Annotated in this window: 55 protein-coding genes, 2 tRNA genes and 3 rRNA genes (2 of these 60 running past the window's edge); 57 read left to right on the top strand and 3 right to left on the bottom strand. The window is 38.2% G+C overall.

Going from position 1 to position 57,671, the window contains the following annotated elements:
* The 18 genes from G6Q10_RS08650 to fdhD all read left to right on the top strand — a co-directional run.
* Positions 1-196 carry the end of an energy-coupling factor ABC transporter ATP-binding protein gene (locus G6Q10_RS08650; protein WP_163655133.1) on the top strand. The gene continues 644 nt to the left of window position 1, outside the view, so the window shows 196 of its 840 coding nt (coding positions 645-840); the start codon falls outside the window, past its left edge; its stop codon occupies positions 194-196.
* On the top strand, positions 172-1,041 hold the full coding sequence (locus G6Q10_RS08645; protein WP_163655131.1) for an energy-coupling factor ABC transporter ATP-binding protein: 870 nt from the start codon (positions 172-174) through the stop codon (positions 1,039-1,041). The genes G6Q10_RS08650 and G6Q10_RS08645 overlap by 25 nt, the downstream gene beginning before the upstream one ends.
* Positions 1,041-1,838 carry an energy-coupling factor transporter transmembrane component T family protein gene (locus tag G6Q10_RS08640; RefSeq protein WP_163655129.1) on the top strand — a complete coding sequence of 266 codons (798 nt, stop codon included), beginning with the start codon at positions 1,041-1,043 and terminating at the stop codon, positions 1,836-1,838. Before G6Q10_RS08645 ends, G6Q10_RS08640 begins: the two co-directional genes overlap by 1 nt.
* Before the next feature lie 16 nt (positions 1,839-1,854).
* Positions 1,855-2,613 (top strand): tRNA pseudouridine(38-40) synthase TruA, encoded by a 759-nt coding sequence (gene truA, locus G6Q10_RS08635; protein WP_163655127.1) that lies wholly within the window; start codon positions 1,855-1,857, stop codon positions 2,611-2,613.
* A gap of 188 nt (positions 2,614-2,801) precedes the next feature.
* Positions 2,802-3,239 carry a 50S ribosomal protein L13 gene (gene rplM / locus G6Q10_RS08630; protein WP_163655125.1) on the top strand — a complete coding sequence of 146 codons (438 nt, stop codon included), beginning with the start codon at positions 2,802-2,804 and terminating at the stop codon, positions 3,237-3,239.
* 28 nt (positions 3,240-3,267) lie between these two features.
* Positions 3,268-3,660 (top strand): 30S ribosomal protein S9, encoded by a 393-nt coding sequence (gene rpsI, locus G6Q10_RS08625; RefSeq protein ID WP_163655124.1) that lies wholly within the window; start codon positions 3,268-3,270, stop codon positions 3,658-3,660.
* Positions 3,661-3,884: 224 nt separating this feature from the next.
* A complete protein-coding gene (locus tag G6Q10_RS08620; RefSeq protein WP_163655123.1) occupies positions 3,885-4,919 on the top strand; it encodes a P-loop NTPase in 1,035 nt (344 codons plus the stop codon).
* 300 nt (positions 4,920-5,219) lie between these two features.
* Positions 5,220-6,772, top strand: a 16S ribosomal RNA gene (locus G6Q10_RS08615).
* Between the two features lie 226 nt (positions 6,773-6,998).
* Positions 6,999-9,932, top strand: a 23S ribosomal RNA gene (locus G6Q10_RS08610).
* A 74-nt stretch (positions 9,933-10,006) separates the two neighbouring features.
* Positions 10,007-10,122, top strand: a 5S ribosomal RNA gene (gene rrf / locus G6Q10_RS08605).
* Together the 16S, 23S and 5S rRNA genes with 2 tRNA genes alongside form the textbook arrangement of a ribosomal RNA operon.
* Before the next feature lie 12 nt (positions 10,123-10,134).
* A tRNA-Asn gene (locus tag G6Q10_RS08600) sits at positions 10,135-10,207 on the top strand.
* Positions 10,208-10,230: 23 nt separating this feature from the next.
* Positions 10,231-10,303: transfer RNA gene (locus tag G6Q10_RS08595), tRNA-Thr, on the top strand.
* Between the two features lie 129 nt (positions 10,304-10,432).
* On the top strand, positions 10,433-11,329 hold the full coding sequence (locus G6Q10_RS08590; protein ID WP_163655121.1) for a TetR/AcrR family transcriptional regulator: 897 nt from the start codon (positions 10,433-10,435) through the stop codon (positions 11,327-11,329).
* Positions 11,330-11,502: 173 nt separating this feature from the next.
* Positions 11,503-12,912 carry an MDR family MFS transporter gene (locus G6Q10_RS08585; protein WP_163655839.1) on the top strand — a complete coding sequence of 470 codons (1,410 nt, stop codon included), beginning with the start codon at positions 11,503-11,505 and terminating at the stop codon, positions 12,910-12,912.
* Between the two features lie 94 nt (positions 12,913-13,006).
* A complete protein-coding gene (gene proC / locus G6Q10_RS08580; protein WP_163655119.1) occupies positions 13,007-13,816 on the top strand; it encodes a pyrroline-5-carboxylate reductase in 810 nt (269 codons plus the stop codon).
* Between the two features lie 218 nt (positions 13,817-14,034).
* Positions 14,035-17,016 carry a formate dehydrogenase subunit alpha gene (gene fdhF, locus G6Q10_RS08575; protein ID WP_163655118.1) on the top strand — a complete coding sequence of 994 codons (2,982 nt, stop codon included), beginning with the start codon at positions 14,035-14,037 and terminating at the stop codon, positions 17,014-17,016.
* A 2-nt stretch (positions 17,017-17,018) separates the two neighbouring features.
* The gene (locus G6Q10_RS08570) at positions 17,019-17,495 is read left to right on the top strand and encodes a helical membrane plugin domain-containing protein (RefSeq protein ID WP_163655116.1); all 477 of its coding nucleotides are present in this window, start codon (positions 17,019-17,021) and stop codon (positions 17,493-17,495) included.
* 30 nt (positions 17,496-17,525) lie between these two features.
* Entirely contained in the window at positions 17,526-18,314 is a 789-nt protein-coding gene (gene fdhD / locus G6Q10_RS08565; protein ID WP_163655114.1) for a formate dehydrogenase accessory sulfurtransferase FdhD, read from the top strand.
* Here the strand turns inward: fdhD and G6Q10_RS08560 are convergent, their stop codons facing one another.
* Positions 18,315-19,178, bottom strand: a complete 864-nt coding sequence (locus tag G6Q10_RS08560) for an alpha/beta hydrolase (protein ID WP_163655112.1) — start codon at positions 19,176-19,178, stop codon at positions 18,315-18,317.
* Positions 19,179-19,327: 149 nt separating this feature from the next.
* Here G6Q10_RS08560 and G6Q10_RS08555 point away from each other — a divergent pair, with 149 nt between their 5' ends.
* Complete coding sequence (locus tag G6Q10_RS08555; protein ID WP_163655837.1) at positions 19,328-20,128, top strand: HAD family hydrolase; 801 nt, start codon at positions 19,328-19,330, stop codon at positions 20,126-20,128.
* Between the two features lies 1 nt (position 20,129).
* Entirely contained in the window at positions 20,130-20,309 is a 180-nt protein-coding gene (locus tag G6Q10_RS08550; RefSeq protein WP_163655110.1) for a hypothetical protein, read from the top strand.
* Between the two features lie 135 nt (positions 20,310-20,444).
* Here G6Q10_RS08550 and G6Q10_RS08545 read toward each other — a convergent pair whose 3' ends face one another.
* Entirely contained in the window at positions 20,445-20,984 is a 540-nt protein-coding gene (locus G6Q10_RS08545) for a cyclic nucleotide-binding domain-containing protein (RefSeq protein WP_163655108.1), read from the bottom strand.
* A 242-nt stretch (positions 20,985-21,226) separates the two neighbouring features.
* Between G6Q10_RS08545 and G6Q10_RS08540 the strand changes: the two genes are divergently transcribed.
* From G6Q10_RS08540 to G6Q10_RS08515, 7 genes are all read left to right on the top strand, one after another.
* Positions 21,227-22,231, top strand: a complete 1,005-nt coding sequence (locus G6Q10_RS08540) for a zinc-binding alcohol dehydrogenase family protein (protein WP_163655106.1) — start codon at positions 21,227-21,229, stop codon at positions 22,229-22,231.
* Positions 22,231-22,758, top strand: a complete 528-nt coding sequence (locus G6Q10_RS08535; RefSeq protein WP_163655104.1) for a dihydrofolate reductase family protein — start codon at positions 22,231-22,233, stop codon at positions 22,756-22,758. The genes G6Q10_RS08540 and G6Q10_RS08535 overlap by 1 nt, the downstream gene beginning before the upstream one ends.
* Complete coding sequence (locus G6Q10_RS08530) at positions 22,755-23,390, top strand: nicotinamidase (RefSeq protein ID WP_163655102.1); 636 nt, start codon at positions 22,755-22,757, stop codon at positions 23,388-23,390. Before G6Q10_RS08535 ends, G6Q10_RS08530 begins: the two co-directional genes overlap by 4 nt.
* A 13-nt stretch (positions 23,391-23,403) precedes the next feature.
* Positions 23,404-24,018 (top strand): DUF1648 domain-containing protein, encoded by a 615-nt coding sequence (locus G6Q10_RS08525; protein ID WP_163655100.1) that lies wholly within the window; start codon positions 23,404-23,406, stop codon positions 24,016-24,018.
* A 172-nt stretch (positions 24,019-24,190) separates the two neighbouring features.
* The gene (locus tag G6Q10_RS10170; protein WP_370519531.1) at positions 24,191-24,388 is read left to right on the top strand and encodes a hypothetical protein; all 198 of its coding nucleotides are present in this window, start codon (positions 24,191-24,193) and stop codon (positions 24,386-24,388) included.
* A 170-nt stretch (positions 24,389-24,558) separates the two neighbouring features.
* Positions 24,559-25,395 (top strand): lipoyl-[GcvH]:protein N-lipoyltransferase, encoded by an 837-nt coding sequence (locus G6Q10_RS08520; protein WP_305068099.1) that lies wholly within the window; start codon positions 24,559-24,561, stop codon positions 25,393-25,395.
* A 15-nt stretch (positions 25,396-25,410) separates the two neighbouring features.
* Positions 25,411-26,733 carry an HD domain-containing protein gene (locus G6Q10_RS08515; RefSeq protein ID WP_163655096.1) on the top strand — a complete coding sequence of 441 codons (1,323 nt, stop codon included), beginning with the start codon at positions 25,411-25,413 and terminating at the stop codon, positions 26,731-26,733.
* A 34-nt stretch (positions 26,734-26,767) separates the two neighbouring features.
* Here the strand turns inward: G6Q10_RS08515 and G6Q10_RS08510 are convergent, their stop codons facing one another.
* The gene (locus G6Q10_RS08510; protein WP_163655094.1) at positions 26,768-26,953 is read right to left on the bottom strand and encodes a 2-hydroxymuconate tautomerase; all 186 of its coding nucleotides are present in this window, start codon (positions 26,951-26,953) and stop codon (positions 26,768-26,770) included.
* 76 nt (positions 26,954-27,029) lie between these two features.
* Between G6Q10_RS08510 and G6Q10_RS08505 the strand changes: the two genes are divergently transcribed.
* From G6Q10_RS08505 to atpB, 30 genes are all read left to right on the top strand, one after another.
* Complete coding sequence (locus G6Q10_RS08505) at positions 27,030-27,683, top strand: site-2 protease family protein (RefSeq protein ID WP_163655092.1); 654 nt, start codon at positions 27,030-27,032, stop codon at positions 27,681-27,683.
* A gap of 76 nt (positions 27,684-27,759) precedes the next feature.
* Positions 27,760-28,215, top strand: a complete 456-nt coding sequence (locus G6Q10_RS08500) for a YwiB family protein (RefSeq protein ID WP_163655090.1) — start codon at positions 27,760-27,762, stop codon at positions 28,213-28,215.
* Positions 28,212-29,879, top strand: coding sequence for an arginine--tRNA ligase (gene argS / locus G6Q10_RS08495; protein WP_163655088.1), 1,668 nt, complete (start codon positions 28,212-28,214; stop codon positions 29,877-29,879). The genes G6Q10_RS08500 and argS overlap by 4 nt, the downstream gene beginning before the upstream one ends.
* Before the next feature lie 115 nt (positions 29,880-29,994).
* On the top strand, positions 29,995-30,144 hold the full coding sequence (locus tag G6Q10_RS10045) for a hypothetical protein (RefSeq protein ID WP_197914090.1): 150 nt from the start codon (positions 29,995-29,997) through the stop codon (positions 30,142-30,144).
* Positions 30,145-30,271: 127 nt separating this feature from the next.
* Positions 30,272-30,790, top strand: coding sequence for a DNA-directed RNA polymerase subunit delta (rpoE, locus tag G6Q10_RS08490; protein ID WP_163655086.1), 519 nt, complete (start codon positions 30,272-30,274; stop codon positions 30,788-30,790).
* Between the two features lie 292 nt (positions 30,791-31,082).
* A complete protein-coding gene (locus tag G6Q10_RS08485) occupies positions 31,083-32,678 on the top strand; it encodes a CTP synthase (protein WP_163655084.1) in 1,596 nt (531 codons plus the stop codon).
* A 259-nt stretch (positions 32,679-32,937) separates the two neighbouring features.
* Positions 32,938-33,792, top strand: coding sequence for a class II fructose-1,6-bisphosphate aldolase (gene fba / locus G6Q10_RS08480; protein WP_163655082.1), 855 nt, complete (start codon positions 32,938-32,940; stop codon positions 33,790-33,792).
* Positions 33,793-34,144: 352 nt separating this feature from the next.
* Positions 34,145-35,419: a glycosyltransferase family 4 protein gene (locus G6Q10_RS08475; protein ID WP_163655080.1), complete on the top strand. Its 1,275-nt coding sequence runs from the start codon at positions 34,145-34,147 to the stop codon at positions 35,417-35,419.
* Positions 35,412-36,437, top strand: a complete 1,026-nt coding sequence (locus G6Q10_RS08470; protein WP_163655078.1) for a glycosyltransferase family 4 protein — start codon at positions 35,412-35,414, stop codon at positions 36,435-36,437. The genes G6Q10_RS08475 and G6Q10_RS08470 overlap by 8 nt, the downstream gene beginning before the upstream one ends.
* A gap of 4 nt (positions 36,438-36,441) precedes the next feature.
* On the top strand, positions 36,442-37,506 hold the full coding sequence (locus G6Q10_RS08465; RefSeq protein ID WP_163655076.1) for a lysylphosphatidylglycerol synthase transmembrane domain-containing protein: 1,065 nt from the start codon (positions 36,442-36,444) through the stop codon (positions 37,504-37,506).
* A gap of 88 nt (positions 37,507-37,594) precedes the next feature.
* A complete protein-coding gene (locus tag G6Q10_RS08460) occupies positions 37,595-38,866 on the top strand; it encodes a UDP-N-acetylglucosamine 1-carboxyvinyltransferase (protein ID WP_163655075.1) in 1,272 nt (423 codons plus the stop codon).
* Between the two features lie 94 nt (positions 38,867-38,960).
* Complete coding sequence (gene rho, locus G6Q10_RS08455) at positions 38,961-40,232, top strand: transcription termination factor Rho (protein ID WP_163655073.1); 1,272 nt, start codon at positions 38,961-38,963, stop codon at positions 40,230-40,232.
* Positions 40,233-40,335: 103 nt separating this feature from the next.
* Positions 40,336-40,584, top strand: coding sequence for a type B 50S ribosomal protein L31 (locus G6Q10_RS08450; RefSeq protein ID WP_163655071.1), 249 nt, complete (start codon positions 40,336-40,338; stop codon positions 40,582-40,584).
* A gap of 150 nt (positions 40,585-40,734) precedes the next feature.
* A complete protein-coding gene (locus tag G6Q10_RS08445) occupies positions 40,735-42,024 on the top strand; it encodes a homoserine dehydrogenase (RefSeq protein WP_163655069.1) in 1,290 nt (429 codons plus the stop codon).
* Positions 42,025-42,026: 2 nt separating this feature from the next.
* Complete coding sequence (thrC, locus tag G6Q10_RS08440; protein WP_163655067.1) at positions 42,027-43,082, top strand: threonine synthase; 1,056 nt, start codon at positions 42,027-42,029, stop codon at positions 43,080-43,082.
* A complete protein-coding gene (gene thrB / locus G6Q10_RS08435) occupies positions 43,079-43,951 on the top strand; it encodes a homoserine kinase (protein WP_163655065.1) in 873 nt (290 codons plus the stop codon). Before thrC ends, thrB begins: the two co-directional genes overlap by 4 nt.
* 207 nt (positions 43,952-44,158) lie before the next feature.
* Entirely contained in the window at positions 44,159-45,220 is a 1,062-nt protein-coding gene (vanC, locus tag G6Q10_RS08430; protein WP_163655063.1) for a D-alanine--D-serine ligase, read from the top strand.
* Complete coding sequence (gene vanXY / locus G6Q10_RS08425) at positions 45,192-45,755, top strand: D,D-carboxypeptidase/D,D-dipeptidase VanXY (RefSeq protein ID WP_163655061.1); 564 nt, start codon at positions 45,192-45,194, stop codon at positions 45,753-45,755. Before vanC ends, vanXY begins: the two co-directional genes overlap by 29 nt.
* 7 nt (positions 45,756-45,762) lie before the next feature.
* A complete protein-coding gene (gene alr, locus G6Q10_RS08420; RefSeq protein ID WP_163655059.1) occupies positions 45,763-46,878 on the top strand; it encodes an alanine racemase in 1,116 nt (371 codons plus the stop codon).
* Between the two features lie 66 nt (positions 46,879-46,944).
* A complete protein-coding gene (vanR, locus tag G6Q10_RS08415; protein WP_163655056.1) occupies positions 46,945-47,643 on the top strand; it encodes a VanR-ABDEGLN family response regulator transcription factor in 699 nt (232 codons plus the stop codon).
* On the top strand, positions 47,633-48,736 hold the full coding sequence (gene vanS / locus G6Q10_RS08410) for a vancomycin resistance histidine kinase VanS (protein ID WP_197914089.1): 1,104 nt from the start codon (positions 47,633-47,635) through the stop codon (positions 48,734-48,736). The genes vanR and vanS overlap by 11 nt, the downstream gene beginning before the upstream one ends.
* Before the next feature lie 261 nt (positions 48,737-48,997).
* Positions 48,998-49,573, top strand: a complete 576-nt coding sequence (locus G6Q10_RS08405; protein ID WP_163655054.1) for a thymidine kinase — start codon at positions 48,998-49,000, stop codon at positions 49,571-49,573.
* 15 nt (positions 49,574-49,588) lie between these two features.
* Entirely contained in the window at positions 49,589-50,665 is a 1,077-nt protein-coding gene (gene prfA / locus G6Q10_RS08400; protein ID WP_163655053.1) for a peptide chain release factor 1, read from the top strand.
* Positions 50,652-51,515: a peptide chain release factor N(5)-glutamine methyltransferase gene (gene prmC, locus G6Q10_RS08395; RefSeq protein WP_163655051.1), complete on the top strand. Its 864-nt coding sequence runs from the start codon at positions 50,652-50,654 to the stop codon at positions 51,513-51,515. Before prfA ends, prmC begins: the two co-directional genes overlap by 14 nt.
* A 279-nt stretch (positions 51,516-51,794) precedes the next feature.
* Positions 51,795-52,841 (top strand): L-threonylcarbamoyladenylate synthase, encoded by a 1,047-nt coding sequence (locus G6Q10_RS08390; protein ID WP_163655049.1) that lies wholly within the window; start codon positions 51,795-51,797, stop codon positions 52,839-52,841.
* A gap of 102 nt (positions 52,842-52,943) precedes the next feature.
* Entirely contained in the window at positions 52,944-54,185 is a 1,242-nt protein-coding gene (gene glyA / locus G6Q10_RS08385) for a serine hydroxymethyltransferase (RefSeq protein ID WP_163655047.1), read from the top strand.
* Between the two features lie 95 nt (positions 54,186-54,280).
* Positions 54,281-54,910 (top strand): uracil phosphoribosyltransferase, encoded by a 630-nt coding sequence (gene upp, locus G6Q10_RS08380; protein WP_163655045.1) that lies wholly within the window; start codon positions 54,281-54,283, stop codon positions 54,908-54,910.
* A gap of 68 nt (positions 54,911-54,978) precedes the next feature.
* Positions 54,979-56,121 (top strand): non-hydrolyzing UDP-N-acetylglucosamine 2-epimerase, encoded by a 1,143-nt coding sequence (wecB, locus tag G6Q10_RS08375; protein ID WP_163655043.1) that lies wholly within the window; start codon positions 54,979-54,981, stop codon positions 56,119-56,121.
* 880 nt (positions 56,122-57,001) lie between these two features.
* Positions 57,002-57,391: an ATP synthase subunit I gene (locus G6Q10_RS08370; protein WP_163655041.1), complete on the top strand. Its 390-nt coding sequence runs from the start codon at positions 57,002-57,004 to the stop codon at positions 57,389-57,391.
* Between the two features lie 15 nt (positions 57,392-57,406).
* Positions 57,407-57,671: the 5' end (the start) of a F0F1 ATP synthase subunit A gene (atpB, locus tag G6Q10_RS08365; RefSeq protein WP_163655039.1), read on the top strand. Its footprint extends 452 nt past the window's final position; 265 of the gene's 717 nt are visible here — the first part of the coding sequence; it begins with the start codon at positions 57,407-57,409; its stop codon lies off the right edge, out of view.

Genomic DNA, 57,671 nt, shown 5'->3' with positions numbered 1-57,671 from the left:
AGGACAAGTCTACCAAGCAGGCAGCCCACAAGAAATTTTTAAACAAGCGAAACAATTGAAAGAAATTGGACTTGGCGTACCGTTTATCATTGAGCTACAAGATCGTCTGACAGAACAAGGCTTATATAAGAGTGATACAGTTCTTGCGGAAGGAGCATTGCTTGAAGAATTATGGACATTACATTCGAAAAAGTAGGATATTGCTATCAAAAAAATAGCCCATTTGAAACCCGTGCATTAACTAATGTAAATGTTACCTTTAAAGAAGGGAGCTATTCCGCTATTATTGGACACACTGGTTCTGGCAAATCAACATTAATTCAACATTTAAATGCTTTGCTTCAGCCTACAGAAGGTACATTAATTATCGGAGAACGAAAAATCGTTGCGGGTGTAAAACAGAAAAAATTACGTGATTTGCGCAAACATGTGGGTGTTGTTTTTCAATTTCCAGAAGCACAACTTTTTGAAGAAACAGTGGAAAAAGATATTTGCTTTGGACCGCTTAATTTTGGCATTTCAGATGAAGAAGCTAGAAAGCGGGCACGGAAAGTCATTCGTGAAGTAGGTTTAAGCGAGGATATTTTAACGCGTTCACCTTTTGAACTTTCTGGTGGGCAAATGAGACGTGTGGCAATTGCTGGTGTGCTTGCGATGGAGCCAGATGTTCTTGTGCTCGACGAACCAACTGCTGGCCTTGATCCAAGTGGGCGTACGGAGATCATGGAAATGTTTCATAAACTACATAAAGAGAAAGGATTAACGACGATCCTTGTGACACACAGTATGGAAGACGCAGCACGCTATGCTGAGCAAATCATTTTAATGAAAAAAGGGACGGTTATTCAAACAGCCACTCCGCGAGAAATTTTCACAAAAACTGAGCAATTGCTTGAATTAGGTTTATTAGTCCCTGATGTTGTACGGTTTCAACATGAATTTGAGCAAAAATTTCAAGTTAAATTAAAAACAACCTGTTTAACCATTGAAGAACTTATTACAGCGATTACGCCATACTTAAAGAATGGCGGTGGCGAGTGATGATGGATAAAATGATTCTCGGGCGTTACATTCCAGGCGATTCGTGGTTGCACCGCATTGATCCGCGTGCGAAAATTACAGCGGTCATGTTTTTTATTCTTATCGTTTTTTTGGCAAATAACTGGCAAACTTATGGCGTATTATTTATTTATGCCTTATATCTCGTCTTCAGCTCAAAAGTACCCTTTCTTTTCTTTTTAAAAGGTTTACAACCAATTATGTGGCTTATCTTACTTACACTTATTTTGCAAATTTTTTTCACGCAAGGGGGTGCGACTTTACTTGCTATTGGTCCAATTAAAATAACAATGCTTGGTTTGTTAAATGGGGTTAGAATGTTCTGTCGCTTTGTTTTAATTATTTTTATGACAACACTTTTAACATTAACAACCAGTCCTATCCAATTAACGGATGGGCTTGAAAAAATACTAACTCCATTTAGAATAGTACGTTTTCCGGTGCATGAATTAGCGCTTATGCTTAGTATTTCTCTTCGCTTTATACCAACGCTGATGGATGAAGCCGAAAAAATTTTGAAAGCTCAAAAAGCTCGTGGTGTCGATTTTACAAGCGGACAAATAAAAACCCGTATTCGAGCGATTATTCCATTGCTTGTGCCTTTATTTATTAGTGCTTTTAAACGTGCAGAAGACTTAGCGATTGCGATGGAAGCTCGTGGATATAGAGGCGGACATGGTCGAACACGTTTTCGATTGCTAAAATGGAGCTATTTAGATACCATACTGATTATTTCACTTATTGTTCTTGCTGCACTGTTAATATGGTTAAAAAATTAAGGAGCCGTAAATACAAATGACACGATTTAAAGCAATAATTTCATATGATGGCAGTGGTTTTTCTGGATATCAAATTCAACCCAATACACGCACTGTTCAGGAAGAAATTGAAAAAGCGCTTCGAAAAATGCATAAAGGAGCACACATAAGAATTACTGCTTCTGGAAGAACAGATACAGGAGTTCATGCAGTAGGGCAAGTGATTCATTTCGATTCGCCGCTTAATATTCCAGAAGCTAAGTATCGCCAGGCTTTACAAGTCATGACGCCACTTGATATCAGCTTTTTATCAGTAGAAAAAGTTAGCACAGCTTTTCATGCCCGTTTTCATACGATTTCAAAGGAATATCGGTATGTTATTAAGCGGACGAAAATATTTGATCCATTTAGTCGCCATTTTGCATTACATTTTCCATATCATTTAGACTTGATGAAAATGAAAGAAGCTGCACAAACTCTAATCGGAGAACATGATTTTACGAGTTTTTGTTCAGCGCGTTCAGAGCAAGAAAGTAAGATACGAACGTTATTTTCGATTGACTTCATTGAGAAAGATGCGGATACACTAGTTATTTGTTATGTGGGAAGTGGCTTTTTATATAATATGGTTCGAATATTAACTGGTGCGTTACTTGATGTCGGCTGTGGTAAACTAACATCAGCAGAAATAAAGCAAATCCTGTCAGCTAAAGATCGCACGCAATTAAGCAGTAAGACTGTTTCGCCACAAGGCTTATATTTGTGGCAAGTTTCTTATTTAGAACAACCGCATTAAATAAATTCATAGAGAACATCATTGACTTTTAAGCGTAAAAATTGTATTATGGACTATGGTATTGTTTACCCCACAATAAGCCCCGGAAGGTTGTTGTGTTGAATAAAACAATAGTATATTTTATTTAGGTTTCGGAACAAGGAACGGTTCCGGGCGCTCATTTTGAAAAGATTTTAGGAGGGTAACTCATGCGTACAACTTATATGGCGAAACCTGGCGAAGTAGAACGTAAATGGTACGTGATCGACGCTGCAGGTATTCCACTAGGTCGTTTATCTAGCGAAGTAGCATCTATTCTTCGCGGTAAAACAAAACCACAATTCACTCCACATGTTGATACTGGAGACTTTGTTATTGTTATTAATGCTGGTCAAGTCGCACTTACTGGTAAAAAAGCAACTGACAAAATTTATTATCGTCACTCACAATATCCAGGTGGTTTAAAATCCCGTACAGCTGGAGAAATGCGTGCAAATAATCCTGAGAAATTAATCGAGCTATCTGTTAAAGGTATGCTTCCAAAAAATTCTCTTGGACGAGCACAATTCAAAAAATTACATGTATATGGTGGCAGCGAGCACGAACATGCAGCGCAAAAACCAGAAGTTTATACATTACGCGGCTAATTTATTTTATACAAAGGAGGAAATCTAAGTGGCTCAACTTCAATATTATGGAACAGGACGTCGTAAAAGTTCAGTAGCTCGTGTACGTTTAGTACCTGGCAGTGGTAAAGTTGTTATTAATAATCGAGATTGGGAAACTCATATTCCATTCGCAGCACTTCGAGAAATAATCAAACAACCCCTAGTTGCAACTGAAACACTAGGGAGCTACGATGTATTAGTAAACGTACATGGCGGTGGCTATACTGGTCAAGCTGGTGCCATCCGTCACGGAGTAGCTCGAGCTCTTTTACAAGTAGCTCCAGAATACCGCCCAGCACTTAAAGCAGCTGGCTTACTAACTCGTGATGCACGTATGAAAGAACGTAAAAAATATGGTCTTAAAGGTGCTCGTCGTGCGCCTCAATTCTCAAAACGTTAATATTTGGCGTTTTAAAAGCCTTTCTTGGTTATTTACAAGAAAGGCTTTTTTGTTGATCTTTAATAAAGAAGATGAAAAATATAAGAACAGAAGCACCTAAATAACGAATTTGAAAAAATGTGAAGGAATAGCAGTGAAAGATTATTTAACAGGGAGTAATATAAATGGTATCATAACAATTGACCGTGAAAATAAACAAACTCAAGTAAGTAGGTGGGGAAGAAATGTTAAATGAGCAGCAAATCACAAGATTATTATATCGATTATCTGATCCAGTTTTAGAAATGACGTTAGAAGAGACAGAAGGAGTGCTTGATATTGAGATTATTTCGTCTGAAACCGTAAGAATTTGTCTTGCACTTGCTGACCCAGAAATAGCTACCGCTGAATTTACAAAGAATATAAAAGAACTCATTGGACAGTTTGGCTTTGCAAAAATTGATATAGAGTTAGAATACTTACCTTCAGAGGTCATTGACCGGATTTATGCACTTAAAGATAATATTTTATCGGAGACAAGTCAAACTAAGTTCATTGCTGTTGCAAGTGGAAAAGGGGGAGTTGGGAAGTCAACGATAACAGCTAATTTAGCGGTGGCTCTTGCTCAGCAAGGAAAAAAAGTAGGAGTTCTTGATGCAGATATTTATGGTTTTAGCATCCCAGTCTTGATGGGTGATATGACCGCGCCAAAAAAAGAAAACGGGATAATCATTCCAGGAATATCGAATAACGTCAAAGTAATCTCCATGGATTTTTTTATAAATGAAGGGGAACCTGTGATTTGGCGCGGCCCAATGCTTGGAAAAATGATTAAAATGTTTCTTGAGGATGTGCAGTGGGGAGAACTTGATTATTTACTGCTCGATTTACCACCAGGAACCGGAGATGTTGCACTAGATATTCATACGTTAATACCTGCATGCCATGAAATTATTGTCACTACCCCACATCAAGCTGCAGCTATGGTGGCAATAAGAGCAGGGTACATGGCTCAAAAGAATAACCATACATTACTTGGTGTTGTCGAAAATATGTCTTATTTGGCATTAAACGGGGAAAACTATCCAGTCTTTGGTGAAGGTGGAGGAGAAAAAGTTGCGGAAATGTTAGAAACAGAATTATTAATTCAAATCCCAATTTCTCAGCCATCTAAAAATAAAAAGCAATATACATCTGCTATTTATCAAAAAGAAGAAATCATTGGGCAAGCCTATCAAGTTTTGGCTCAAAAACTGAGCAATCTGGTATTTATAAAATAGGAAATATGCTGAAAAATAGTTTTTTATGCATTCTAGTAAAAAAATCAGCAAAACTATTGACGAATGAATAAAAAATTGGTATATTTATAAACGTTGCTAATACGCAAAGATGTAGAAATAATTGCCCTTTGAAAACTGAATAAAAAAGAAGAAAAAGCGATGAAACGAAATGTTTCACCCAAAATTCCTAGGATAGGAAACGAAAAGTCGTTTCCATCAAAAACGTTAGTAAAAATTTGCTAGCACCGTTTAACGAGTAAGGAAGCTTATTCATACTTATGAATAAGTATTCAACATCATTTTAATGAGAGTTTGATCCTGGCTCAGGACGAACGCTGGCGGCGTGCCTAATACATGCAAGTCGAACGAACAACACGCATGAGCTTGCTCATATGTGTTCGTGAGTGGCGGACGGGTGAGTAACACGTGGGCAACCTGCCTATCAGCGGGGGATAACACTTGGAAACAGGTGCTAATACCGCATAGATCTTCGGTTCGCATGAACCGATGAAGAAAGACGCTTCGGTGTCACTGATAGATGGGCCCGCGGTACATTAGCTAGTTGGTGGGGTCAAGGCCTACCAAGGCGACGATGTATAGCCGACCTGAGAGGGTGATCGGCCACACTGGGACTGAGACACGGCCCAGACTCCTACGGGAGGCAGCAGTAGGGAATCTTCCGCAATGGACGAAAGTCTGACGGAGCAACGCCGCGTGTGTGAAGAAGGTTTTCGGATCGTAAAGCACTGTTGTTAGAGAAGAAACAGGATAAGAGTTACTGCTTATCCCTTGACGGTATCTAACCAGAAAGCCACGGCTAACTACGTGCCAGCAGCCGCGGTAATACGTAGGTGGCAAGCGTTGTCCGGAATTATTGGGCGTAAAGCGCGCGCAGGCGGTTTCTTAAGTTGGGTGTGAAAGCCCTCGGCTCAACCGAGGAGGGTCACTCAAAACTGGGAGACTGGAGTGCAGAAGAGGAGAGTGGAATTCCATGTGTAGCGGTGAAATGCGTAGATATATGGAGGAACACCAGTGGCGAAGGCGGCTCTCTGGTCTGTAACTGACGCTGAGGCGCGAAAGCGTGGGGAGCAAACAGGATTAGATACCCTGGTAGTCCACGCCGTAAACGATGAGTGCTAAGTGTTAGGGGGTTTCCGCCCCTTAGTGCTGCAGCAAACGCATTAAGCACTCCGCCTGGGGAGTACGACCGCAAGGTTGAAACTCAAAGGAATTGACGGGGGCCCGCACAAGCGGTGGAGCATGTGGTTTAATTCGAAGCAACGCGAAGAACCTTACCAGGTCTTGACATCCTTTGACCACTCTGGAGACAGAGCTTACCCTTCGGGGACAAAGTGACAGGTGGTGCATGGTTGTCGTCAGCTCGTGTCGTGAGATGTTGGGTTAAGTCCCGCAACGAGCGCAACCCTTGATTTTAGTTGCCAGCATTTAGTTGGGCACTCTAAAGTGACTGCCGGTGCAAGCCGGAGGAAGGTGGGGATGACGTCAAATCATCATGCCCCTTATGACCTGGGCTACACACGTGCTACAATGGATGGTACAAAGGGCAGCGAAGCCGCGAGGTGAAGCCAATCCCATAAAACCATTCTCAGTTCGGATTGCAGGCTGCAACTCGCCTGCATGAAGCCGGAATCGCTAGTAATCGCGGATCAGCATGCCGCGGTGAATACGTTCCCGGGCCTTGTACACACCGCCCGTCACACCACGAGAGTTTGTAACACCCGAAGTCGGTAGGGTAACCTTTTTGGAGCCCGCCGCCGAAGGTGGGACAGATAATTGGGGTGAAGTCGTAACAAGGTAGCCGTATCGGAAGGTGCGGCTGGATCACCTCCTTTCTAAGGAATAGGAAGCCTAGGATGCTTTCTTCTTCTTTTGTTCAGTTTTGAGAGGGTAACTTCTCAAAAAGATTGTTCTTTGAAAACTAGATAAAAAGTAAAGTGAAAACCACACAAACCATTGGTTTGTGTAAACCAAGACACCGAGTCAAAATAAAGCATGAACCTTCTTTGATCATCGCAGATCAAAGAACATGCCTTTCCTTATTTATAAGGAAAGAAATAAGGTTAAGTTAGAAAGGGCGCACGGTGGATGCCTTGGCACTAGGAGCCGAAGAAGGACGGGACTAACGCCGATATGCTTTGGGGAGCTGTACGTAAGCATTGATCCAGAGATTTCCGAATGGGGGAACCCCCTATCTTTTGTCAGATAGGATTCTTTTGTGAATACATAGCAAAAGAAAGGCAGACCCAGGGAACTGAAACATCTAAGTACCTGGAGGAAGAGAAAGAAAAATCGATTTCCTGAGTAGCGGCGAGCGAAACGGAAAGAGCCCAAACCAAGAAGCTTGCTTCTTGGGGTTGTAGGACACTCAAATACGGAGTAAGAAAAGAAGGAGATAGACGAAGCGGTCTGGAAAGGCCCGCCAGAGACGGTAACAGCCCGGTAGTTGAAATGTGCTTCTCTCTAGAGTGGATCCTGAGTACGGCGGAACACGTGAAATTCCGTCGGAATCTGGGAGGACCATCTCCCAAGGCTAAATACTCCCTAGTGACCGATAGTGAACCAGTACCGTGAGGGAAAGGTGAAAAGCACCCCGGAAGGGGAGTGAAAGAGTACCTGAAACCGTGTGCCTACAAGTAGTTAGAGCCCGTTAATGGGTGATAGCGTGCCTTTTGTAGAATGAACCGGCGAGTTACGATTTGTTGCAAGGTTAAGTGGAAAAAGCGGAGCCGTAGCGAAAGCGAGTCTGAATAGGGCGAAAGAGTAACAGGTCGTAGACCCGAAACCAGGTGATCTACCCATGTCCAGGATGAAGGTAAGGTAATACTTACTGGAGGTCCGAACCCACGCACGTTGAAAAGTGCGGGGATGAGGTGTGGGTAGCGGAGAAATTCCAATCGAACTTGGAGATAGCTGGTTCTCTCCGAAATAGCTTTAGGGCTAGCCTCGAAGTAGAGAGTCATGGAGGTAGAGCACTGTTTGGACTAGGGGCCCCTCTCGGGTTACCGAATTCAGATAAACTCCGAATGCCATTGACTTATCTTCGGGAGTCAGACTGCGAGTGATAAGATCCGTAGTCGAAAGGGAAACAGCCCAGACCACCAGTTAAGGTCCCCAAATATACGTTAAGTGGAAAAGGATGTGGGGTTGCTTAGACAACCAGGATGTTGGCTTAGAAGCAGCCACCATTGAAAGAGTGCGTAATAGCTCACTGGTCGAGTGACCCCGCGCCGAAAATGTACCGGGGCTAAACGTATTACCGAAACTGTGGATGAACATCGTAAGATGTTCGTGGTAGGAGAGCGTTCTAAGGGCAGAGAAGCCAGACCGAAAGGACTGGTGGAGCGCTTAGAAGTGAGAATGCCGGTATGAGTAGCGAAAGAAGGGTGAGAATCCCTTCCACCGAATATCTAAGGTTTCCTGAGGAAGGCTCGTCCGCTCAGGGTTAGTCGGGACCTAAGCCGAGGCCGATAGGCGTAGGCGATGGACAACAGGTGGAGATTCCTGTACCCGCGCTATTTGTTTGACCGAAGGGGTGACACAGAAGGATAAGGAAGCGCACAGATGGAAAGGTGCGTCCAAGCAGTGAGTGTAAGAAGTAGGCAAATCCGCTTCTTACGAAGCATGAGCTGTGATGGGGAAGGAAATTAAAGTACGGAAGTTCCTGATTTCACGCTGTCAAGAAAAGCCTCTAGGAAGAGTAGAGCGGCCCGTACCGCAAACCGACACAGGTAGATGAGGAGAGAATCCTAAGGTGAGCGAGAGAACTCTCGTTAAGGAACTCGGCAAAATGACCCCGTAACTTCGGGAGAAGGGGTGCTCTGATAGGGTGAAAGCCCGAGAGAGCCGCAGTGAATAGGCCCAGGCGACTGTTTAGCAAAAACACAGGTCTCTGCAAAACCGTAAGGTGACGTATAGGGGCTGACGCCTGCCCGGTGCTGGAAGGTTAAGAGGAGCGCTTAGCGTAAGCGAAGGTGCGAATTGAAGCCCCAGTAAACGGCGGCCGTAACTATAACGGTCCTAAGGTAGCGAAATTCCTTGTCGGGTAAGTTCCGACCCGCACGAAAGGCGCAACGATCTGGGCACTGTCTCAACGAGAGACTCGGTGAAATTATAGTACCTGTGAAGATGCAGGTTACCCGCGACAGGACGGAAAGACCCCGTGGAGCTTTACTGCAACCTGATATGGAATGTTTGTACAGCTTGTACAGGATAGGTAGGAGCCAAAGAGCCGCGCGCGCCAGCGTGCGAGGAGGCAATGGTGGGATACTACCCCTGCTGTATGACCATTCTAACCCGCCACACTTAGCGTGTGGGGAGACAGTGTCAGGTGGGCAGTTTGACTGGGGCGGTCGCCTCCTAAAGAGTAACGGAGGCGCCCAAAGGTTCCCTCAGAATGGATGGAAATCATTCGCAGAGTGTAAAGGCACAAGGGAGCTTGACTGCGAGACTGACAAGTCGAGCAGGGACGAAAGTCGGGCTTAGTGACCCGGTGGTACCGCATGGAAGGGCCATCGCTCAACGGATAAAAGCTACCCCGGGGATAACAGGCTTATCTCCCCCAAGAGTCCACATCGACGGGGAGGTTTGGCACCTCGATGTCGGCTCGTCGCATCCTGGGGCTGTAGTCGGTCCCAAGGGTTGGGCTGTTCGCCCATTAAAGCGGCACGCGAGCTGGGTTCAGAACGTCGTGAGACAGTTCGGTCCCTATCCGTCGCGGGCGCAGGAAATTTGAGAGGAGCTGTCCTTAGTACGAGAGGACCGGGATGGACGCACCGCTGGTGTACCAGTTGTTCCGCCAGGAGCATCGCTGGGTAGCTATGTGCGGACGGGATAAACGCTGAAAGCATCTAAGCGTGAAGCCCCCCTCGAGATGAGATTTCCCATTTCGAAAGAAAGTAAGATCCCTGAAAGAAGATCAGGTAGATAGGTTTGGAGTGGAAGTATGGCGACATATGGAGCGGACAAATACTAATCGATCGAGGACTTATCCTTAAAAAAGACTCTTGGAGTCAGGTTTAATCACCCTTTTTATCTAGTTTTGAAAGAATCATCTTTCAATGAATAAGTCTGGTAGCAATGGCGAGAAGGTCACACCCGTTCCCATCCCGAACACGGTAGTTAAGCTTCTCTGCGCCGATGGTAGTGGGGGGCTTCCTCCTGTGAGAGTAGGTCGCTGCCGGGCTTTGATTTTTATTCCACAGTAGCTCAGTTGGTAGAGCAATCGGCTGTTAACCGATCGGTCGCAGGTTCGAGTCCTGCCTGTGGAGTTTTTGCATATCAATAAGGATTTGCCGCTTTAGCTCAGTTGGTAGAGCGCTTCCATGGTAAGGAAGAGGTCGCCGGTTCAAGCCCGGCAAGTGGCTTATATAAAAAAGAATTTGTAATTTTTACAAGTTCTTTTTTGATATGAAAAATTAATTATCATTTAGATTGAACTTATGGTCTAATTATAATATACTTATTGTGTAAAAAAACAATCGGGAGCTGAGATTTTGAAAGATAAAAAACGAAAAATTATTACTACCGCGAAAGAAATATTCCGAAAAAAAGGTTATTTACTGACTTCAGTGGCTGATATTGTCGAAGCTAGCGGAATTTCAAAAGGAACGTTTTATAATTATTTTACATCAAAAGAAGAGTTGGCCATTGTCATTTTTAAACAAGAGTACTCGGTTTTGTATCAGAAGTTGGACCGTATTATAACTGATGAAGCCAAAACCAAGGAGCTAAAAGAGAAGTTTATTGAAGCACTTCATTTGATGATTCGATTTCATAGTAAAAATGCGGAGATATTGAATATTTCTTTTTCACAAGCGATGATTGATGATGATTTTAATCAATTTTTATCAAGTGTGAGGCTAAAGAGTTTGGAATGGATTAAAAATCAAATTTTGCTTGTTTATGGAGAAGAAACAGCACCATATGTTAATGACTTAACGTTAATGCTTACAGGGATTACGTTTATGTTTGTTTTTGCAAGTGGGGCTGTTAGTGAGGAAATGCGTTTGCTTGATGATGTTGTGCCATATATTGTACATCGATTAGATGCTTTAGTCCAAGATATTGTTAAATCTGGAGAAGTCATGATTACAGAAGAAGTATCTGCTTGTTTTGTACCAAAGCAAGCTGGATTAAGGAAAAAGCGCATGGCCGAATTAAGAAAAAATGTGGAAGAACTAACTTTGCAAATTGATAAGTTAGGGATTTCTGACTCTGATAAGTGGCAATATAAAGAATCATTAAATGCAATCCTAGCTGAGTTAAACAATAATGAGGTACCACGTGATTTTATTATTCAAGGGACGTTGCTTTATTTAAAACAGCAAGCGCCACGAGCGATTGAAAAAAAAGTGCTGCTTCTTGAGGCAAATGTTAATGCGCTTTTATAGTAGTTTGAACAAATGAGTCATTTCGAGTTGACTATGTAGTATATTTTTATTATACTACATATATATTGTTGAAATGTTTGAGGAAGGGGACTTTATAATTGGATAGACTAACAAGTGATAAACCACTTGATGTGCATGGAAAGCCGTTTAATCGTGCACTTCTAGTTACAACGATGATTATTGGGGCTTTTGTGGCTATACTTAACCAGACAGTTCTTGCGACAGCTTTACCAATGATTATGAAAGATTTAAAGATTACAGCTTCGACAGGGCAATGGTTGACCACTGCTTTTTTACTAACAAATGGGATTATGATCCCAATTACAGCTTTATTGATTGAACGAATTAGTTCAAAAATACTTTTTACGTCAGCAATGTTTGTCTTCCTAATTGGGACAATTATTTCAGCTTCAGCTGGAACGTTTGGGATGTTGCTAACAGGGCGTATTATCCAAGCTGCTGGTGCAGGGATTATGATGCCGCTTTTACAAACGATCTTCTTGCTCATTTTTCCTAGAGAAAGGCGTGGCGCTGCAATGGGGCTTATGGGGCTTGTTATTGCCTTTGCTCCAGCGATTGGGCCGACACTTTCTGGTTGGATTGTCGATTCGTATGATTGGCATTATTTATTCATTGTCATCATTCCAATTGCGGTACTTGATATTATTTTATCTTTTATTGGTATGAAAAAAGTTGTTGAATTGAAAAATAAAAAAATCGATTATTTATCGATTGTGCTATCTACTGGAGGATTTGGTTCACTCCTTTATGGATTTAGTTCAGCGGGGAATGATGGGTGGAGTGATCCAGCTGTTATTACGACGTTAATTATTGGTGTTGTGTTTATTACACTGCTTATTTGGCGCCAATTAAAAATTGCCAATCCAATTCTTGAATTCCGTGTCTTTAAGTACCCTATTTTTTCATTATCTGTCATTTTAAGTTCAATTGTGATGATGGCAATGATTGGTGCTGAAATTGTTTTACCATTATACGTACAAAATATTCATGGTGAATCAGCTTTTCATTCAGGATTACTGCTGCTTCCAGGTGCGTTGTTAATGGGGATTATGAGCCCAATTACAGGTAGAATTTTTGATAAAGTAGGAGCTAAATGGCTAGCTACTTTGGGTCTTGCGATTCTAGTTGGAGGTACGATTCCATTTATTTTCCTTACTGCAGATACACCACTTTGGTATATTATATTATTCTATGCTGTGCGTTTCTTTGGGATTTCAATGGTGATGATGCCAATTAGTACGGCTGGCATGAATGCACTCCCAAATCATTTGATTAATCACGGTTCTGCGGTTATTAATACGATGCGTCAGATTGCAGGATCCATTGGAACTGCTATTTTGATCACTGTGTTAACAAATGTTACAGATGATGGCATGCCAAGTAAGTCGCTTGCAGTAACTAATCATGCGGCTTATGCTAAAAAAGCAATGGATGCTAGTCTTAATGGGATGAATGCAGCATTTTTGGTCGCTGTTATTTTTGCTATTCTTGGTTTGATTTTGAGCTTTTTCATAAAAAATAAACCAAAAGAAGGCAGCTCCGCAAAGTATTTACAAAAGTAATTTAAAAACACGTTTCCGCAGCGGGAAGCGTGTTTTTTTTATCCAAAAATGATAAGATTTTATGTAAGTAAAATGAGAAAGAGGAAGTGGGAAAATGAAAATTGGATTTATTGGACTTGGAAATATGGCGACTGCAATTATTGAAGGTATTTTGAGAAAAGCACTTTTACCTGCTAAAAATATTCATGTAGAAAGCCGTACGACCGAAAAAGTAGTCGATTATAGTAAAAAAACAGGTATTACACCTGAAACAAATCCAGTTGATCTGGTCAAAAAAGTAGATGTGCTTATCGTTGCTGTGAAGCCGAATATGTTTGCAGATGTTTTGCAACCTTTACAAGAGGCAATCAAGGCTAATCAACCACTTATTATTTCGATTGCAGCAGGGCTTTCACTTGAACATTTGGCAAAAATGCTCCCTTCTGAAAGCCGAATTATCCGAGTTATGCCCAATGTTAATGCGACAATTGGGGAGTCAATGACAGGGATTTCTCCAAATGAACAGGTAAATGAAAATGACACACAATTAGTACAACAGATATTTGATGCAGTGGGTAAAACGATGTTAATTGAAGAAAAAGAATTTGGGATTTTTGCTGCCATTGCTGGAAGTTCTCCGGCCTTTACTTACTTATATATTGATTCACTAGCGCGTTCGGCTTTAAAAGCTGGTATGGCAAAACAAAAAGCAGTTGAAATTGCTGCACAAGCTGTTCTTGGTAGTGCAAAAATGGTTCTAGAGAGCAATGAACATCCTTTTGCTTTAATCGATAAAGTTTGTTCACCCGGTGGAACAACAATTGCAGGCGTTTCAGCATTAGAAGATGAAGCGTTTATTGCTACTGTGATGAAAGGTGTCGAAGCAACGATTGAATGGGAAAAAAGAATGTCTTTAGGAAAATGATTTTTTAGAAAAAACATGGCAAATGTGAATGATTGTCCTACGCCTTTTTGATCGGTTGAAAAACGCCAAAATACGCTATTTGATAACGATTATCAAGTATGTCTTTTGCTGTGAATTTTGAATAATGACTGTTATAATTAAATTAATTCACATGTTGAAATCGCTTTCTTTTCATATGGTGAAAACGAATGTCAGAAACCTTGAGGGGGCTAAGATGAATGAGTGATAAAGTGTCAGTAACAATTAATGGAGAGACGCATCAAGTAAATTCGGGAACGCGGATACTTGACTACCTTAATGAAGTCGAAATGAAGCATCCCCATATTTGCTATAGCAAAGAAATGGGGCCAATCCAGTCATGTGATACATGTATGTGCGAAATAGATGGAGAATTAATGCGTGCTTGTAGTACAGAGATAACAGCAGGCATGGATATTCGGACAAGGTCTGAGAAAGCAACAAATGCGCAGCTAGAAGCAATGGATCGTCTTTTAGAAAACCATTTGCTCTATTGTACCGTTTGTGACAATAACAATGGAAATTGTCGCTTACATAATACAACAGAGATGTTAGAAATCGAAGCTCAGACACGTCCGTATCGTGAAAAAGGTTATATGAATGATTTTTCGCATCCTTTTTATCGTTATGATCCAGACCAATGTATTTTATGTGGACGTTGCGTTGAAGCTTGTCAAAGTGTACAAGTCAATGAAACACTTTCTATCGATTGGGAGCGCCCACAGCCACGGGTTATTTGGGATGATGACAAGCCAGCTAATATGTCTTCTTGTGTTTCATGTGGGCTTTGTTCAACGGTTTGTCCATGTAATGCCATGATGGAAAAATCAATGCTTGGACAAGCTGGTTTTATGACAGGCTTAGATGAAGATCTACTTGAGCCAATGATCGATATGGTGAAAAAAGTCGAGCCAAATTATCAAACTGTTTTCGCATTATCCGAGATGGAGGCTGCCATGCGTGATACACGTACAAAGAAGACAAAAACAGTCTGTACATTCTGTGGGGTGGGTTGTACATTTGAAGTCTGGACAAAAGACCGCAAAATTCTTAAGGTTGAACCAACTGGAGAAGGCCCTGCGAATAAATTTGCCACATGTGTAAAAGGCAAATTTGGCTGGGATTTTGTAAATAGTGAACAGCGCTTAACAACGCCACTTATTCGAGAAGGGGATGAATTTGTTCCTGTAAGTTGGAATCAGGCGCTGAGTTATGCAGCTACTAAATTACGTGAAATTCAGTCTAAACATGGAAATGATGCGTTAGGTTTCATTAGCTCATCAAAGACCACCAATGAAGAAAATTATTTAGTTCAGAAAATGTCACGCCAAATTTTTGAAACAAATAATGTAGATAATTGTTCTCGTTATTGTCAGTCACCTGCTTCTGATGGCTTAACAAGAACGGTTGGGATTGGTGCGGATTCCGGTACAATTGAAGATATTGAAACAGCTGGTCTTGTGATTTTAGTAGGTTGTACCCCTGCAGAAGCGCATCCTGTTCTTGCCAGTCGTATTAAGCGAGCACACAAATACGGTGGGCAAAAACTCCTTGTCTCTGATTTGCGCAAGCATGAAATGGCTGAACGTGCAGACTTGTTTGTTAGGCCAAAACAAGGAACTGATTTTGTCTGGCTAACGGCGCTTGCAAAATATATGATTGACCAAAATTGGCATGATGAAGCATTTATGAATGAAAAAATCTCGAATGTCGAAGAATATCTTCATTTTTTAGAGCCGTTTACACTAGAATTTGCTGAACAAGAAACAGGCCTTCAGGTTGCTACATTGAAAGAAATGGCAGAAATGATTCACGAGGCTGATGGCACTGCAATATGCTGGGGAATGGGCGTAACACAAAATATCGCAGGTTCACATACATCATCTGCAATTGCTAATTTGCTCCTTGTAACAGGTAATTTCGGTAGACATGGCGCTGGAGCTTATCCAATGAGAGGACATAATAATGTTCAAGGTGCTTGTGACATGGGATCGCTTCCAAACATGCTACCGGGGATTCAATCATTAGCCGACGATGAAGTTCGGGCGCGTTTTGAAGAAGCATATGGCGTTTCCATCTCAGCGACGCCGGGCTTGAAAAATAATGAGATGCTCGATGCGATTCAATCAGGGACATTACATGCGATGTACCTTGTAGGAGAAGAAATGGCTTGGGTTGATTCAAATTCAAATCACGTACAAGATATTTTAGCGAAACTGGATTTCTTTGTTGTTCAAGATGTATTTCTTTCAAAAACAGCACAATTTGCAGATGTTGTTTTTCCGGCAGCTCCTTCGCTTGAAAAAGCAGGAACTTTTACAAATACTGAGCGTCGGATTCAGCGTCTATATGAAGTGCTTCCTCCTCTTGGGGATTCTAAACCAGATTGGTGGATTACACAAGAGCTAGCGAAACATTTAGGATTTGATTGGAATTATAATCATCCTAGTGAAATTATGGATGAAATTGCTAGTTTATCACCATTTTTCAGTGGTGTTCATTATGATCGGTTGCAGCAATTTGATAGTTTAGTTTGGCCAGTCGATCAAACGGGAGAAGATACGCCGTTATTATATGAAGAGAGATTTAATTTTCCTGATGGGAAGGCCAAGCTTTCAACAGTACCTTACGTGCCCCCACTTGAATTTCCAAAAGAATATGATTTGCAGTTAAACAACGGACGTTTGCTTGAACAATTTCATGAAGGGAATTTAACTGGTAAATCTGCCGGACTTAATTATAAGCTTCCGGAAGTATTTGTTGAAGTCTCAAAAGAATTAGCAGAAGAACGTGAGGTCCAAAGTGGTTCGCTTGTTCGTTTAAGCTCCCCGTATGGACGGATCAAGTTGCGAGCAGTTGTCACTGATAGAATGCAAGGAAATGAAGTATATGTGCCGATGCATTCTGTAAGCAGTGAGACAGCGATTAACCTTTTAACAACTAGTGCTGGTGACGTTAGAACCAAAACTCCAGCTTATAAGCAGATGAGAGTTGCTCTAGAAGTACTGGAAAAAGAAGGCAAAAATCCACTACCAGAAAATAACTCTCGTAATTATAAGCGTCATCCGCAAAATGGTACTGAAGTTGAGCGGAAATGGAAACGAGAAGATTATCACCCTATTTCTAGCGTAAATCACCAGTGTAAAAATGATGCTGGTTGTAAATGTAAAGGAGCGAACTAAAAATGGCAGAACCAATTTCTAAAATTCGTGATACGCGTCCAACTGAAAAAGAACAGGATGAGCAAAACTTAGCTGAACTCAAAGAAGGCATTGCAAAAGATGCAGCTGGTTTTAAGGAGCTTCTTGAGTTTGTTAAGCTTCTTCATGATTCAGGAGCTTTAGAAACTTTAAATAGCACAATGAAAGCTAGAGATGAAATTGCTAAAACGGCATTAAATGAATGGCGTAAAGAACCAACAACGAACGCAATTAATAATTTAATGTTATCTAGTAAACTTCTAACAGAAATAAAACCTGAACAAACCGAGGAATTGATCAATCATTTAAAAGAAACAGCTAAAAAAGCAGAAGAAGATGCTAAAAGCGAAGAAATTATTGGTTTTTTTGGCTTGATGAAAGCTTTGAAAGACCCAGATATCAATCGCGCATTACGATATAGCTTAAGCTTTTTAAAAGGAATTGGCGAGAGCTTAAAATAAGGAGTCAATGTGTTTTGAGGGGGTTATTATATGGAATCAAGTGCAAAATGGCAAGTTATTCATTATAAAAACAACCTAACCCATGAGCAAGAAGCTAGTGTTGCAGCCGAATATCCGCTAACCATTTTTATGAATCAAAAAGAGCTGATTACCATTGTTTGTACGCCTGATCATTTAGAGGATCTCATTATTGGTTTTTTGATATCTGAAGGGGTTGTTAGCACCCCTTCAGATATTGAAAAAATTGAAATCATTGAGGCAACCGGTCATGCTTATGTAACCGCAAAGTTTATCAATCAGTTTAATACAAAGCATCGCACGAAACGTTACATTACATCATGTTGTGGGAAATCACGGGAAAATTTTTACTTTCAAGCTGATGCCACATTGGTTCAACCAAGTCCTTTGGGTAAGCTGCAAATTAAACCAGATTCTATTTTTAATTTAATGGAGCAGTTTGAAAAGGAGTCTTGTACATTTCATGAAACTGGCGGAGTACATAATGCAGGGCTTTGTGATGCAAGCCAAATCATTTGTAGCCGAATGGATATTGGACGACATAATGCGTTAGACAAAATTTACGGTCAATGCTTACAGGAAAAATTAACAGTTGCTGATAAAATTATTATTTTCAGCGGTCGTATTTCCTCAGAGATTTTAGTGAAAACAGCTAAAATTGGTGTAAGCATGATTCTCTCACGTTCGGCTCCAACTGAACTTGCCATTAAAATGGCGGAAGAATTAAATTTGACAACAGTCGGGTTTATTCGTGATGAAAGCATGAATATTTATACTGGAAGTGAGCGGATTCAACTGTAATTAATTAGTCGTTTCGAATATTTTTTTCGTTGATAGACGATCATTTTTTAAGAACCAATTAATTTGTTTGGCGGTTTCTTCGGTTTCATGAAGTGTTTGGTGTACCGCATTTTCCCCAGTTTGTACTTTTTCGATATATACTTGGGAATGATTTTTAAAGATAAGACGTGAAGCAAGGGCGCTTTCAAGAGGCACAATGCCGTCATTTTCTTTATCAGGAGCTAAATTTCCAGCGATTGATAGTACTTCAAGCTTGTCTGGAATCAGTTTTTGTTTACTTAAAAAATCTTTTAGCGTAGCTGTTTCTTTTGTAACATCTGTAAAATTAGCTTGAAAAATATTATCTTCTCCTTCTAAATCATTAAAAGGTGAGCCAATAACTACTAATTTTTTTAATTTTGGCGTGTTTTTTGCTTTTTTAGATTCAAGATAATGCGTTAGAGCTAAGCCGCCATTTGAATGTCCAACTGCATCAAAAGTGTCAAGTTGATACGATGAATGTAAGTCGGCAATAACAGCTTCTAGTCCTTCTGCCCATTCCGTGGGTTCAGCACTATTTTGACTAAAAGCAACAACAATGAGAGGACGCTTGGCATTTTTTGTGAGATGACCACTATAATTAAGTGAACCATCGTTTTCAACTGTAACCGTAAGTCTTTCATTGGAAAGTTGGTATTCGTTTGTCAGGCGATCGGCCAGTTCATCAAACGAATGAATGCCTCCACCACTACCATGGACAAGGAGAATAGGTGTTTTCGAAGCAAGGTTGACAGCTTGAGGTTTGTTAGGGGTTTTGCTTTCTTGTGCACAGCCGCTGAGTAAAAAGGCAATCGTGAAGAATAAAGCAGGAATTAATTTTCGCATTTTTTACCTCCTTCCTTTAAATTATTATACAAAAAAAGAAGTCGGTGTGACAACCCAGGAAAAGTCCGATATAATACGTTATAGTAAATTTTGGATGATAGAAAGGACAGATTTAAGTGACAGATAAAATAGATACCATTGTAACAGACATGGATGGGACATTACTTGTTACAGCAGGGGATCAAATACACCCGCTTAATAAAAAAGTATTCAAGAATTGGCAACAAGCAGGTAAAAAAATTGTTTTAGCTACTGGACGGCTGGATTTAGCTATTTTACCGTTTATTCATGAACTGGAAATTAATATGCCAGTTATTTCATGTAATGGTGGCTTAGTGAGAGATTTTAAAACAGGAGCAATATTATATAAAAGTGATATTGAAGTTGATAAAGTTGCTCGTATTCTAGAAAAACTTGCTGAATTTAATGCAGATTACCATGTATATACAACAGAACGTATTTTAGGGCCTAGCATTACAGGTAAAATTGCTTTTTTCACCGGGCAAAATCGGACTTTACCAGAAAACGAACAGGTACCAATCACAATTACACAAACGCCATTAAATGAACTTCGTGAGAATGAATATTTATTAAAAATCCTCGTTGTAGAAAATAATGGTGAAAAACGAGAGAAAATTAGGACGGCTTTAGCTAGTCTTGATATGTCTGTCTTATCTTCAGGCGCTAATTTAATTGATATCATGAATAAGGGAATCGATAAAGCCCATGGTTTGCGCTTTTTAGCGGAGCAAGGTTATTTGGATCTAAAAACAACGATTAGTTTTGGTGATAATGAGAATGATATTGCTATGCTAGAGCTTACAGAAATTGGTGTAGCAATGAAAAACAGCATTCCTTTAACACTTGAAAAAGCTGATAAAGTTGCGGATAGTAATGATAATGGGGGTGTAGGAGCCTTTATTCAAGCCAATTTAGAGGAGGGAACTTAATATGAAAGAGAATTTCGATATTGGTCATTTTTTTAAACAACTATTTTTTGTCATTGTTGGGGTTAGCTTACTTATGGTTGGATTGGTTGCTCTTGTAACACTGATTGGTGTGATTATTGCCATACCTCTTTTTGCTAAGGGGACAAAAATGATTGTCGCCTCTTCGAATAAAATAGAGTAAAGTCTATGACATAAACAAAATAAATCGGCGACAACCGCTTAAATACAAACGCTATCGCTTGATTAAATTGTAAATATAGCTAAATCGTATGATATAGAAAATCCCGAAGTATAAAAATACTTCGGGATTTTCTGATTAATTTTTTACAAGTAATTCGGAATCAACTTCTTGTGGGCGGATAAGCCAAGGTCGTTTTGTTGATAATAAGACATTTTCTTGCTTTAGGTTTTTTAACAATGAATTTAAAAAAACACGTGAAATGTTACAGTAACTAGCAAATTCGTTTTGGTTTAAAAAGGCTGGGAGCTCAATACCACTATCTGTCTTGGTACCAAGGCGCTCACCTAAATAATACAAATTGAACTTTACTCGTTCTTCTGATGACATATATAGGCTATGATAATGTGCAAATTCAACATCGTTCGCTTTTAAAAAGTTAGGTTTAATGATGCTTTTATCTAGAGCTAGTAGCTGTACATCAGTTTTAGCAACATAAAATAGATCACGGCTGAGGTTTTCGAGAATTAAGATATGTTTTTGCGAATAATATTGAATAGGAATATGATCACCTAAATTCAAGCTTAAATAACCATCAAGAACTAATAAGTATTTGTCATCAAATTGTTCAGTTTTTATTATTTCGCCTTTTTTTAATTTTAAAGTAGATTTTCCCATTATTTCGGCTCCTAAAAAGTTGAATTTTTTCTCTTACATTATAATAACAGGTAGATTATTCTTTTGTCTGTGGACATTTTGTGAAACTTTTTAGCAAAAATATAGAAAAAGTTGAAAAAAACTGTATTTTTATAGAAAAAAGTAATAAACTTTTTAGTTTATTGAAAAACTAAAATTCTTATGTTTGATGTATTAATTTTTGAATAGCGGGAATGTATAATTACAAAAGGATGTGTTGTAAAATGAAAGCAGTGGGGTTATACCAAGGATTACCTAGTGAAGATTCACAAAGTTTATTGGATTTGGAAATCGCTACGCCTACACCAAATTCTCGCGATTTACTTGTTAAAGTGCAGGCCATTTCAGTCAATCCGGTTGATACAAAACAACGAATGAACACGGAGGCCAGTGAAATGCCGCGGATATTAGGTTATGATGCAGTTGGCGAGATTATCGCTACCGGTGAAGAGGTGACGATGTATAAAGAAGGAGATGTAGTCTACTTTGCAGGTGATGTCACGCGCCAAGGGCATAACGCCGAGTATACACTAATTGACGAGCGGCTTGTGGCACTGAAACCGAAGTCACTTACAGTCGAAGAAGCAGCAGCTATGCCACTTACTACTTTAACCGCTTGGGAAGCATTATTTGATCGTTTGGGAATTGACGCAGAAAAAGATGCTGGAAAAACCATTCTAATCATCAATGGCGCGGGTGGTGTTGGCTCAATTGCTACACAACTTGCTCGTTTAAGCAATTTATATGTGGTTACAACAGCCTCACGTAAGGAAACAATTTCGTGGTGCAAAGAAAATGGCGCGGATCGAGTGATTGATCATCATAAGTTGTTAAAGCAACAATTATCGGGTCTTGACATTGATTACATTCTTTGCTTACATGATACGTCGACTTATTTACAAACGATGTTAAAATTAATTAAACCACAAGGAAAGATTTGTACCATTGTAGAGCTAAGCGAACCGGCTGATTTGGATTTATTGAAGGATAAGAGTGCTACATTTGTTTATGAATTTATGTTTACGAGATCAAAATATCAGACAGAAGATCAAATAAAGCAACATGAAATTTTAACAAAAGCAGCCCATTATTTTGATCAAGGGAAACTGAAATCAACGCTGAAACAAGTCTTAGAACCATTTAATGCAGAAACAATGAGAAAAGCGCATCTCTTTATTGAATCTGGTCATTCAATCGGAAAATTAGTAGTGAAAGGATTTGAAAGTTAATGTCTAAAAAACATGTTTCACTTTATATTGCAATGAGTTTAGATGGATTTATTGCGGATGAATCGGGCAGTGTAGAATGGTTAGAAAAAATAGACGGCGGTGTTGATAACGGCTATCAAGAATTTTTTAACCACATCGATACAGTTGTTATGGGAAAAACAACATATCAGCAACTTTTTACTTTGACAGATACGTTTCCTTACAGCAAAAAGGATGTTTATGTTTTTTCAACTGAAAAAGCAGGGACCAAAGATGAATATGCTAATTTCGTTTCCGGAAAAGTAAATGACTGGCTTTCAGGAATTCATGGAGAACGTATTTGGCTTGTTGGTGGAGCGGCTCTTGTGAAGCAATTTTTAAAAGAGCGGGCGATTGACCAATTTGTTATTACGGTTGCACCCATTATTCTTGGCAAGGGGATCCCCTTATTTGAGCAAGATAGCATCCATCCATTAAAATTAGATGATGTTACGCGTTTTGGTGAATTTGCACAGCTGACTTATAAAAATTTGGAGGACGAACGATGAAGATTGCAACATTTGACGTGGATGCACAAAAAGGATTTACACCACTTTGTCCAGCTGAACTACCTGTTCCAGAAGGACAAAATATTGTAGAGGAGCTCAATTTTATGGCTACACTTGGTGAGTATCGTTTGGGCAGTAAAGATGCACATCCGAAAAATGCTGTTTGGGTAGTGGAAAAGCCTGAAGAGATGCTGCAACCTTTAGACTATAAAGAAGCCGATTTGACATGGGTGCGGCACTGTGAACCTGGAAAACCAGGTTTTGAACTACTAGATGGCTTACCTGAGCCGACCAGATATAATTATTTTATTTGGAAAGGAATTGAACGGAATTTACATCCTTATGGTGCGTGCTATCACGATATAAGTGAAAATTTAACAACGGGAGTTCTTGAATATTTACAAGGACAAAAAGTGGATTTAGTGCTTGTTGGTGGATTGGCTTTTGATTTTTGCGTAAAGACGACCGTTTTACAGCTTCATAAAGCAGGATTCCCAGTCATTGTGTATTTACCTGCAACGCGTGCTTTAACAGAAGAAGGTTACGATACAACAAAAAGACAACTTGAAGAAAAAGGAATTCGCTTAGCCAACTCGCGTCAAGAGCTCGCCGAATATTGCAGTATAAAATAAGAAGGTGAGAGAAATGAGGAAAATTGGTTTATTTCCAAGTATGATCATTTTTTTTACGATTATGTTTTCGGCAATGGTTTATCCGCTACTTCCAGCTGAAATTGCTGTTCATTTTAGCTCAAATTTCTCTCCTGACATGTTTGTCCAAAAATGGCTGGGTCTTGTTACGATCCCATTTTTAATGATTATTTTCACGGGAACAGAATATTATGGTAAAGAGCAAGTTAAACAGGAAGGCCGGTTAGAATTTGAATATTGTTTTCGTGTATTATTGATTTTACTAGCTATTGTGCAATTGAGTATTATTACGTATGGGCTTGGTTATTCAGTTCCAACAGGACAATTTTCATTAATAGTGGCAGGTGTTTTCATGGTACTTCTTGCAACCTATTTATCTTATTCTAAAAGGATATTCCGTTTTTTAACATTGATTGGGTTTAAGAAAGTAAACGCTTATGCAAAAAATTTATGGAAAAAGATAACTATTGTAACTTTGCATGTTTCTGGTTTTTCTTGTTTGGTATTAGCGATTTTTATGCGTAGCGATCCAAGTGTTTTCATGGTGTTACTGTTTCTTTCTATGTGTGTGATTGTTGTCGGATCAGGAGTCTATTTAAATAAAAAATAATAGCATAAAAGGTGGTGTTGATTTTCTAAAAATAAGACTTTTGGTGTATAAATTTTCAGCCTACAGCCTTTTTTGTCATTTGAAATGAAAGCTTATAATAGATTTATCAAGTTTAGCGAGAGACAGCTAAACCGTTGTTTTATATAAAAATTGATGAAACGAGGCGACAATTATGAATGACTTTATGAAGATTTTTCTAACGATTGTTCTAGGACTAATAGCTTTAAATATTATTTTAAACATTATTGGTGTAACATTGCATTTCCTTTTCCCAATAATTGTTTTAGGAATTATTGGATATCTCATTTGGCGTATTTGGAGTAAAGATTCTAGATCTCATCGTTCCAGCCGAAATAAATTTGATTGGTAAAAGAGCTCCCTAGCTTTCATATATTTGACCTGTTTGCGTGAAGCAAAACAGGTTTTTTTGTTTTCTTTATAAAATTTAGTATTAGTCTTAAAAACGCAACTTTAAGCCGTTTTCCCACAGCGATGATTAGTTATGCTATAATATTAAAAAAGCAATGTGGGGGAAGCAACGTGACACTAATTGAAAATACATTACTCCGTCAAGCGAGATGGCGTTTTATTGATCAGACGACAATTAATCCTGCTTTTAGCGCACTTGGATCGTATGCGACAGATGATACTTTGTGTCGGATGATAGGCGCACAGAAAGAGCCGCCAACCGCCCGCGTGTGGGTGCATGAAAAAACGGTTTCTTTAGGTATTCAAGATACAAAGCTACCCTATTTAGCTAAAGGAATTGCTTTTTTACAGCAAGCAGGGTATCAAGTTGTCCTCCGAAATTCAGGAGGTTTAGCCGTTGTGCTTGATCCAGATATTCTGAATTTATCGCTTGTATTTCGTGATGCTGAGCGAGGAATTGCTATAAATCGCGGTTATGAGACAATGTATACTTTTATCAAAGATATGTTTTCTGATTACTCAGAAGTCATTGAAGCAAAAGAAATAGAATATTCGTATTGTCCAGGCAGTTATGATTTAAGTATTTCTGGGAAAAAATTTGCTGGAATTTCACAACGAAGGTTAGCTAAAGGTGTAGCTGTCCAGATTTATCTTGGGATATCAGGAGACCAAGAGGAGCGGGCGAAATTAATCCGCCAGTTTTATGAAATTAGCGGAAAAGATGAGATAGACAAATATCATTTTCCAGATGTTAAACCTGAAGTGATGGGAACATTATCAGAATTGTTGTCAGAGAATCTAAGCGTTAATGACATAGTATTAAAGCTATTAAACAGTTTACGTTTTTATGCGGACGAGCTTTATTCTGCGACGCTAACGGCAGAAGAGCTGGATTTATTTTCCGAGTATTATGAACGAATTGTATTAAGAAATGAAAAAATAAAATAGTGGGGAGGAGGTATTTTGCCTTATTTAGAATTGCAATTAGCAGAAGAAAAGGTTTTTAAAGACCCGGTACATGGCTATGTTCGTGTGAAGGACCAGATGATTTGGGATTTGATTGATACGAAAGAATTTCAACGACTAAGAAGAATCAGACAGCTTGGGACGACATCGCTTACATTTCATGGTGCAGAGCATAGTCGCTTTAATCACTCATTAGGTGTTTATGAAATCGTTCGCCAGGTTCTTGATAAAAATTTTGCACAAGAATTTAAGTTGGACAAAAAGGAACGGTTGATTGCGCTTTGTGCGGCGCTTCTTCATGATTTAGGACATGGACCTTTTTCACACGCTTTTGAAAAAGTTTTTGGAACGGATCATGAGGATTTTACATGTGAGATGATCACTGGGAAAACAGAAATAAGAGATGTGCTTGCACGTGGTGGTGAGGATTTTCCATTTAAAGTGGCGGCTATTATTAAGAAAAATTATCCGAACCAAACACTTGTTAAATTAATTTCTAGCCAATTAGATGCGGATCGAATGGATTACTTATTAAGGGATGCTTACTATACAGGAGTGAGCTATGGGAACTTTGATATTGAGCGGATTTTGCGAGTTATTCGGCCAAGTCCAGATGATAATGGTGTCATTATTAAGTATTCTGGTATGCACGCAGTAGAAGATTATTTAATGAGTCGATATCAGATGTACCAACAGGTTTATTTTCATCCTGTGAGTCGGAGCGGAGAAGTGCTCCTTTGGAAAATTTTGGAGCGAGCTAATAGGCTTTACCGTGCAGGTTATGAATTTATTAGTTATCCGCATGAAATCATTCCCTTTTTTAATCAGGAAGTGACTCTTAGCGAATATATATGTTTGGATGACACGGTCTTAACTTATTATTTCATGGTTTGGCAAAATGAAACAGATGAAATACTGAATGATTTATGTCGGCGTTTTTTAAACCGTCGTTTGTTAAGTTACGTTAATTACCACCCATCTAGAGACGCAGAATTTTATGCGCGGTTAAAAGGCTTGTTTGAGCAAGCAGACATTAACCCGACTTATTATCTAGTCATTGATTCATCTTCTGATTTACCATATGACCTCTATCAGCCTGGCGCGAGCTCTGGAAAAATGCCAATCCAGCTCCTTATGAATAGTGGGGAATTAAAAGAACTTTCCACTGAATCCCCAATTGTCGAATCAATCGGTGGGAAAATTCGCACAGATATCAAACTTTATTACCCGCTTGATTTCATTGAAAATGGCAGAATCGCTCCAGATATTGCTGAGGAGATTATTAAATTGATCTATCAGCATGAATTAAAAGGAAAATAACGAGACCAGTTTATTCTAGTCTCGTTCGCCATTTTTACTCATCAGATTTTCTAATACCAGCTACACCGTAATCTGTTTTTTTCATTTCTTCAAGAATTACGTGGATTTGTTCTTTTGGTGCGTTTAAATTTTTGGAAACAACTTCTGTTACTTCAGAGACGAGCGCTCTTTTTTGTTCATCAGAACGACCTTCAATGAATTGAACTGTTACAAATGGCATTTTTTCACCTCATTTTACTATTTTTTAAATATTATATCAGATTTTAATTGATTTGGTTAAATAGAAAGGACGACTTATGCCACAATTTTTTGCTTATCCTTTAGAAGAACTTCCTTATCTTATCATTTCTTTATTGATTGCTTTTTCCTTTCATGAATGGGCACATGCTTTAACAGCACTAGCTTTTGGAGATGACACAGCAAAAAATGAAGGGCGTCTTTCGCTCAATCCATTTGTACATGTTGATATCATTGGCTTGCTCATGGTAGTTATTGCTGGTTTTGGTTGGGCAAGGCCAACCCCTGTAAATCGATTTAAATTAAAACATCGCCGTCTTGGTAGCGTGTTTATATCGCTAGCAGGTCCAATTAGCAATTTATTGTTAGCTTTTATTGCAGTTGGTGTGCTTGTTTTTATTACAAATGGTACTGATACGACGTCAGGAGATGCATTAATTAGCTTTTTATATATTTTTATTCGCTTGAATATAGTTTTGTTTATTTTCAACTTAATTCCCTTACCCCCACTTGATGGGTATCAGGTTGTATCGGAATTTTTCACACAACGAATGAAAAGTCGAATTCAGCCACTCGAGCAATATGCTTTCCTTATTTTTTTAATTCTTGCGCTTACGCCACTATATGATATTACAATAGGTCCAATATTTAACATCTTAGTCCCATCGTTATTAACAGGAATGGTTGATATCTTTCAAATGATTCTCTTTTAGCTGGTTGCTTTTCACGCTAAACTTCACTATAATATAATGCGTCTAATCTTCTGTCATGAAGGGGGTAAATCTCAAGATGAGCGCTTCTCGTAAAGTACGTAGACCTGTAAGAATTTATATTACCAACATTGTTCGGCAGATGGATTCTGAGGAAAAAACGGAAACAACTGTCGCAGGTGTTTTTTATCAAGATGAGGGAAGTTACTATCTTCATTATGAAGAAAAGGAGCTAACTGGAATTATTCGCACGGTTATTAAGCTTTCAGATAAAGAGTTACTATTACTACGTAGCGGAGCAGTAAATATGCGTATGCACTTTCTTAAAGATGGAAAAAGGAGCACGGCAACCATTCATTCTGAAGCAGGTAAGCTAATTTTTGAATCGGAGCTCATATCTTGTCAAGAAATCTTTGCAGAAGAACCTGTTGGATTCCTTAAAGAGCTAGCATTTCAATATGATTTGTTAAATACAGGTGAATACATCGGGTCCTATAGTGTCCTGATCGGAATTGAGGAGGAAAGTAAAGAATGAACCCCATGCAAAAAAATCAGAATGACTTAATTATGTATATTAAGCAAGCAGTGATTACAGCAACAGGCATTGCCGAAAAGGATATACCTACTATTTTGTTAGAGGTACCAAAAGATAAGGCGCATGGCGATTATTCGACTAATATTGCGATGCAGCTTGCTCGAGTGGTTAAGAAAGCGCCACGTGATATTGCAACGCTTATTGTACAAGCGATTTCAAATAAGCGTTTAATTAAAGATATCCAAATAGCAGGACCAGGATTTATCAATTTTTTCATGGATAATCGTTATTTAACAGAAATTATTCCAACAGTTTTGCAGGCACATGAAGCATATGGATCTTCAAATTTTGGAAATGACGAAAAAATACAATTGGAGTTTGTTTCTGCCAATCCAACTGGTGACCTGCATCTTGGTCATGCACGAGGCGCTGCAATTGGAGATTCATTAGCGAATATTTTAGCGATGGCGGGATATGATGTTTTTCGAGAATACTATATCAATGATGCAGGGAATCAGATTAACAATTTAGTGCTTTCAGCTGAAGCACGTTATTTTGAAGCGCTTGGACTTGAAAGACCTTTTCCAGAAGATGGTTATCATGGAAAAGACATTATTCAACTTGGAAAAGAATTAGCGGCTAAGTATGGGGATAAGTATGTTAATGCAGAAGAAAATGAACGGCATCAAGTTTTTCGTAAAGATGCGCTTGCCTTCGAAACGAAAAAACTTGAAGTAGATCTAGCGGAATTTCGGGTTCATTTTGATCGTTGGTTTTCAGAAACTAGTTTATACGAAGAAACTAAAATTTTGCCAGCACTAGAAAAGCTACGCGAAAATGGGTACGTCTTTGAACAGGACGGGGCAACATGGCTACGAACGACCGATTTTGGCGATGATAAAGACCGAGTATTGATTAAATCTGATGGAAGCTATACTTATTTCTTACCTGATATTGCATATCATTTAGATAAATTTGAACGTGGTTATGATATTTTGATTGATATTTGGGGAGCGGATCATCATGGATATATTCCACGGATGCGTGCAGCAATCGAAGCACTTGGCTATGAACCAAAACAATTAGAAGTTGAAATTATCCAGCTTGTTCATCTTTATGAAAATGGTGAACAAGTTAAAATGAGTAAACGGACCGGTAAATCTGTAACGATGCGCGACTTGATAGAAGAAGTCGGGCTTGATGCTACGCGTTATTTCTTCGCCATGCGCAGTTCAGATACACATATGAATTTTGATATGGGATTAGCTAAATCAACATCAAATGAAAACCCAGTGTATTACGTTCAGTATGCTCATGCTCGGATCTCAAGTATCTTGCGTTCGGGAATGGAGCTTGGGTTAAAAGTAGAGATTGAAGCTGATTTAGATTTATTAAACGCTGAAACAGAATTTGATTTATTAAAAGTCATCGGGGAGTTTCCTGATGTTGTTGCCGAAGCAGCCGATAAAAGAGCGCCACATCGCATTGTTCGCTACTTAAATGATCTAGCAGCCGCTTTCCATAGGTTTTATAATACCAACAAAGTATTGGATCAAAATGAGCAAGAAATTTCAAAAGCTCGGTTAGGATTGATTCAAGCAGCTCAAATTACACTTAAAAATGGATTGCAACTGTTAGGTGTTTCTGCTCCAGAAAAAATGTAATGAAAACATACAAGGAACGTTAGCAGCATTTTGAAAATGTTAGTCATTGACGTGGCTCATAAAATGTACTAAAGTTAAACAAACAGAGGCATTTTAAAAATGAGGAGAACAACAAATGAAGCGATTATTAATTTTGACGTTGCTTTTTGTGTTTCTCTGCATCGCAATCTATGTTTTATATAATTACCAGTTAGGTTCAATTCCGATTTTATTAATGGCCATTCTTTTCTTTTACATCGGTTACAAAATCGTTAAACAAAATTAGGTGAGAATTTAGACATTTTAGGTTGTGCTTGCCAGTGATAACATGTAAAATAGTGAAGTTAGATAAAAATAAACTATTTAAGCAATAAAAAAATAAATCGGATAATATAAGAAAGGGCGTGCCAGCTTTGGATTTAAGTAAGTTATCGCAAGAGGAACGAGGAGAATTATCTTTAATTGAAGTTGCTCACTACATTTTAGAAGAGCATCGAGAAGTTATTTCTTTTCCTACGCTCGTGAAAGAAATCGAAGCATTTTTTGGACTTAGTGACGATGAAATGAAAGAGCGCCTTGTTCAATTTTATACAGATATGAATATCGACGGAAATTTTATTTCCCTTGGTAACAATACATGGGGACTTCGTTCATGGTATCCTATTGATGCAATTGATGAAGAAGTGCAAACACAATCGAAAAAAAGTGATGATGACGAACAAGACATAGATGAGTTGCTCGCTGATGATGTCGATTACACGGAAGAAGAAGTAGAAGAACTTGGTGAAGAAGAAGTAACTCTTTCTGATAGTTTAGTCGATGAAGACGAAGATGTGGATGATCACCTTCCAGATGGTATCGAAGGAGACCTTGCTACAGTAGAAGACGATTACAGTAATGGTGATTATACAGAAGATCCAGAAGAAGAATAGAAATTAATACTTGACTTCTTCCCCTTTCCTAGGTAGTATTTTATTTGGGCTCCCTTAGTTGAAAGGGACAAGTAGTTACGTTTAGAATAGCTCCCTTGCTTTTAAATAAGTGGGAGCTTTTTTTCATTTTGGGATAACATCTGATGAGTAAGTGTCAGACGGCCAAATGCAGATGAAATTTGTTATTTTTGCATTTGGTAATTTTATTTATAAGGAACTTTTTGCTAGTCAAATTCCCCCGAAAGAATGAAATAATTGTATGTTTTTAAACGAAAGGAGTAGTTTTTGGACAATGACAAAGTATATTTTTGTAACAGGTGGCGTAGTTTCATCTATTGGAAAAGGGATTACAGCAGCTTCACTTGGACGTTTATTAAAAAATAGAGGTTTAAGTGTAACGATTCAAAAGTTTGATCCGTATATCAATGTAGATCCTGGAACAATGAGTCCTTACCAGCACGGGGAAGTGTTTGTGACAGATGACGGCGCGGAAACAGATTTGGACCTTGGGCACTATGAACGATTTATTGATATCAACCTCAATAAATATAGTAATGTGACAACTGGAAAAGTTTACTCCGAAGTGATAAAAAAAGAACGTCACGGAGACTACTTAGGCGGGACAGTGCAAGTTATTCCACATATTACAAATGAACTTAAAGATCGAGTTTTTCGTGCTGCACGAATGACAAATTCTGATATTATTATTACAGAAATTGGTGGTACAGTCGGAGATATTGAATCGCTGCCATTTTTAGAAGCTATCAGGCAAATTAAAAGTGATGTAGGTGCTAAAAACGTCCTTTATATTCATACAACGTTAATTCCATATATTAAAGCTGCTGGTGAGATGAAAACAAAGCCAACACAACACAGTGTAAAAGAATTACGCAGCTTAGGCATTCAACCAAATATTATCGTTGTGCGTACTGAGCACCCTGTATCCCAGGAAATGAAAGAGAAAATTGCCTTGTTTTGCGATATTAAAGCTTCTGAGGTTATCGAAGCGCGTGATGAAGATACGCTTTACAATGTACCTCTTTCACTCCAAGCTCAAAAAATGGATCAAATTGTGTTAGATCATTTAGAATTAGATGCTGCGCCTGCTGATATGACTGAATGGAATGATTTAGTTCATCGTGTAAAAAACTTGACTAAAAAAGTACGTATTGCACTTGTTGGTAAATACGTTTCCTTGCAAGATGCATATTTGTCTGTTGTTGAAGCTTTAAGACATGCGGGATATGCTCACAATACAGATATTATAATTGACTGGATTGATTCTGAAAAAGTAACCTTAGAAAATGTTTCTGAAATACTTGGAAATGCTGATGGAATTCTTGTCCCAGGTGGATTTGGTGATCGGGCAATCGAAGGGAAATTAGTTGCTATCCAATATGCGCGCGAAAAGAAAGTACCTTATTTTGGTATTTGCTTAGGGATGCAGCTTGCTACTGTTGAATTTGCACGTAATGTACTGGGATTAAAAGATGCTCATTCCGCTGAAATTGCTCCTGAAACCCCACATAATATCATTGATTTGCTAGCAGATCAAAAAAACATCGAAAACATGGGTGGAACGCTGCGTTTGGGACTTTATCCAGCGCATATCAAAGAGGGAACAAAAACGGCTAAAGCTTACGATAAATCATTGGTTGAAGAGCGTCATCGTCATCGCTATGAATTTAATAATGATTACCGAGAACAAATGGAGGCGGCGGGGATGGTTGTTTCTGCTACAAGCCCGGATGGACGTTTAGTTGAGGTTGTTGAACTGAAGGATCATCCTTGGTTTGTTGCTTGTCAATATCATCCAGAATTTGTTTCACGTCCAAATCGACCACAAAGTTTGTTTAAAGACTTTATTGAGGCAGCTTTAAGAAAATAATGATGTGAGGAGCATAAATGAAATAAGTCAGCTCGATTTATTTCATTTATGCTCGTTTTAATAGGTTAAAAATACTAATTTAAATGATAAAGCGCTTCCATAAAATAATCATTAACTTCTATGGTAAAAGGTGAGCAAATCTGTTATTATAGTCATGTTAGGGAAAAGTAGCTATCGCTATTTTTCGCGGCGGAAATTCAAAAAATCAACTTAAAGAAGCAGAACGTTTCTTTAAATTCCTGAGGGAGGAAATTGTATTATGCCTATCGTTAGTATGAAGGGTATGCTAGACAAAGCTTTAGCCAACAAATATGCCGTGGGACAATTCAACATCAACAATCTTGAATGGACGCAAGCCATTTTAAAAGCTGCTGAAGCTGAAAAATCTCCAGTGATTTTAGGAGTATCAGAAGGTGCTGCTAAATATATGGGTGGATTTACAACTGTTGTGAAAATGGTTGAAGGACTTGTCCACGATTTAAAAATTACCGTGCCTGTTGCTATTCATTTAGACCATGGTTCAAGCTTTGAATCTTGTAAAGCAGCAATTGATGCAGGTTTCTCTTCTGTGATGATCGATGGTTCTCATCATCCAATTGATGAAAACATAGAAATGACTAAAAAAGTAGTTGATTACGCTCATGAAAAAGGTGTTTCTGTAGAGGCAGAGGTTGGAACTGTTGGTGGTACTGAAGACGGTGTTACAGGTGGAATTAGCTATGCAGATCCTAAAGAATGTCTACGCGTTGTTAAAGAAGCAAACATCGATGCCCTAGCAGCTGCTCTTGGTTCTGTTCATGGACCTTATAGCGGAGAGCCAAAACTTGGCTTTGATGAAATGAAAGAAATTTCCGAGCTTACTGGTGCGCCACTTGTACTTCATGGTGGTTCTGGCATTCCTGAGCATCAAATTAAAAAAGCAATCGAATTAGGTCATAGCAAAATTAACGTAAACACTGAGTGCCAAATCGTTTGGACTAAAGCTGTTCGTGAAAAATTAGCTGCTGATGCGAATGTTTATGATCCGCGTAAAGTCATCGGTCCTGGTGTCGATGCAATCATTAAAACAGTGAAAGAAAAAATGCAAGAATTCGGCTCTAACGGTCAAGCCTAAGCTGAATTTTGATAGAAGACGGGCGTCTACGCTCGTCTTTTTTATATTGAAATAAAAGAGCTGAATTTTCGATAACTAAAAACAACAGCACATCATAATTTCTTCATTATCCTAATCGATAATAATATGTTATGATAAAGAAGAAGAGAAAATAAAGTTAAACTGAGCAGCAGGAATCCTGACTTGCGGCTTTTTTTATGGAAAACGTTTTTTAAATAAACTTAATAAAAATCATTCCTCAGGCGTATGCTCTTTTACATGATTTCAAGCATAATTAAAGTTGCGTAATTCGGGTAATAGAGTAATAATTTAAAGATGAGTGATTCAACAAGGAAAGAGAGTAGGGATAGTCATGAATATAGGAATGTTTACCGATACCTACAGCCCACAAATTAGTGGAGTAGCAACATCCATAATGATATTAGAAAAAGAACTACGAAAACAAGGGCATAATGTATATATTTTTACCACTACCGATCCTAATGCTGATAGAAGCAGTGAAGAAGGCAGAGTATTTCGTCTGCCAAGTATTCCGTTTGTGTTCTTTCCTGAAAGAAGAATCGCTGTTGCTGGGATGAACAAATTCATTCGGCTTGTCGGTGAACTTAATTTGGATGTTATTCATACACATACTGAATTTTCTTTAGGCCTATTGGGCAAGAAGATTGCTAAGAAGTATAATATCCCATCTATCCATACTTACCATACAATGTATGTTGATTACTTACATTATATCGCCAATGGAAAAATTTTAACGCCAAGTATGGTGAAGAAAATGACGCGCTCTTTCTGTGACAGTTATGACGCTCTTATCGCACCTACTCAAAAAGTGAAGCATCACCTTGAGGATTGTGGGCTGAACAAATTGATTTACACAATTCCAACTGGAGTTGATATCGACGCATTCGAGCCAGTTCCTAATGAAAAGATTGTTGAAATCAAGTTAAATTTAGGGATTCAACCCAATGAACAAGTTATTCTTTCTCTTGGACGAATTGCTTATGAAAAAAATATTAACGCTACAATTGATGCCATGCCACAAGTACTTAAAAGATTACCAAATGCTAAATTAGTGATCGTAGGAGATGGCCCAATTAGAAAAGAACTGATGCAAAGTGTTTTAGACATGGGACTTGAAAAACAGATTATTTTTACAGGTGCTGTGAACTGGAATGAGATCGGTAGTTACTATCAATTAGGGGATCTGTTTGTTAGTGCTTCAACTTCAGAAACACAAGGGTTGACATACTTCGAGGCAATGGCTTCAAATCGCCCTGTATTGGCTAAACAAGATGAAAGCATTGAAGATATTTTAGATGATAATCAAACAGCCTTTTTATTTGAAAATGATCAAGATCTAGCTGAGCGTTTATGCTTTATTTTAACGCATCCAGATATTGCAGAAAAAGTTTCTCAAAATGGACGTGAGCTCGTTAACGCATTGTCAGCTGGACAATTTGGTAAAAACGTTGCAAATTTATATACAGAAGTGGGAAAGTCACATGTTAAAAATAAAAAGTCAATGAAGATGAAGTCAACGCTTATTCGTAGTAAGGTGGCTTCTCAAGTTTTTTCCATTTCATCAAATACGCATGTAAGGAAAGGAAGGTCATCAAGACGTGATTAAGCTAACGATGCTTTCTTCGGCGGAAAAAGTAAAAGGACAAGGTGTAGCATCTGCTTATCGTGAATTAGTCAATCTAGTTGAAGAACGTTTGAAAAGTGATATCGAAATGAAGATTAATCAATGGGGAAAAGCAGATATAACGCATTATCATACGGTTGATTTCCCATTTTATTTATCAACATTTAAAAAAGCGTCGCGTGGCGTTCGCATTGGTTATGTACACTTCCTCCCAGAGACATTGGAAGGAAGTTTAAAATTACCATGGATTGCCCGTACTGTTTTTTATAAATATTTAATTTCTTTTTATAAAAGGATGGATGAAATCGTTGTTGTTAATCCTTCTTTTATTCCTAAATTAGCTGCTTATCATATACCTGAAGAAAAAATCCATTATATCCCCAATTTTGTTTCTAAAAACACTTTTTATCCAATGACTCAATCTGAAAAAAATAGTATTCGTGCAAAATATGGCATTAGAGAAGATGCTTTTGTTGTTCTTGGTGTGGGGCAAATCCAGCATCGTAAAGGCGTTCTTGATTTTATTGCAGTAGCAAAAGAATTACCAGATGTTGAGTTTGTCTGGGCAGGTGGTTTTTCTTTTGGTAAAATAACATCTGGCTATGATGAGCTTAAAAAAATTTGTGATAACCCTCCTGCCAATGTGAAATTTATTGGAATTATTGAGCGGTCAGAGATGAATCGTTGTTTTAATCTGGCGGATGTATTTTTTATGCCATCGTATAATGAACTTTTTCCAATGGCAATTCTTGAAGGAATGAGTACAGGACTCCCTATTTTATTACGTGATTTGGAATTATATGAAGAGATTTTGTCTGGTTATTATACGAAAGCTATAGATAATAAAGGATTTATTGCTGAAATCAAACGCTTAAAAAATGAGACTAGTTATTATCATGAGTGCTCAGAAAAAGCGAATAGAGGCGCTAAATACTATTCTGAAGACCGTTTAACTACAATTTGGCGTGATTTTTATCTGAAACAAGTGGAAGGTGAATAAATTTATGAATCGAAGTGCGCGCAGAAACACGTTTAATATATTTATTATCCTTGTGATCAGTATTGGCTACATTGTGTGGCAATTTCGTGATGTCAAACTGCATAGTTTCTTAAAAGACCTAGAACATGTCAATTTATGGTGGATCCTGATCGCTTTTATCTGCATGGCTTTTTCATGGATTTTTGAAGCGATTGTGTTGCATAATACAGTAAAACCTTCTAAGCCAGATCAGCATTTTTTCTCATCATTTAGGATTACAATGGGTGGGCAATTCTTCAATATGATTACGCCAATGCAAACAGGTGGACAGCCGGCACAACTTTTTATGCTAACAAGGCAAGGGATGGACGCAGGGGCGGCTAGTTCTGTTTTATTAATTAAATTTATTATTTATCAGGCGATGATTGTTATTAATTTTATTGTGGTGCTGATTTTTGGCTTTCATTATTTAATGACAGATGTTATTCAAGTGAAATTTTTAGTAATAACTGGTTTCCTTGTACACTCAGCTGTGATTGTAGGGTTGATTTTTGTTGCTAAAAGCCAAAGAGTGACAACTAAAATTGTTCATTTCTTATTTATCCCTATCGCTTGGGTAATAAAAAAAGAGCGGTCTAATCGAATGAAGCAGCTTATCGATGAGAAAATTGCTTCTTTTCATGTCGAAATAGAGCGCATTAGTAAAGATAGAAAGATCATTTTTAAAGCAAGTTTTTATACAACATTGCAGCTTTGGATTTATTTCACGATTCCTTATTTTATTTTGATTGGAATAGGCGTGCATGATGTAAGCTTGTATATGGCAATTACGTTTCATGCGTTTATTATGATGTTTGCAACAGTAATGCCTACGCCAGGTGGGTCAGGAGGTGCAGAATATACCTTTACGCTTCTTCTAACTGGATTTATGTCGTCGGTTAAATTGCTTACTGCTCTTTTAATCTGGCGGATTATCACCTACTATAGCTGTATTATCTTTGGTGGGATCGCATTAATGATCCGTGATAAAAGAACGGTTTTAAAGCGGAAAACGATAAAAAAGTCCCTCGGAAATAACCTCATTCATTAAGTAAAGAACTTGATTCATAGCCCCTATTGCATAATTAATTAAATTCAGCGATAATAATAAGTAAGACCGATAAGAAAGAAGGATAAACATGTCAGAAAAGTTATTTATTAATGGTGGGCGGAAGCTTTCCGGTACAATATCGGTTGATGGCGCTAAAAATAGTGCAGTTGCTCTAATTCCAGCAGCCATTTTAGCTGAATCAGAAGTGGTTATTGAAGGATTGCCAGATATTTTAGATGTCCACACGCTTTATAAAATTATTGGTGAACTTGGTGGTAGTGTACGTCATGATCAACAAAAAGCAATCATTGATCCAAGTCATTTAGTCGATATGCCACTTCCAAGCGGCAATGTAAAAAAATTACGAGCTTCTTATTATTTAATGGGCGCAATGTTAGGTCGTTTTAAAAAAGCTGTTATCGGGCTTCCTGGAGGATGTTATCTAGGTCCACGTCCGATTGATCAACATATTAAAGGTTTTAAAGCTTTAGGTGCAGAGGTAACGAATGAGCAAGGTGCGATTTATTTGCGTGCTAATGAACTTCGTGGTGCGCGTATTTACCTTGATGTAGTAAGCGTTGGCGCAACCATTAATATCATGCTTGCAGCTGTTTTAGCTAAAGGAAAAACAGTTATTGAAAATGCTGCCAAAGAGCCTGAAATTATTGATGTTGCAACATTATTAAATAATATGGGCGCTAATATTAAAGGTGCTGGAACAGATACAATCCGAATTAAAGGTGTAGAAAAACTAACGGGATGTCATCATACAATTATTCCTGATCGTATTGAGGCAGGGACTTATATGATTCTTGCAGCAGCCGTTGGAAAAGGGATACGGATCGAAAACATTATTCCTGATCACCTAGAAGGCATTCAAGCAAAATTAAGCGAAATGGGCGTCCCCATTGAAATGGGCGAGGATGCTGTTTTTATTGGTGAGGCCGACCGTTTGAAAAGAATAGACGTTAAAACCTATACGTATCCTGGTTTCCCAACAGATTTGCAACAACCATTAACAGCGCTTTTAACTCAAGCAGAAGGGAACAGTATTGTAACAGATACGATTTACCCGAGTCGTTTTAAACAAATTGCTGAGCTTGAACGCATGGGAGGCTGCTTTAAGATGGAGGGACGCTCTGCCATTATTATGGGGAAAACTGACTTGCAGGGTACAAAAGTGAAGGCAACAGATTTACGTGCAGGTGCGGCTCTTGTGATTGCGGGTTTACTTGCAAGTGGTCAAACTGAAATCGCGGAGATCCACCATATCGAACGTGGTTATAGCCGAATTATCGAAAAATTGACATCTATTGGAGCGGACATCAAGAAAAAATCGACCGAAACTTTTATTCATTGACAAAAAGTGAGGATGTTTTTCTATCGATAAAGACTTATGAGAATAGGAAACATGCTTACTTTTTGTAGTAAAATATAGAAAAGGGGGTTACTCTATGGCGAACTTGTCAATCGCTTATTTAGAAAGTCTAACAATCAAAGAGATTTATGCACTTGCAAAAGAACATAAAATTGCTTATTATAGCAAATTAACAAAAAAAGAACTCATTTTTGCGCTACTTAAATCAAACGCTGAACAAGAAGGTTTTTTCTTCATGGAAGGTGTCCTCGAAATTATTCCCACAGAAGGTTTTGGCTTTCTTCGCCCAATTAATTATTCTACTAGCACTGAAGATATTTATATTTCAGCATCCCAAATTCGTCGTTTTGATTTGCGAACGGGCGATAAAGTTTCTGGAAAAGTTAGACCACCAAAAGATAACGAACGCTATTATGGTTTGCTTCATGTTGCTGCTGTTAATGGAGAAAATCCAGAAGTGGCGAAGGAGCGTGTTCATTTTCCTGGGCTGACGCCACTGTATCCTGATAAACAAATGACACTTGCTACTGGTAAAACACCGACATCGATGCGTATGGTTGATATGATTGCCCCGATTGGTTTTGGACAACGTGGTTTAATTGTTGCGCCACCAAAAGCTGGGAAAACAATTTTATTAAAGGAAATTGCTAATTCTATCACGAAAAATCATCCTGAGGCAGAGCTTATTGTGTTGTTAATCGATGAGCGTCCAGAAGAAGTGACAGATATCGAACGTTCTGTTTCTGCCGATGTAGCGAGTTCAACATTTGATGAAGTGCCAGAAAACCATATTAAAGTAGCAGAATTAGTGCTTGAACGAGCGATGCGTCTAGTGGAACAAAAGCGCGATGTCATTATCTTAATGGATAGCATTACACGTCTTGCACGTGCTTACAACCTTATTATCCCACCTAGTGGAAGAACTTTATCAGGTGGGATTGATCCGGCAGCTTTTCATCGACCAAAGCGGTTTTTTGGAGCTGCACGTAATATTGAAGAAGGCGGTAGTTTGACGATCTTAGCGACAACGTTAGTTAATACGGGTTCGCGAATGGATGATGTGATTTACGAAGAGTTTAAAGGCACAGGGAATATGGAACTTCATTTGGACAGCCAGCTTGCTGAACGGCGTATCTTTCCGGCCATTGATATTCGTCGCTCTGGAACGAGGAAAGAGGAGTTGCTTTTACCAAAAGACAAATTGGAACAGCTCTGGAGAATTCGTAAAATTATTCCACTTCAAGGTGATGGGTTAGAGATGACGGAGCGCTTTATTCGTTATATAAAGAAAACAAATGATAATGAAGCATTTCATGATTTATTGCAGCAAGAGATGTTTAAAAAATAGCTCTTGCATAACAAGTTGAGCCTTGTTATAATGGTACTACTGTGTACTCTTAGCAGTTAATTACTCTGTTTCAGATGATTCAGGGCGAAGGAGTTGAAAAGGAATGAAAGCTGGAATCCATCCGGAATACCGCCAAGTCGTTTTTCAAGATACTAGTACAGGGTTTAAATTTTTATCAGGATCCACGAAGTATTCAGAAGAAACAATTGAATGGGAAGATGGGAATTCTTATCCATTGATACGTGTCGAAATCTCTTCTGATTCGCACCCACACTACACTGGTAAACAAAAACATGCGGCTGCAGATGGTCGTATCGATCGTTTCAGAAAAAAATACGGGCTCAAATCGTAACAATAACAAGCACATCCTTTTTCAATTTGGATGTGTTTTTTTATTTTGTTAAAAAAGGGTTTGCATTTCTAGCAGAGCATGTCTATAATAACACTAATTACTTTTTTCTGAAATATAGTAATTATAGAAAAATAAACGGGAGGTTTCTAATTGAAAGAAAAATTACAAGTAGGTGTGCTCGGTTTTGGAACAGTTGGGAGTGGTGTTGTTCATATTTTAGAAGAACACAAGAGCAAGATTAGCCAAGTTACTGGCTATGAAATTGCGATCAAAACAGTCCTTGTCAGAGATTTAGAAAAAAAACGTCGTCATGAAACAACGGGAAGTATAAAGCTGACGACAGATCCTGATGAGGTATTAGAAGATCCTGAGATTGGTGTTGTCGTTGAGGTGATGGGTAGTATTACAACCGCTCGTGAATATATTTTACGTGCATTAAAAGCAGGAAAGCAAGTTGTGACCGCAAATAAAGATTTAATCGCGCTCCACGGAGATGAACTTGTAACCGCTGCTCAGGAAAATCAATGCGATCTTTTTTATGAAGCAAGTGTGGCGGGAGGCGTACCAATTTTACGAACGATTGTGAATAGCCTTGCTGCTGATAAAATTAAAAAAGTAATGGGAATTGTTAACGGAACAACGAATTTCATGTTAACAAAAATGGCAACAGAACAAAAAACATATGAAGAGGCACTACTAGAAGCACAAAATTTAGGTTTTGCTGAAGCTGATCCGACAAATGATGTGGATGGTATTGATGCAGCTTATAAGATGGTCATTTTAACGCGCTTGGCATTTGGAATGAATGTTAGGCTAGATGATGTTAAGGTAGCTGGAATTCGGGGTATTTCACCGCAAGATGTTGTCATTTCTGATCAACTTGGTTATCAAGTAAAGCTTGTCGGTTTGGCAGAAGAACGTGATGAAACAGTGAGTGTACATGTTGGGCCAGCTTTACTTGCCAAAGCACATCCACTAGCAGGCGTTAATCACGAAAATAATGCTGTTTTTATAACTGGAGCTGCGGTTGGTGAAACGATGTTTTATGGTCCAGGAGCAGGCAAAGGTCCGACTGCAATAAGCGTTGTTAGTGATTTAATTATCGCTGCTAAAAATATTCGCTTGGGAACAACGGGAAATGCCTTTAATAATTTTAAACATGAAACAAAGTATACACCAGATGAACAAATTTTTTCTAAATACTATTTGCGACTTAAGATGAATGATAAAACAGGAACTTTTCTTAAGCTTACACAAATTTTTGCCGAAGCAGGTGTCGGTTTTGATAAAATTTTGCAAAAACCTTTTGATGAATATACCGCAACGGTCGTTATTATTACACATGTGACAAGTAAAGCGCAGTTAGAAAAAGCTTTGAAGCGAACAAAGCAAGAACCCGAAATTAAATTAATTACGAATTATTCAGTTGTGGAGGTATAACGATGTATGATGGATTGCTTAGAGAATATAAAGAATATTTGCCGATAACAGAAAATACACCACCACTTTCGTTAGCAGAAGGAAATACGCCGCTTATTTTTTTACCACATTTATCGGATGAGCTAGGCGTCACTCTATATGGAAAATACGAAGGGCTTAATCCTACTGGTTCCTTTAAAGATCGAGGGATGGTTATGGCTGTGGCAAAAGCTAAAGAGGAGGGTGCAGAAGCGATTATTTGTGCTTCAACTGGCAACACGTCGGCATCTGCTGCAGCTTACGGAGCTAGGCTTGGGATGAAAGTATATATTGTCATTCCAGATGGCAAAGTGGCACTTGGAAAATTAGCTCAAGCAGTCATGTACGGTGCTGAAATCATTGCTATTTCAGGAAATTTTGATGAGGCACTTGAAGCAGTCAGACAGCTGGCTGAAAAAGAAGCTGTGACACTTGTCAATTCAGTCAATCCATATCGTTTAGAAGGGCAAAAAACAGCTGCATTTGAAATTTGTGAACAGCTTAGATGTGCACCTGATGTCTTGGCGATTCCGGTTGGGAATGCAGGGAACATTTCAGCGTATTGGAAAGGGTTTAAAGAATGGGATCAAAAACATAAGACAGGGCTACCGCGTATGCACGGTTTTGAAGCAGAAGGAGCAGCGGCGATTGTCAAAGGAGTCCCCATTAAAAATCCCGAGACGATTGCCACAGCGATTCGTATCGGCAACCCAGCAAGTTGGCATTTGGCAACAGCTGCCCGCGATGAATCTGGCGGCTATATCCATTCAGTCACAGATAAAGAGATTGTTGCTGCTTATAAAAAAGTAGCTCAAGATGGCATCTTTGTCGAACCCGGTTCAGCGGCTTCTCTTGCAGGTGTCATTCAACATGTTCGATCAGGGAGAATTAAACCAGGTGAGACAGTTGTTTGCGTTTTTACTGGAAATGGCTTAAAGGATTCAGATACAGCTATGTCTGTCCATGAAACAAATGTTTTTAAAGCGCAAGATTTAGAAGCGATCAGAACAAGAATAAATGCAGGGAAAATTGTGCAATGAAAATCCGTGTACCAGCCACTAGTGCTAACCTTGGTCCGGGCTTCGATTCTTGTGGATTAGCCCTAACGCTTTATTTAACAATAGCGATTGTTTCTACTAGTGAAGCGTGGAGAATTGACCACGAACTTGGTAAGGAAATTCCGGACGATAAGAATAATTTGATCATTCAAACGGCACTTAATCTTGTGCCGGAATTAAAGCCACATCACTTAAAAATGACCTGTGATATCCCGGCAGCTCGAGGCCTTGGAAGTAGTTCAGCTGCAATTATTGCCGGTATTGAGTTGGCCAATTATTTAGGAAAGTTAAACTTATCTAAAGAACATAAGGTAACGCTAGCTGCAAAGATTGAAGGTCATCCAGATAATGTTGCACCAGCAGTTTTTGGCAATTTCGTTGTCGGGGCAAAATTAGATGAAGCCGATTTTTATGTCCGTCACCTTTTCCCTACGTGTGAAATTATTGCTTATATTCCAGATCATGAACTACTCACTTCAGAAAGCCGAGCTGTGTTGCCTGAAAATTTATTCTATCAAGAAGCTGTTAAGGCAAGTGCAATCAGCAATGTCTTAATTGCCGCTATTTTACAAAATGATATGCCGCTTGCTGGTGAAATGATGGAACGCGATATGTGGCACGAACGTTACCGGGCAAAGCTTATACCTGATTTACAGCATATTCGGAGTTTAACAAAGAGTTTAGGAGCTTATGCCGCTTGTTTAAGTGGCGCAGGACCAACGATTTTAATTTTTTCTTCACGAACAGTAGCAGATACAATTGTGGAAAAACTACAAATAGAGTACGGGCAGCAAGGAAAAATTATTAAACTTGGTGTTGAAGGAAGTGGTTCTGAGGTATTAAACGATTGAAGAAGAAGTCAATTTTTACGATAGTTCTGCGTATGCAGGGCTATTTTTTTACATAATTTTAAAATTATCTACCTGTCTAGTAATATCATAAATTTGTAAGAATTAGCGAAGAAAATTGGAAGAAATAGCAAAATAAAAACGCAAAAAAAACATACTTGCACCTGATAAACTAATAATTAACAAAATAACTAATAAAGGATGAAAATAATGAAAAAAATCGCACTTATTTTTGGAGGAAATTCTTCTGAATATGAAGTTTCGTTAAAATCAGCAGCAAGTATGTTAAAAGCCATGTCAACGTTAGATTATGAAGTATATAAGATTGCTATTAGCCAGAGTGGAAGATGGTATAGAGTCAAGAGCAGTCCAGAAACGATCTCAAAAGACCAATGGCTAGAAGATTTAGGGACACAAGAAGTTTTTCCTTATTTTCATGGAAAAGGATTCTGGCTAAAAGAAAGCGAATGCTTCTTGAAACCTGATATACTTTTTCCTATCCTGCATGGCGGAACTGGTGAAGATGGGACATTGCAAGGGATTTTTGAAATGATGAGCATTCCTTACGTTGGTTGTGGTATTAAGGCTTCTGCCGTTTGTATGAATAAATGGATGTTACATCAATTTGCAGCAAGGATCAATATTAAAAGCACGCCAACAATGTTAATTACTTCTCCAAATGAAAAGAAAATCATTGAACAATTTGTGGAAAAGATTGGCTTCCCTTTATTTGTTAAACCAAATGAGGCGGGATCTTCAAAAGGAATCAGTCAGGTAATGGGTATAAGTGAACTTTCAGATGCTTTAGTTGAAGGATTTAACTATGGAAATCAAGTGATTCTTCAAAAAAGTGTAGTCGGTACAGAAATCGGTTGTGCCATTTTAGGGAATGAAGAATTAATTGTAGGTGAATGTGATGAAATTTCTTTAATAGAAGGCTTTTTTGACTATACGGAAAAGTATCAATTGGTTACCGCTCAAATTAAAGTCCCTGCAACGATTCAAACCGAGATAAGCGATGAAATCAAGCGACAAGCTCAATCACTTTATCGCTTGTTAGGATGTAAAGGTCTTTCTAGAATTGATTTCTTTTTAACAGAAGCAGGTGAGATCTTATTAAACGAGGTAAATACGTTACCAGGATTTACTAGCCATTCGAGATACCCAAAAATGCTTGCTTCAGTGGGGATTCCTTATACTGAAATTATTGAACGATTACTAATATTAGCGGAGGAGGCATACGATGAAAAATATATTTCTACAGTTAGTTAATCGTAATCATCCATTGTTAGAAAATAACGAACCAAAGCATTTAGTATTAACACCTTATGCAGATAAAGATATTTACCTCCATCCGCAGCTTGCCCAAGAATTTAAGCGTTTGATTACGGATTTACGTTTAGAAGACAAGATTATGATATTGGATGGTTATCGTACGCAAAAAGAACAAGAAAGGCTATGGGACTATTCGATAGAAAAAAATGGTCGAACTTATACAGAAGAATTTGTAGCTTATCCAGGATGTAGCGAACATCAAACTGGATTAGCCATTGATATCGGTTTGCGAGGAGAAAAGCATGATTTTATTGCACCTAATTTTAATGACGGGGAGGTTGTAGAAAAATTTTTAACCCATATGAAAGATTATGGCTTTATTTTACGCTATCCTAAAAATAAAAAAGAAATCACTGGAATAGGATATGAACCTTGGCATTTCCGTTATGTAGGGATTCCTCATAGTCAAATGATAACCGATCAACAATGGACCCTAGAAGAATATATTCAGTTTTTAACAAAAAAAGGATGAGGCTTTGATGAAAAATCAAAATAGACGTGCTCCGCATCGAGCGAGTAAAAGCCTTTCAAAAAAAGCGCTTTTACATAATTTAAGTGAAATTAGAAGTGCGATTTCATCAACAACAAAAGTCATGGCAGTGATTAAAGCCAATGCTTATGGTACCGATTCGGTATTATTTGCAAAAGTGCTTGAAAAAGAAGACGTCGATTTTTTTGCAGTCGCGACAATCGAGGAAGGAATCGCTTTACGAAAAAAGAACATTCAAGCTCAGATCTTAATATTAGGTTATACATCTCCAAAAAGGATAAAAGAACTTCAAAGATATGCTTTAATTCAGTCAATTATTAGCGAAGAACATGCGCTAGCTTTGAACCAGCAGAAAGTGAAGGTTCAGTGTCATTTGAAGGTAGATACGGGAATGCATCGCTTAGGGGTTGAAGCTAATGCGAAAAAAATTAAGCCGCTTTATGATTTACCTTTTTTGTCTATTCGAGGTATATTTTCCCATTTAGGTTCATCAGATCGCTTAACGATTGCAGCCGTGGAGCGAACGGAACAGCAAATTACGACGTACAACCAAGTTATTGAAGAGTTACAACAACAAAAAGTGAAGGTTGGCGTAACACATCTCCAAAGTAGCTACGGTATTTTAAATTACCCCAATTTGAACTATGATTACGTTCGTCCAGGTGTAATTTTATATGGTTTTTTGAGCGACGAAACAGCTGAATCACGTATTAAACTGGATATACAGCCAGTTGTTGAGATTAAAGCACAATTGATTTTAAAAAGAGAGGTTAAGCCAAATGAGTACATTGGTTATGGATTGAAAACACGCTTTTCGTCCAAGCGTCTAATTGGTGTAGTAAGCATTGGTTATTGCGATGGCATTCCGCGAGAATTATCTTTTACCAATTTTTACCTTTCTTTTAGCGAGCAAATGATTCCGCAAATTGGTATCATTTGCATGGATATGTTGTTGGTGGATCTAACAGGTCTAGAAGCTATTCCAATAGAAGCAGAACTAACCATTCTTTCAAATATGACAAAAGTAGCAGAGGATACCAATACAGTTACCAATGAATTGTTGAGTCGTTTAGGAAATCGTTTAGCGATTAAACTTGAACGGTAGTGATCGTCATTTTAATATGATAAAATGGGAGCAGTCACAAAGTAAACATGGCTTGGAGGAAAAAATATGGTAGACAGCATTGTAGTGGTAGATGATGAAAAAGAAATTGCCAATCTAATCATGACATTTTTAAAAAATGAAGGATTTCAAATACACGCATTTTATAACGGAACAGAAGCATTAGCCTATATTCAAAAAAACCCCATTTCTTTAGCAGTGCTTGATGTGATGCTCCCAGATATAGATGGATTCGAGTTGCTTCAACAAATCCGTAAAGATTATTATTTTCCTGTTTTAATGTTAACAGCTAAAGGAGAAAATATCGATAAAATTACTGGTCTTTCTTTAGGAGCTGACGATTATATCACAAAGCCCTTCAATCCTTTAGAAGTAGTAGCACGGGTAAAAACACAATTACGACGTGAGCAGCGCTATAAGCAAACGAATCAGCCAGTACAAGCAGAAGATGAATTTGAAAAAGAGGGCTTGGTTCTCCAAAAAAGAAGTCATAAAGTCTATTTGTTTGGTAAAGAAATTATGATTACGCCAATCGAGTTTAAAATATTGCTTTATTTATTTGAGCATCAAGGGATTGTGATTTCTTCAGAAAAGCTTTTTGAAGCCGTTTGGCAAGAAACTTACCTAGATAATAATAATACTGTAATGGCTCATATCGCTCGTTTGCGAGAAAAATTAGGAGAGCAACCAAGAAAACCTAAATTTATAAAAACCGTTTGGGGAGTGGGCTATATCATTGAAAAATAATTATAAAAACCCATTGATTCATAAAATATTATTGCAGTATTTTGTAACCATTATTGGTTCAGTCATCGTTTTAATCATGGTTCCATTTGCTATCTACAAAGCAAGGCTTACACCATTTTTTATATGGTATAAAATTGAGCCAATTCATCAAGTATTGGTTTTTTTTCACAATAATAATATCGTTATTATACTTGTTGTGATTATACTTATTTGGATGGTCATATCATTTTTTTTCATTAGGAAAGCTGTTAATTACTTGAATGAAACAACACAAGCTACAAGTCAGCTTTTAGAGGACCCTGAACAGCGTATTCAGCTTTCGGCAGACCTTTTTCAAGTGCAAGAAGAGCTGAATCAACTAAGGGAAGAGAGCAATCAAACTAAGCGAGCAGCAAAAGAAGCAGAACAAAGAAAAAATGATTTAATTGTTTATTTAGCCCATGATTTACGGACACCATTAACAAGTGTGATCGGATATCTGACGCTTTTGAAGGAGGAACCACAATTATCACCAGAGCTAAGAACGAGATATACAGGAATTTCTTTAGAAAAAGCAGAGCGATTAGAGCAACTAATTAGTGAATTTTTTGAAATCACTCGTTTTAACTTAACAACATTAACGATCAATAAAGAAATTGTTAATTTAAGCTTGATGGTTGAGCAAATTAGTTATGAATTCTTACCTATTTTAAACGAAAAAAATCTACAATGGCAATTAGAGATTGAAGAAGAAATTACTGCTTTAGTTGATGCAGAAAAAATGGAACGTGTACTTGATAATTTAATTCGCAATGCTATTAACTATAGTTTCCAAGGATCGATCATCGAGCTCAGCTTAAAGAAAAGTGATGCGTTTGTTGAGCTTAGCGTTTCAAATCGTGGTTATACTATTCCACCAGAAAAACTCGATTTAATTTTTGAACCATTTTACCGAATGGATAGTTCTCGTACTAGTCATACTGGAGGGACAGGGCTAGGATTACCGATTGCTCGAGATATCGTAGAGGCAATGGGAGGTAAAATCCAAGCAGAAAGTTTTGATAATAAAATAATTTTTTCTATCATTTTGCCACAACCTAAAAATAGAAAGTAATTATTTAAGCAAGAAATATTTTTGAATGAGGGATAAACAAAATAAATCGGGGGACAAATCAGTTACACTTGTCGCCTGATTTGTCGTGTTCGCAAAAAAAGGACTAAATTGTATGCATTTTGTATACGTTTTAGTGACATTTAACATAAAATTTTTACAGTTTAAGTTATAAAAGCGACTTTTTCACTTTTTTAAACTGCCAATTTCTGAAACACTATGATAAAATAGGAAAAGAGTTTATTTGTATAAGGGAGCGTTATAATGGCACAATTATTTTTCCGCTATGGAGCAATGAATAGTGGCAAGACTATTGAAATTTTAAAAGTGGCGCATAATTATGAAGAGCAAAATAAGCCAGTTGTGATTTACACTTCTGGTATTGATAATCGTGATCAAGTAGGGGTAATTTCTAGCAGAATTGGTTTGAAACGTAAAGCTAAACCGATTTTTGCTGAGACGAATATCTATGAAGATGTGATGCAAATTGAGCCAAAGCCTTATTGCGTACTCATCGACGAATCACAATTTTTACAAAAAGAGCACATCTTTCAATTAGCAAAAATTGTAGACGAATTGAAGATTCCAGTCATTGCGTATGGATTAAAAAATGACTTCCGCAATGAACTTTTCGAAGGATCGAAATATCTACTGCTTTATGCAGACAAAATTGAAGAAATGAAAACGATTTGTTGGTTTTGCGCTAAGAAAGCAACAATGGTTTTACGTGTAGATAATGAAGGGAAACCAGTTTATGCTGGTGAGCAAATCTTAATAGGTGGAAATGATAACTACTATCCAGTATGTCGGAGGTGTCATGCACATCCACCGATTGAATAAAAATGAGGTGTTAGCATGTATGATCGTTTACAAGCGGTAGAAAATCGCTACGAAGAATTAAATGAACTATTGAGTGACCCAGATATCGTTTCTGACGCTAAGAAGTTACGTGATTTATCAAAGGAACAATCTGGCATCACAGAAACAGTAGAAGCCTATCGTCATTATAAAGAAGTCACTAGTCAATTAGAGGAGACAAAAGAGCTTTTATCAGAAAAACTTGATGACGAGATGCGTGAAATGGCTAAAGAGGAATTAGCGGGTCTTCAAACAGAAAAAACAGTACTTGAGGAAAAAATGAATCTTTTGCTTGTGCCAAAAGATCCTAACGATGATAAAAATGTCATTATGGAAATCCGAGGAGCAGCTGGTGGTGATGAGGCAGCGCTTTTCGCTGGCGATTTGTTTAGAATGTATAGTCGTTATGCGGAAAATCGTGGTTGGAAAGTAGAAGTGATGGATGCAAATGCTACGGGGATTGGTGGCTATAAAGAAATTATCGTGATGATTAACGGTAATGGGGCTTTTTCACGGTTAAAATATGAAAATGGAGCACACCGAGTGCAGCGCGTTCCTGAAACGGAATCTGGTGGACGTATTCATACTTCAACGGCTACTGTAGCCATTTTACCAGAAGCTGAAGATGTTGAAGTTGATATTCAGGATAAAGATATTCGTACAGATACATTTGCGTCAACTGGAGCTGGAGGGCAAAGTGTTAACACGACCATGTCAGCTGTACGCTTAACCCACGTTCCAACAGGGATCGTTGTGTCCATGCAGGATGAACGTTCGCAAATAAAAAATAAAGAGAAAGCAATGAAAGTATTGCGTGCGCGAATTTATGATAAATTTGAACGCGAAGCACGTGAAGAATACGCTGCTAACCGGAAATCAGCTGTAGGAACAGGAGATCGTTCTGAACGCATTCGTACTTATAACTATCCACAAAATAGGGTAACGGATCATCGTATTGGTTTAACGTTACAAAAGCTTGATCAAATCATGGAAGGAAAACTTGATGAAATTGTTGACGCGCTTATTTTAGAAGATAGAACAAGCAAACTGGAGCGTTTGAATGACACAGAATAAACCAACGATTGGTTCATGCTTAAAGGAAGCCGCTGAGATTTTAAAAGCGCGTCATTTAGACTTAAATGCCGCTGAAATCTTACTTGAGACAAGGATGGGGCTAAAACGAACAGAGCTGTGGATGAAACTAAACGAAGAAATTCATTCAGCTGAAGCGCATCAGTTTAAAGAAGATTTCAAGCGTTATTTACAAGGTGAGCCCGTGCAATATATTTTAGAGACGGCCCCTTTTTATGGTCGTGATTTTTGGGTGACACCTGATGTGCTTATCCCACGGCCTGAAACAGAAGAACTTGTGTTGTTAGCAGAAAATTGGCTAGTCAAAACAGATGCTACGAAGGTATTAGATGTTTGCACAGGTAGTGGGATTATTGCGATCACGTTAAAAAAGTGTTTTCCTGATTTGACTGTTGTGGCTTCTGATATATCTAGTCGGGCTCTTTGCGTTGCTAAAGAAAACGCTCGGCGCCTTGAGGCTGACGTTGCTTTTAAGAAATCGGATTTGCTTGATGTCTTTTTGGATAGCAGTGAGCGTTTTGATGTGGTTGTTGCTAATCCGCCATATATCGCTGAGTCAGAAAAGGCATTCATGACAGATTATGTCCTTCATCATGAGCCTCCACTTGCTTTATTTGCGAAAAAAAATGGTTTAGCCATTTATGAACAACTTATCCACAACTTGCCACAGGTCGTAAAAGAGCAATATTGGATTGCTGTTGAAATCGGTTATACTCAAGGTGAGGCAGTAAAAGAGCTATTTAAAAAAAGTTTTCCACAGGCCGATGTGATTGTCCACAAAGATATTAATCAGAAAGATCGAATAGTTGTTTGCTCAAATATGTTGGTATAAAAGCGTTTTTTAAAAGAACGCTTTTTTGTTCTAATTTTTTATCCACAGCGTTGTGGATAAAAAATTGTGCAAAAAAATTTTTTAATCAAATTTTAATTTATAAAAATAAGAGGTGCTCTTTGTTTTTAGTGATATCCACAGATTCACAAAAGTTATCCCCATTGACAAAACTATTATCCACAATTTGGGGATAACTTTTAAGCGAATGTGAGGACTATTCAAACGATATAAAAAACGCTAAAATAGGAAACAAAGTATATAGTATGAGGAGTTTTTAGAATGAAAACACGTTTTTGGAAGATGGATCCAAAAAATAGGAATAAAACAATTTATCAGGAAGCCGCTGAACTTTTGCGTCAGGGAGAAGTCATTGCTTTTCCAACTGAAACCGTTTATGGACTTGGTGCAGATGCAACAAATCCTGAAGCCGTGAGTAAAATCTATCAAGCAAAAGGGAGACCTGCAGATAATCCTCTTATTGTACATATTGCCAGTCAAAAACAAATGAATTTTATTTCCGAAATTCCAGAAAAAGCGAAGAAACTTATGGGAAATTTCTGGCCAGGACCAATTACCATTGTATTGCCAGTAAAATCTGGAATTTTAGCAGAGAACTGTACTGCAGGAATGGATACTGTAGGCGTGCGTATTCCAGAACATCCAGTCAGCCTGGCCCTTTTGCACGAAGTAGGGTTGCCAATTGCTGCCCCAAGTGCAAATAGTTCTGGGCGTCCAAGCCCAACGAATGCACAGCATGTTGCTGAAGATTTAACCGGGAAAATCGCCGGTATTATTGATGGCGGAGACACTAATGTTGGTGTTGAATCTACAGTTATTGATTGCACAATAGCAACACCCGCTATTTTGCGCCCAGGTGGTATTTCGGTTGAAGCAATTGAAGCAATCATTGGGAAAGTACAGTCGGCTAAGGATACACTTAAAAAAGAAGAAGCGCCAAAAGCACCTGGAATGAAATATACGCATTACGCTCCGAAAGCGCCAGTTTATCTTATCGATGGGAGTTTAGCCTTTTTTAAAGACACATATGAGCGGTTAACTTTGGCCGGAGAAAAGGTAGGGCTTTTAATTTCCAAAGAATTAGCTACAAGTTGGCCAGAGCAATCGAAAACAACAATCGTTATTGGTAGCAAAGAAAATAGAACCGAAATTGCGCAACATTTATATGCTGGATTGCGTGCTTTTGATCATACGGACGTTACGATTATCCTAGCTGAGACTTATAAACGAACTGAAATTGGCGATGCAGTGATGAATCGACTTGAAAAAGCTGCAGGTGGAAATTATTTAAGTGAGTCAAAAAAATAGACAAAGCCTCTATTATTATTTTTTCAGAAAACTTTGCTTGCTTTTTACCCAGTTTTGAGTAATGATTAAAGTGTCTTAAATCAGAATAAGGAGGAGATAGCAATGAGTGAGCTTGAGAAGCAGGATCAAGATGTATTTGCAGCAATACGGTTGGAACTTGGTAGACAGCGAAATAACATTGAATTGATCGCCTCAGAAAATTTTGTAAGTAAAGCAGTTATGGAAGCAGTGGGCTCTGTTTTAACGAATAAGTATGCAGAAGGATATCCGGGGAAACGTTATTATGGCGGTTGTGAATATGTGGATATTGTGGAAAATCTTGCTCGAGAGCGTGCTAAGCAACTATTTGGTGCTGAATATGTCAATGTCCAACCTCACTCTGGTTCCCAAGCAAATATGGCAATTTATCAAGCTGCATTAAATCCAGGGGACACGGTGCTTGGAATGAATTTATCTCATGGCGGTCATTTAACGCATGGAAGTCCTGTTAATTTCAGTGGCATTTTATATCATTTTGTTGAATATGGGGTAAGCCAAGAAACAAAACAAATTGATTACGATAGCGTTCGTGAGCTGGCTCTTAGACATCAACCTAAATTAATTGTTGCAGGTGCCAGTGCTTATCCCCGTTCTATTGATTTTGCCAAGTTTCGTGAAATCGCAAGTGAAGTGGGCGCATATTTAATGGTAGATATGGCACATATTGCCGGTTTAGTCGCTACAGGTGTTCACCAAAATCCTGTCCAGTATGCTGATTTTGTTACAACAACAACGCATAAAACGTTGCGAGGCCCACGAGGCGGAATGATTTTGGCCAAAGCAGAATGGGAAACAAAGTTGAATAAAGCTATTTTTCCAGGAACTCAAGGTGGACCACTTATGCACGTGATTGCCGGAAAAGCAGTTGCGTTCCAGGAAGCCTTACAACCTGAATTCAAACAATATTGCAAACAAATTATCAAGAATGCAAAGCAATTAGCAACTACTCTTGAAGAGGAGGGTGTATCTGTTTTAACTGGTGGAACAGATAATCACTTACTTTTAATTGATTTGCAAAATTTGGAATTAACAGGAAAAGAAGCTGAAACAATTCTGGATCAAGTGGGTATAACCGTTAATAAAAATACAATTCCATTTGAATCAGAAAGCCCATTTGTAACAAGTGGCATTCGTGTTGGTGTAGCAGCGATTACAACAAGAGGTTTTGATGAAGAGGCGACAAGTAAAGTCGGTAAATTAATCGCTCAAGTTTTGCATAATACGCAGGATGAAGCGATCTTGAAAGACGTCAAGCAACAAGTATCTGCTTTAACAAGCGAATACCCATTATACCCTAACGATTAAAAGTAAATAAGCACAAAATTTTCACTTGTATTAAAATGTTCTTTTGATACAATATTAAAGAAGAAGATTTTGAATTTAAAGGAGCGAATATAAAAATGGCAAACGTACACGTAATCGACCACCCACTTGTACAACACAAACTAACAATGATTAGGGACAAATCTACTGGAACAAAGGCATTCCGTGAGCTTGTCGATGAGGTAGCCACACTTATGGCTTATGAGATTACCCGTGATATGGAATTAAAAGATGTCGAAGTAGAAACCCCATTACAAGTGACAAAAGCAAGATCCCTTGCTGGGAAAAAATTAGGTGTCGTTCCCATTCTTCGTGCTGGACTTGGCATGACAGATGGTATTTTAAAGTTGATACCAGCTGCCAAAGTTGGGCATGTTGGCTTATATCGCGATCATGATACACTTGAACCAGTTGAATATTTTGTCAAATTACCTTCTGATGTTGAAGAACGGCTTTTTATTGTAGTTGATCCAATGCTTGCAACAGGTGGTTCAGCGATTATGGCTTTAGATTGTCTAAAAAAACGTGGCGCTAAGAATATGAAATTCATGTGTTTAGTTGCTGCTCCAGAAGGAATTAAAGCTTTACAGCATGCGCATCCAGATGTAGACATTTATGTTGCTGGTTTGGATGAAAAATTAAATGAAGACGGTTATATCTTGCCTGGACTTGGCGATGCAGGGGATCGTTTATTTGGCACAAAATAAGTGCTTTAGTTTAGGCTTTTTATTATAAGGTCTAAAGCAAAAATAAGGTATACTTTAGGAGTTTTAACATGAAGAAAATTAAGGTGATGAGCGTTTTTGGCACAAGGCCTGAAGCGATTAAAATGGCGCCGTTAGTACTTGCTTTACAAAAACAACCAGATAAATTTGAATCTTGTGTGGTTATTACTGCGCAACACCGTGAAATGTTAGATCAAGTTTTAGACATTTTTAATATTAAACCAGATGTCGATTTGGATATTATGCAAAAAGGCCAAACATTAACGGATATTACAACACGAGTGATGGAAGGCCTTAACAAGGTAATTGCAGAGGAGCAGCCAGATCTTGTGCTCGTTCATGGAGATACAACAACGAGTTTTGCTGCTGGCATGGCTGCTTTCTATCAACAGACAGCAATTGGCCATGTTGAAGCAGGACTTAGAACATGGAATAAATATTCGCCATTTCCAGAAGAAATGAATCGAAGTTTAACGGGTGTTTTAGCAGACCTTCATTTTGCACCAACACAAACGGCTAAAGAAAATTTGCTAAAAGAAAATAAACCCGCCTCCCATATTTTTATAACTGGAAATACGGCAATTGATGCTTTAAAAACCACTGTTCAGGTAGATTATCATCACTCCATTTTAGAAAATTTAGGAGATCATCGCTTGGTTTTAATGACAGCACATCGTAGGGAAAATCTAGGTGCACCGATGCAAGGCATGTTTGAAGCCATACGTGATGTTATTGAGCAACAGGAAGATGTTGAACTTGTTTATCCAATGCATTTAAACCCAGCAGTGCGAGAAAAAGCAATTTCGATTTTAGGTGGTCATAATCGAATTCACTTAATCGAACCACTTGATGCAATTGATTTTCATAATTTCTTGAAAAAAGCCTATTTAGTTTTAACAGATTCTGGTGGTGTGCAAGAAGAGGCCCCTGGTATGGGGGTTCCAGTTTTAGTATTGCGCGATACCACTGAACGCCCAGAAGGAGTAGCTGCTGGGACGCTTAAGTTAGTAGGAACAGACGAGGAAACGATTAAAAACGAAGCATTAAAACTACTTACTAATCCTAGCGAGCATGCTAAAATGAGTCAAGCTACGAACCCTTATGGAGATGGTGAAGCTTCAGCGCGTATTTTAAATGCAATGCTTTATTATTTTGATCAAGATAGTCCTCGCCCGAATGATTTTTTAGTTTAAAGAGCCAAGATAGAAACGAAATCTTTTTAGGTTTTGGCAGAATAGCTCCTTTGAGATATACAGTGGACAATTTCTGCCAGAACTTACTTAAATTGCATGAATCGATAGCGGAAAAACGGATCGACAGCCAGCCGTTTTTCATCTAAATTTAAAAAAGACAGAACATTCATTCTTTTGGAAGCGCGTAAGTATTACAGATATATTACAGTAGCGATTTTAGCTAGTGATTTCAAAAGAATTGTGATAAGATGATCAATGTTATTAATAAGCCCCAAAGAGAGCTTTTCAAAGTAAATGTAGGGATAGAAGGCTGACCAAGCATTCTATACAATCCCGCCGGCAATACGCTGACTGAATTGGAAAGAATGCAAGGGGGTAATCTATCATTATATTTTGCGAGAAGCTAATGCATGGCCTTATCTTAGCTAAAAAGAGCTCTTTTATTTGCTAATCTCGTCAAAACGTTAAAGTCTTTGCCGAGAAGGTAAAGACTTTTTATTTTGTGAAATATGACACGTAAATGAAAGCTGTTCTATCAACATTGGAGGTGTGAAATCAAGCTCATTCATAGTAAAAAAATGATGATTAAAGCAGCATGGAATCCATGTGCATAAAGATATATTTTTAGTGTGTATTCATTTAAGTAAGTTTGGAGTTATGTTACTATTAACTCAGTAAGTATAACTTGATTTTGTGAAAAATATTGACTTTTAGCTTTTTGCTGTTGTATGCTTAAAATTGACATGCTGATAAGGCTTTCATGAGTGAGATGGGCAAATGGAAGCTATTCAATGTGTTGAATTTCACAATCTTTGTTGTTTCTTAAACAGAATTTGATAGTTGGAAGAAACAGAGTTTAGAGCAGAAAGGACCACTCCAAATGTTAGAATCACCTATTAAGTTGTACCGCAGGCATCAGAAGTATTTAATGGTTCTTATTGTCTTTTGTTTTCTCGGTTGGTTTTTAACGCCCTATGTACATATATTTTTGGGCTTGAAACTAGGGATTATCATCGGTTGGTTTAACCACTGGCTGCTTATGAGAAGAACACAAGCAATGACAGAAACGGCTAATACAAATCGACAAGTTCATGGAACAGGGATGGCGGTACGGATGAGCAGCGCTTTACTTGCTACCATAATTGCAACTGAGCTGCCAGGGTACTTTCACATTTATAGTATGGCTATTGGACTTGGTATTGTCTATGCTGTTATTTTTCTGGATTTTGTTGTTTGTTCCTCTTATCGAAAGAAAAAAGTAAAAAAATGAAAGGGGTGAACCAAATTGGAAGAGAATTTTCCCGTCGTTAAATTCCTTGGACTGTCATTTAATTTGTCGAATATTGTTATGATTACAATCACTTGCCTTGTTGTATTAGGCATTGCCATTATTTGTACACGAAATTTAAAACGACGTCCAACCGGCAAACAAAATTTTATTGAATGGGTAATGGATTTTGTGCGCGGTATCATTGGAAGCAACATGGACTGGAAAACAGGTGGAAGATTTCACGTGCTGGGTATTACATTAATTATGTTTATTTTCGTAT

The sequence above is a fragment of the Listeria sp. PSOL-1 genome, from assembly GCF_902806445.1.
Taxonomy (GTDB): Bacteria; Bacillota; Bacilli; order Lactobacillales; family Listeriaceae; genus Listeria.
Note: the sequence above shows the minus strand (reverse complement) of the source record. Positions and strands in the feature narration are given on the sequence as shown.

Excerpts from the sequence above, each read along its gene's own strand:
- G6Q10_RS08645 (WP_163655131.1), top strand. The coding sequence starts at position 172 with ATGGACATTACATTCGAAAAAGTAGGATATTGCTATCAAAAAAATAGC.
- G6Q10_RS08640 (WP_163655129.1), top strand. The coding sequence starts at position 1,041 with ATGATGGATAAAATGATTCTCGGGCGTTACATTCCAGGCGATTCGTGG.
- truA (WP_163655127.1), top strand. The coding sequence starts at position 1,855 with ATGACACGATTTAAAGCAATAATTTCATATGATGGCAGTGGTTTTTCT.
- rplM (WP_163655125.1), top strand. The coding sequence starts at position 2,802 with ATGCGTACAACTTATATGGCGAAACCTGGCGAAGTAGAACGTAAATGG.
- G6Q10_RS08620 (WP_163655123.1), top strand. The coding sequence starts at position 3,885 with ATGTTAAATGAGCAGCAAATCACAAGATTATTATATCGATTATCTGAT.
- G6Q10_RS08585 (WP_163655839.1), top strand. The coding sequence starts at position 11,503 with ATGATTATTGGGGCTTTTGTGGCTATACTTAACCAGACAGTTCTTGCG.
- proC (WP_163655119.1), top strand. The coding sequence starts at position 13,007 with ATGAAAATTGGATTTATTGGACTTGGAAATATGGCGACTGCAATTATT.
- fdhF (WP_163655118.1), top strand. The coding sequence starts at position 14,035 with ATGAGTGATAAAGTGTCAGTAACAATTAATGGAGAGACGCATCAAGTA.
- G6Q10_RS08570 (WP_163655116.1), top strand. The coding sequence starts at position 17,019 with ATGGCAGAACCAATTTCTAAAATTCGTGATACGCGTCCAACTGAAAAA.
- fdhD (WP_163655114.1), top strand. The coding sequence starts at position 17,526 with ATGGAATCAAGTGCAAAATGGCAAGTTATTCATTATAAAAACAACCTA.
- G6Q10_RS08560 (WP_163655112.1), bottom strand. The coding sequence starts at position 19,178 with ATGCGAAAATTAATTCCTGCTTTATTCTTCACGATTGCCTTTTTACTC.
- G6Q10_RS08555 (WP_163655837.1), top strand. The coding sequence starts at position 19,328 with ATGGATGGGACATTACTTGTTACAGCAGGGGATCAAATACACCCGCTT.
- G6Q10_RS08550 (WP_163655110.1), top strand. The coding sequence starts at position 20,130 with ATGAAAGAGAATTTCGATATTGGTCATTTTTTTAAACAACTATTTTTT.
- G6Q10_RS08545 (WP_163655108.1), bottom strand. The coding sequence starts at position 20,984 with ATGGGAAAATCTACTTTAAAATTAAAAAAAGGCGAAATAATAAAAACT.
- G6Q10_RS08540 (WP_163655106.1), top strand. The coding sequence starts at position 21,227 with ATGAAAGCAGTGGGGTTATACCAAGGATTACCTAGTGAAGATTCACAA.
- G6Q10_RS08535 (WP_163655104.1), top strand. The coding sequence starts at position 22,231 with ATGTCTAAAAAACATGTTTCACTTTATATTGCAATGAGTTTAGATGGA.
- G6Q10_RS08530 (WP_163655102.1), top strand. The coding sequence starts at position 22,755 with ATGAAGATTGCAACATTTGACGTGGATGCACAAAAAGGATTTACACCA.
- G6Q10_RS08525 (WP_163655100.1), top strand. The coding sequence starts at position 23,404 with ATGAGGAAAATTGGTTTATTTCCAAGTATGATCATTTTTTTTACGATT.
- G6Q10_RS10170 (WP_370519531.1), top strand. The coding sequence starts at position 24,191 with ATGAATGACTTTATGAAGATTTTTCTAACGATTGTTCTAGGACTAATA.
- G6Q10_RS08510 (WP_163655094.1), bottom strand. The coding sequence starts at position 26,953 with ATGCCATTTGTAACAGTTCAATTCATTGAAGGTCGTTCTGATGAACAA.
- G6Q10_RS08505 (WP_163655092.1), top strand. The coding sequence starts at position 27,030 with ATGCCACAATTTTTTGCTTATCCTTTAGAAGAACTTCCTTATCTTATC.
- G6Q10_RS08500 (WP_163655090.1), top strand. The coding sequence starts at position 27,760 with ATGAGCGCTTCTCGTAAAGTACGTAGACCTGTAAGAATTTATATTACC.
- argS (WP_163655088.1), top strand. The coding sequence starts at position 28,212 with ATGAACCCCATGCAAAAAAATCAGAATGACTTAATTATGTATATTAAG.
- G6Q10_RS10045 (WP_197914090.1), top strand. The coding sequence starts at position 29,995 with ATGAAGCGATTATTAATTTTGACGTTGCTTTTTGTGTTTCTCTGCATC.
- G6Q10_RS08485 (WP_163655084.1), top strand. The coding sequence starts at position 31,083 with ATGACAAAGTATATTTTTGTAACAGGTGGCGTAGTTTCATCTATTGGA.
- fba (WP_163655082.1), top strand. The coding sequence starts at position 32,938 with ATGCCTATCGTTAGTATGAAGGGTATGCTAGACAAAGCTTTAGCCAAC.
- G6Q10_RS08475 (WP_163655080.1), top strand. The coding sequence starts at position 34,145 with ATGAATATAGGAATGTTTACCGATACCTACAGCCCACAAATTAGTGGA.
- G6Q10_RS08465 (WP_163655076.1), top strand. The coding sequence starts at position 36,442 with ATGAATCGAAGTGCGCGCAGAAACACGTTTAATATATTTATTATCCTT.
- G6Q10_RS08460 (WP_163655075.1), top strand. The coding sequence starts at position 37,595 with ATGTCAGAAAAGTTATTTATTAATGGTGGGCGGAAGCTTTCCGGTACA.
- rho (WP_163655073.1), top strand. The coding sequence starts at position 38,961 with ATGGCGAACTTGTCAATCGCTTATTTAGAAAGTCTAACAATCAAAGAG.
- G6Q10_RS08450 (WP_163655071.1), top strand. The coding sequence starts at position 40,336 with ATGAAAGCTGGAATCCATCCGGAATACCGCCAAGTCGTTTTTCAAGAT.
- thrC (WP_163655067.1), top strand. The coding sequence starts at position 42,027 with ATGTATGATGGATTGCTTAGAGAATATAAAGAATATTTGCCGATAACA.
- thrB (WP_163655065.1), top strand. The coding sequence starts at position 43,079 with ATGAAAATCCGTGTACCAGCCACTAGTGCTAACCTTGGTCCGGGCTTC.
- vanC (WP_163655063.1), top strand. The coding sequence starts at position 44,159 with ATGAAAAAAATCGCACTTATTTTTGGAGGAAATTCTTCTGAATATGAA.
- vanXY (WP_163655061.1), top strand. The coding sequence starts at position 45,192 with ATGAAAAATATATTTCTACAGTTAGTTAATCGTAATCATCCATTGTTA.
- alr (WP_163655059.1), top strand. The coding sequence starts at position 45,763 with ATGAAAAATCAAAATAGACGTGCTCCGCATCGAGCGAGTAAAAGCCTT.
- vanR (WP_163655056.1), top strand. The coding sequence starts at position 46,945 with ATGGTAGACAGCATTGTAGTGGTAGATGATGAAAAAGAAATTGCCAAT.
- G6Q10_RS08405 (WP_163655054.1), top strand. The coding sequence starts at position 48,998 with ATGGCACAATTATTTTTCCGCTATGGAGCAATGAATAGTGGCAAGACT.
- prfA (WP_163655053.1), top strand. The coding sequence starts at position 49,589 with ATGTATGATCGTTTACAAGCGGTAGAAAATCGCTACGAAGAATTAAAT.
- prmC (WP_163655051.1), top strand. The coding sequence starts at position 50,652 with ATGACACAGAATAAACCAACGATTGGTTCATGCTTAAAGGAAGCCGCT.
- G6Q10_RS08390 (WP_163655049.1), top strand. The coding sequence starts at position 51,795 with ATGAAAACACGTTTTTGGAAGATGGATCCAAAAAATAGGAATAAAACA.
- glyA (WP_163655047.1), top strand. The coding sequence starts at position 52,944 with ATGAGTGAGCTTGAGAAGCAGGATCAAGATGTATTTGCAGCAATACGG.
- upp (WP_163655045.1), top strand. The coding sequence starts at position 54,281 with ATGGCAAACGTACACGTAATCGACCACCCACTTGTACAACACAAACTA.
- wecB (WP_163655043.1), top strand. The coding sequence starts at position 54,979 with ATGAAGAAAATTAAGGTGATGAGCGTTTTTGGCACAAGGCCTGAAGCG.
- G6Q10_RS08370 (WP_163655041.1), top strand. The coding sequence starts at position 57,002 with ATGTTAGAATCACCTATTAAGTTGTACCGCAGGCATCAGAAGTATTTA.